Below are 57671 nucleotides of genomic sequence, written 5' to 3'. Positions count from 1 at the left end.
GTAACCAATGCTTACCATCAAATGTAGGTACTGGTGCTACTATGTCTTCAGATTCTAACATGCTTGCGTTATTTATTCAATGGAATGTGGAAGATCCCGTATCTGATTTTGAAAAACAACGCAACCCTATTTTAGAGAATCTTCAAGGAAACCGTAATCCGTTTATCGACAATCCTGCATTCGCAACCCAAATTTGGGGAGGAGCTCAAGCAGAAGATTTATTTGGAAATGGTGGCGGTGGTAGTTCAGATACGCAAGCTCCTACTAGTCCTACAAGCTTAACTGCTTCAAATGTAACAGAAACTTCTGTTAGTTTAACTTGGAATGCAGCTACCGATAATGTGGGCGTTACAAGTTACGATGTATATAATGGTGCTGCTAAAATCGCTACAATTTCTACTATTTCATATACCGTTACTGGTTTAACCGCTGCCACAAATTATACGTTTTCAGTAAAAGCAAAAGATGCAGCAGGAAATGAATCGAACGCCAGCAATACTGTTTCAGTAACAACAAATACAGGTTCAGATGGAGGTACTGGTACAGCTACCGATGTATTTATTTCTGAATATGTAGAAGGTTCTTCAAATAATAAAGCTATTGAAATTGCTAATTTTACAGGAACTACTGTAAACTTGTCTGGATATTCATTAAAAAAAGCTGCCAATGGTGGTGGATGGACGAATACATTAACTTTAAGTGGTCAGCTAGCCACTGGTAATGTATATGTAATTGCCAATAGTAGCGCCTCTAGTACTATATTAAATAAAGCCGACAGAACAGATACTGGTGTACTTTCTTTTAATGGTAATGATGCAGTGGGATTATTTAAAGGAACTACGTTAATTGATTTAATTGGTAACCCTAATAGTTCAGCTACATTTGCTCAAGATGTTACTTTACAAAGAAAGTCTTCGGTTGCTTCTCCTAACAGTTCTTACACAACTGCTGAATGGGATGTTCTTTCTACAGACACGTTTAGTGGTTTAGGAAGCCATAGTGTCGACGGTTCGTCTGCAACTCCAGACACCGAAGCTCCGACTTCTCCGAGTAACTTAACAGTTGCTAACGTTACACAAACTTCTGCTGATTTATCATGGAACGCAGCTACCGACAACATAGCAGTAACTGCTTATGAGGTATACCAAGCAAATACCAAAATAGCAACCGTAACTAGCACAAGCTATTCAGTAACTGGTTTAACTGCTGCCACAAATTACACTTTTTCAGTAAAAGCAACAGACGAAGCCGGTAATACTTCTAACGCAAGCAACATAATTGGAGTTACTACGAAATCTGTTACTGCGACTAACACGATTTTATCAGAGTCGTATTTTGAAGGTAGTTTAGACAATTGGATTGATGGTGGTGGAGATTGTGCTTTATATTCTGGCTCATATTCTTATGAAGGTAATTATTCGGTACGTTTAAGAGATAATTCTGGTACTGCCTCTTCAATGACTTCTCCATCTTATGATTTAACTGCCTACGATAGTGTTGAAGTAACTTTCTATTTTTATGCAAATAGTATGGAAAATGGAGAAGATTTCTGGGTACGCTATTACAATGGTAGCACATGGCAAACTGTAGCTACTTATGCGAGTGGTTCTTATTTTCAAAACAATTATTTCTATACAGCAACAGTAGTACTGCAAAAAGCAAATTACAATTTTGCTGCCAATAGTAAATTCCGTTTTCAATGTGATGCTTCTGCCAACGCTGACCAAGTTTATATAGACCAAGTAACAATAACTGGTAAAACAGGCACTAGCGCTAAAGGAAGTGAGCTTAACACCATAAATCGTCTACAATATATGGATGCTACCATTCAGCTATTTGAAGAAGATTTTAAAATGTATCCTAACCCGGCAACAGGTAATGTGTTACATATTCAGCTACAAAATGAAGAAAAGAGTAAGGTAGCGTATACAATAAGCTCTGTAATAGGGCAAGTTATTGCTAAAGGTGAGTTAACAGAAGATTATATTGAGATTGGTAACTTGCAACCTGGCTTCTATTTATTAGAAATAAGTAATGGTGAAGAGAAAATGGTACAGAAATTTGTAAAAAAGTAACACACCAGATACATAGAATTAGCAAAAATTATTTAAGCTAAACAATTCTTTTTAATTTAAAGAATCGCAAACCCCGAAAATGACCGATATGGTTCAAAAACGGGGTTTTCTTTTTTTAAAAACCCTTATGGAAATACAAAGAATGAGTGGTTTCTGTATAAATTTTTGTTTTTAGCTTTAACTATTTAGTCTTTGAATTCTATTTATTTTAAAATACTTTCCTAACCATACTGAACCGCAATGAATTATAGAGGCTAGTAAAAGCTTTTTTGAGTTCAAAATATTTCTTTTCATATATTATACCTTTTAGTGTTACGATTGGTTTGAATATAAAAAACAAGAAAAAAATAAGTTTACTTCTTTATAAATTTTGATTACTTATTATTTATTAAAATAAGGTGTTTTTCCTGTAGGGTAAATAGGTTTTCAACTTGTGGTTAACCTATTTTGCTTATCTACATTTGTTACATAGTAACCCCGAAAACTATTATTTTATGAAAAAACTACAAAACGTTTTGTTTGTAGGTATCGCATTTATGATGCTACAAGCATACCCAGACGAAGATTCTGAAAACGAATTATCAAACAGTAAAACTTTAGAGGTAAAACAATCTAAACCTTATTATGTGCCATGGTTGTATGTGATGCATTGGCGTTTTAGCTGATGAATTTGTACTACAAGCACGTTAGTGTGCTTTAAAATAGCGATAGAAATATATTTGTATATAGATATTCAAGTTCAGGTTCATTATTTCACAAGACATTTACTTATGAAATTATAACCAATGAGCTAGACAAAAAAACTATTACTTTACAAGCAGGTACATATAATGTAGATTACTTACGTTTTGAAAACGTAGAGGTTTTAATACCTGTAAAAAATTAAAAAAACTAACCATTTAATCAGTTATCAGTGTATTACTAGCTGATAATTACAAAAAAACAAAAAACATGAAAAAACAAAATTTTTTATGGATGGCTGTAATGTGTTTTGCCATATTTTTCAGCTGCCAAAGCGAAGATATCATTGAAAATGAATCATCAAATAAAGAAGAAGTACAATTAGCAAAAGAAGGTGTCTTAACTATAAATCATACGTATGATTATTATGGAAAAGAGTTTAGAGTATCTTATTTATATAATGAAGAAAGTGATGAAGTATTGGGTGTAGAAGGAGATGTAGATTTTGCCCAAGAAGTTTTTGGAAACGAAGAAATAGCACCTAAATCACTATTTTTTGAGAACCCAGAAGAAGGGAATCCTAATATCAAAATTAAAGTTTTTGATAACGGAGGTGATTTAGAAGCGTATACTGCAAAAGTAGCTGAAGGTTTTCCAGGAGATAAAGCTTCAGCAGAAGGCACATCCTCAAGATGTAATAGCCATGATATAAATGGGTCAGGAAACTTCTACTTCTATAAGCATGCATACTATAATACAGAAATGACAGGGATGAGAAGAACGAATCGTTATTATTACAGACACCATTGGGTAGGAAGTACTTATAATGACCAGCTATCTTCTTTAAAAATTAGAAAACCAACTTATAGAAGACAAGTAGTTTATTTATACCAACACTCTTGCTACGGAGGTAAAGTAATAGGATTTTATTGTCCGACAGGCTATATAGGGTTGAATGTAGGAAATTTAAAATGGTATACCATGTCTGGATGGTGGTGGTGGAGAAAATCTTGGAACGATCAAGTTTCTTCAACATCAGGATGGGCTTGGTAATCCATTAACTACCTAAAATGTTTGTAAAGTAATACAAAACCTCAGAAGAAAAATCTTCTGAGGTTTTATAGTTACCATCTTGTAAATAAATTTTATTTTTTGCTTTTCTCAATCAATCCTAAAATTTTCTTCCCTCTTGCTTTACACCCCTTACTTTCATGAATCACCTTAGTACGAATAAGATGTTCCAATTCAGGGTGTACCCAGTCTTTTTGTAAACCGAATAAATATAAAGTATGCATGGTATAGGCCTTTACTGCTATTTTTTGGTCGGTTAGTAGCCAATCAAATCCAGTTTCAATAAGTAACTCAATAGCAGCTTCTGTAAGCCCCTTTTTTATGCTGTTTGTCGATTTTGACGTATAGGCAACAGCTATATGCTCACAAATTTTAGCACAAGGTCTTACGGCGCTATCAAAATGTACATTTGAAATATTGTTAGTAAAAACTGTCAGATAAGGAGCAACATGTTCAATTCCATGATGAGTGCAAATCCACTCCAACACCCAAGCAGCTTTAATAGAGCGTTTAGTATCAACATCAAAAGTAATTTCGACCAAATATTGTATCAATTCAGGTTGCGCCAACACAATATTTGCAGTATTATTTCTGTTTACCCTAGCAGGATTATCAACATTCTCTAACACAGAAATTAAAAAATCAAGACTCATATTGGTATGGTTTATGTAAATTTGAAATATAAAAGAAATTATAGCATGATACATATAAAAAGCATATTTTCAATCGCACTTTTAATATCTATATTTTTTATAACAGCTACTCAAGCACAAAAAATAAATCAGTTCGATACCAATGGAAACAGACATGGAGTTTGGAAAAAGTATTACGATGCTGCTAAGAATAAAATAAGATACTCAGGCGAATTTAAAAACGGAAAAGAGATAGGAACCTTTAATTTTTATGAATCCAATTCTTTCGGAATTCCTTCTATGACCAAAGAATTTTCTGCAAAATCAGACAGCGCTTTTGTACGTTTTTTTACGCCTAAAGGAAAAGTAAAAACAAAGGGATGGATGATAGGAAAAAAGCGCGTTGGGAAGTGGACCTACTATTTTTCTGATGGAACGCTTTTTTCAGAAGAAGAATATGTAGATGGTAAGCTACACGGAGTTCTTAAAAATTATTATAGAAATGGAAAACTAACCGAAGAGAGTACGTATAAAGACGGTAAAAAGAACGGACTTTCTAAGATTTTTACTGAAACAGGTATCATGATAGAAGAAGTACATTATGTTAACGGACAATTACAAGGAGAAGGAAAATACTACGATTTAAAAGGAGATTTGAAGGAAAAAGGAATGTATAAAAACGGTAAAAGAGACGGGAAATGGGAATTTTATATGGACGGAGAAGTCGTTACTGGCAAAAGAAAAAGAACTGTACATGCAGTTCCTAAAGACTAAAAAATTGTAAGTTCTAGTCGCGTAATATCTTGTTTAAAAGGCTGTTGAATTTGATGTGAGTTACAGGATTTTAAAACGTTGATTAAAACGTTTATTATTTCGTAAATTTGCAGCTTCAAAAGTAGAAAATGCAAAGAGTAGTAGTAGGACTTTCAGGTGGAGTAGACAGCAGTGTTACTGCCTATCTACTAAAAGAGCAAGGGTACGAGGTTATCGGGCTGTTTATGAAAAACTGGCACGACGACTCCGTAACCATTTCTAACGAATGTCCGTGGTTAGAAGACAGCAACGACGCCATGATTGTGGCAGAAAAATTGGGAATTCCTTTTCAAACAGTCGATTTAAGCGAACAATACAAAGAACGTATTGTCGACTATATGTTTAGCGAATACGAAAAAGGACGCACGCCCAATCCTGATGTATTGTGTAATCGTGAGATTAAGTTTGATGTGTTTATGGACATCGCATTGAGCTTAGGAGCCGACTATGTAGCTACTGGGCACTATTGTAGAAAAGCAGAAGAACTAATTGACGGAAAACAAGTATATAAATTACTCGCAGGAAAAGACAACAATAAAGACCAATCTTATTTCCTATGTCAGTTATCACAAGAACAATTGTCTAAAGCATTGTTTCCTATCGGAGAATTAACAAAGCCAGAAGTTCGTGAAATTGCAAAAGAAGCAGATTTAATTACCGCCGACAAAAAAGATAGCCAAGGACTGTGTTTTATAGGAAAAGTACGACTTCCCGATTTTTTACAACAAAAATTGCAGTCTAAAGAAGGCGCTATAGTTCAAATTCCAAACGAATTTGAGCAGTACCGTCGCGCAATTCCTGAATTTGAAAATAAAGAAGACGAACTTACATATTTCTCTACAAAATTTTCTTACACCAAAGAAGATGGAAAAGTAGTAGGAAAACACCAAGGAGCGCATTATTTTACCAAAGGTCAACGCAAAGGCTTAGCCGTTGGGGGTACCAAAGAACCCTTATTTGTAATTGAAACCGATGTAGATACCAACATTATTTACACGGGCGAAGGAAAAAATCACCAAGGATTGTATCGTAGTGTATTGTTCGTATCAAACGAAGAACTACATTGGATACGTGAAGACTTGGCTTTAGAAGAAGGAGAAACGATGCAAGTACAAGCTCGTATTCGTTACCGTCAACCCCTAGAAAAAGCTACGTTATATAAAGTAAACAACGGAATTTATGTAGAATTTGAAAATCCACAATCGGCTATTCAAGAAGGACAATTTGTGGCTTGGTATCAAAATGAAGAACTATTAGGTTCTGGTGTAATTTCATAAAAAATAAAAAGTAAAGCTATGAAAAAAATAATGCTATTATGTATCGTATTCATCAGTATTCATGGATACGCACAAAAAGATTCTATTGCTAGTTATTTAGATAGAGAGTTTAAGATAACGTCCAATAAAAACGATGCTAAATATATTGAAACCAGCGTAAAAAGAGAAAAGTTATGGGAACTAACACTTTACTATAGAGATGGTAAAATTTTTAGAAAATGGTTTTCAAAAAATAATAGCAGAAATAAGCCTGTAGGCAAATACCTAGCGTTTCACCGAAATGGAAAAATATCAAAGCGGTCTTTTTATAATGATAATGGAGAATTAGAAGGAAAAATACTCACACTATTTGATAATGGAAATAGAAATTATACAGGTTTCCATAAAGACGGGATTCCATCAGGGCTATGGAAATATTACCATTACAATGGCAATCTAGCAGCAAAATTTTATTACGATATAAATGGTGATATAGAAAAGTATGTATTGTTTAACGAAAAAGGAGAAGAACTCAAAGACGATACTTATACAAAGTTTATAAAGCCTGTTTTTAAAAATGGCAAAGGGGAATTTAATTCAAGAATGAGCTATTTAATAGACAATATAAGCTATGCTATCAATACGATTATCTATGTAAATTTTATTATTGATATCGATGGAAGCATTCGAGATGTGTGGATAGCCAATACAATTCCTGAGAAATTGAGGAATGAAATAACCGATTTTTTTGAATCTATAAAAGGATGGAAACCCGCAGTGGAAATGAATAGAAAAATACCATACAAATACGATATTGCGCTGAATTTTTCCACAAGAGTAATCGATCAAGATTAGCAGTCTTACTTTTTACAATACCACTATACACCCTCGATTTTTTCGAGGTTTTTTTGTGCTTCCTAGTTAATGATTGTACATTTACGCTATGCAAAACAGAGTTACTAAATTATTTAACATACATTATCCAATTGTTCAAGGAGGAATGATTTGGGTAAGTGGCTGGAAGCTAGCTTCTGCAGTATCAAACGCAGGAGGATTAGGGCTAATCGGAGCAGGTTCCATGTATCCAGAAATACTGCGTGAACACATTCAAAAATGTAAAAAAGCAACCTCTCAACCTTTTGGAGTTAACGTACCGATGCTGTATCCTGATATTGAAAAAATAATGGATATCATTGTGGAAGAAGGCGTAAAAATAGTATTTACTTCTGCAGGAAATCCAAAAACATGGACTTCTTTTTTAAAGGAAAAAGGAATTACTGTAGTACATGTAGTAAGCTCTGTAAAATTTGCACTAAAAGCAGAAGCCGCTGGTGTTAATGCCGTAGTATGTGAAGGTTTTGAAGCAGGAGGTCATAACGGAAGAGAAGAAACCACTACGTTTACCTTAATTCCAATGGTAAAAGAACAAGTGAAAATACCTGTCATAGCAGCAGGAGGAATAGGCTCTGGTAGAGGAATGCTAGCAGCGATGGTATTAGGAGCAGATGGTGTACAAATAGGAAGCCGTTTTGCCGCTACTATTGAATCTTCAGCCCATGAGAAATTCAAGCAAACAATCGTAAATGTAAAAGATGGAGATACGCATGTAACCCTAAAAGAGTTGGCGCCCGTTCGTTTGGTGAAAAATAAGTTTTATCAAGAAGTGAAAGCGTTATATCAGCAAAATCCAACCATAGATCAATTAAAGGAATTGCTAGGACGTGCCCGTGCCAAACGCGGAATGTTTGAAGGCGATTTGGACGATGGAGAGCTAGAAATAGGTCAAGTAGCAGGATTAATTCACGAAATTAAACCAGCGAAAGAAGTTTTAGAAGCTATTGTTGCCGAGTACGAACAAGTAAAAAAAGAGTCGTTGTTTTAATCGCTGTGAACAGTTATCAATGATCAGTGATTCATTTTTATAAATGAGAGCCAAGAAACGAGAGCCAAGAAACGAGAGGTAAAAGCCAACAATTAAACCGTCATAACGAGGAAGAAATAGCCTTATTTGAATACTGTTGCTTAATTTTTACTTGTTTTCTTTCTCCTCCAAAAAGAGATTTTTTAAAGTAATCGCTTTCATTCCAATCAGAATGCATTACATCTGGGTCGGTAAGGTTTTGCCTTGCGCCAGCTGGCTCGTTCGCTAAAAAGGTATACCATATCTTTTTTTTAACGCCCCGCAATCCAAGTTGTACGCAAACGGTGACTTATCTAACTGTATTGGGCTTTCCTCCAACGGGTCTAGGTTAAAAAACCTTCCTAAGGTTGCATCGTAATTTCGCTGTTGCTACAATACTTAACAAACATTTTTCTATACAGATACGTACTTTTATCTTTTTTATGGTTTGCTATTACTCCCTTTAGGCAGTGAATACCACTCCCCTTACCATCGGAGTGTCACTCCCCTTAGGCATGGAGTGTCACTCCCCTTAGGCAAGGAGTGTCGCTCCCCTTAGGCATGGAGTATCACTCCCCTTAGCGTTGGAGTGTCACTCCCCTTAGGCAAGGAGTGTCGCTCCCCTTAGGCATGGAGTATCACTCCCCTTAGCGTTGGAGTGTCATCATGATTAGGCTCGGGTCGTCGTCCCGATAAAAAATGTGTCGCTTTTTATCTTTATTTTTTATATTTGGAAGGATATACGGTCGTAAAACCGTGGGCTTCTCCTACTTAAAAAGTAGTTGATGCGAAAGGGATAACCACTAAACATGCCCAAATAGCAGCAACCTAAATAGCGGTATACAAATCGTTTATGACAAAAAAACTACTTTTATTACTTCTATAGTTGTGCTTATGGGATTCCGTAAGAATGTATGCACCGATTGTATTAAGTTTGTAGGTACAGTATAATTAATAGTAACTTATTTTAAGAACTTTATAATGTCGCATGCTTTTGTTGAAATAAAAGCATGAACGTTTAACTATAACGAGTTAAAAACTATTAAAACTCAGAAATTAAAAACCCTTGTAATAGTTTAGAAAGAACAGTATATTTATTAAAAAATAAAAGCACTAAAAATTAATAAAAAGTATCTTTATACCTCCAAATAGGTTGTATAAGAGTGCTAAAGGTATTTATATAAACAAGTTCTCTGCAAGCAAAACCAAAACCCTCCTCTGCCATTTTTGACACTAAATATTTACAAATAAGTCATTCTGTCTGAATTAATAACTGGTATTGTTATTGTTTATTTTTAGGTAAATCAAAAAAATATTCTCATGGCTACAGACAAAACACAACATCTCCAACAAGTATTAGAAACACACAGAATGGCACATATCGAGAAATTACTCGATAAATACAAAGAAAAAAGACAAGAAGTTAAGGAAGCCTTAGAGGAGAATTATAAAGACAAAATTTATAATCCTATAAACTCTGGTTCGTACGCAAAGCATACAGCTATCAATATTAAATTTGACTTGGATATTGTCGTTCCTTTTAAAAGAAATTCTTTTGATACATTAGAAGAAATGTTTAATGATGTTTTCGATTTTTTGTATGAAAAATACAAGGATGTAGCAGATGTAAGAAAACAAAAAGTTTCAATAGGAATTATTTTTGATGCAGATGATAATGGGGACGAAATAAATATTGATGTTGTCGCAGGTAGAGAATTAAATCAAGACCAATATGCGGAAGACCATAACCTTAACTTATTCGTCAATTCTCAATACGGATTATTAGACGAAAAAACATATATCCAAACCAATATTCAAGCTCAAATAGACCATATTAAAGGAAAGAATAATGATAGAAGCATTATTCGTTTATTAAAAATTTGGAAAACAACTAATAACGAATCCTATAAATCTTTTTTTTAGAACTTATTACAATTAAAGCATTTGATAAAGAAAATATTTCAGGCAATTTGTGGGATAAATTAAAATCAGTAATGGAATATATAAAGGAGAACATTACAAAAGACAACTTCACTCTAAAAGACCCTGGAAATACGAATAATGATGTTGCAGATACATTAGAAGATTGGGAGAAAACAAACTTATCAAACAAAATGTCAAATATGATTTCTAACATTGAAAATAATAGTGATAATATTAAAACATATTTTCCAATTAATGAGGAGTTTGAAGAAGAAGATGAAAATAAAGGTCAATATGGCTTAAAAGATGCAAGTATTGTTGCCCCTTCTATTCCAAACAAAAGCCAACAGTTTGGGTAATGGGTTTTCATAACATAGAAGAAATTAATAATATTGTTTCAACAATTCCTTTTATTGATGTTTTAGAAGAGTTTAAACAAGTTGGAATATTTTTAGAAGGAAAAACATCTGTTAATCTAGAAGGGCTTAACGAAAGCTTGAATTTTGATGTTCAAATTTCCCCTCAATACCCATTAAAATCACACGATTCTGAAGCCATAAAGTTTATTAATAAAGATTTAATCCCGTATAATCATGTTATGGGAGATGGCTCAATATGTATTCACACGCTCCATAGTCCAAAACTAAAGCAAAAGCTACTTGCAGATTTTGAATCATTAAAAGCTTGGATAGAGAAATATTACATTAATAAAAATATAGATTCTCATTATGAACATATCATTATAAATGAACAGCCATTTGACGATATTTATTATTCCTATCAATTTACTGATGTAGATTATTCTTTTTCAAAAGGCGAATTTGGACAAGTAGATTTAACTCCTTTAAGCAATGGTATTTATAAGAAGAAACCAATATCTAACTTTCTAATAAAATCCTTTCAACCATTAAAAAAAACTATAAAGATAAATTCTAAGTGGAGTGAGTATTATATGAATTTTGAGGTTAAGAATATAGGATTATTCCTTTTTCTTGAGGATGTTCCTGCTTTTCATAATCGTTTTGCATTCTCTAATTGGTTAGAATTAGAGAACTATATTCCAACTGATTTTTTGCAATTCTTATATGATTTTCAAAAAAGAAATAAAAAACATAAAAATACTTTTCTTCCAATATTTTTTGGATATAAAACTGTGGAGAATGAAATTCATTGGATTTCTACTCTTGTAAAAATAAATGAAATACCTACAATAGGTATTCCAGTTATAGATTCAAAAGGTGTTAAATTAAAAGGACAATGGGAAAGTAAACTAATTAACCGGAAAATTAATTGGGCTATAACAAGAAACTCATCTTATAAATATTTATTTGGGAGAGGTACTTTTTGTGATAAAATTACTAATGCTAGAATTTTAATCATTGGTGTAGGAGCAATTGGTAGTATGGTGGCAAAAACATTGGTAAAATGTGGAGCTAAAAATATAAGTATTGTAGATTATGATGTAAAAGAACCTGAAAACGTGTGTCGTTCTGAATATAATTTCAGCAATGGACTCTATGATAAGACATTTGAATTAATTAAAACGTTACAAGAAAATTCTCCTTTTGTTAATGTGAATTTTCATAATAACAATGAATACTTTGAATCATTTATAAAAGCATTCCATAAAGATAAAGAAGCTAAAAAAGAATATGAAAAATCTTTAAATCAATTCGATATTGTCTTTAATTGTTCAACAGATAGTGATTTAATGTTTGTATTAGACCAATTGAAGCTAAGTACAGACTTAATTAATCTCTCAATTACTAATCATGCAAAAGATTTAGTTTGTGCGTTCTACCCCAACATCTACAACTATGTTCAAAATCAATTTATTAACATTTTAGATAACGATGTTAACGATTTATACAATCCTACTGGATGTTGGAGTCCCACATTTAAAGCTTCGTACAATAACATAAGTTTACTAACACAATATACTTTAAAAGAGATAAATAGAAAGTATGAAGAAAATAAACCTAAAGACAATTTTACACTTTCTATAAATTCTGAAAATAATACTAATATCAAATTCACTCAATATTGAAAATAATTAACTCACATAAAAATGTATCTTTAGAATATGAAGAAGATTTAATCTTAAAAATTGAGAGTCTAGCATTAAAACACTATCCTAATGAATTTGGAGGTTTCTTAATTGGGTACTATTCTGACGATTTAAAAACATTAGTTTTAACAGATGTTTTATCTCCAAATGAGTATAAAAGTCATAGAATATTATTTGAACGAAGTGCAGAGGGAATTAAAGAAAAGTTGTTAGAGTTATTTAAACTCAACGAAAAACGCTACTATGTAGGAGAATGGCATTCGCATCCTGATGCTTCTTCTATGTATAGTTTAACAGATTTAAATGCTATGCAAAGTATAGCAGAAAGTGAAACTATAAGAATTAAAAATCCAATTTTATTAATTGTAAGCATCAATAATCAGAAGTTAAAAAATTACACATTTTATTTATACGACAACAATACACTATTTGAATATGGCAGAAAGTAAAAAGATAGAATTAAAGAGTTTGTTTGCAAGTATGCAACACCAAATGTCCGCACAACTTAGTGCTAATAGAGATAATATTACACACTCAGGTTCAAAAGGTGATGCTTTAGAAAATGCTTGGATTGAATGGTTAAGAAAATATTTACCAAGCAGGTATAGTGTAGATAAAGCAATTGTTATAGATTTTGAAGGGAATATTAGCCATCAAATAGATATAGTAATTTATGATAATTGGTTTACCCCTTTCATCTTTACACAAAATGGATTTCATTATATCCCAGCAGAGGGGGTTTATGCTGTTTTTGAAGTGAAACCTGATATTTCAGATTTTTCTGATGGAAAACACAATATTGCGTACGCAGGAGAAAAAATAGAAAGCGTAAGAGTTCTTAAAAGAGAAGCAGCAAGTTTTATCAATGGAGGGATTAAAAATTCAGCAAGACCACTCACCAAAATACTTGGAGGAATATTAACTTCAACAAAATCAGGAGAAAAAAGTAATAATAATACTTTGATTAAGCATTTCAAAGAACAGACAAACTTGAAAAGTATTGATATTGGTTGTATTGCTGATTATGGTAGTTTTTATATTGACTATAGCAGTCCAAAGAGAATCATTAAAAAGTTTGGAAGGGAACAAGATGTTACTGGAGAGATAACAGAAGCAGGGATGCAACCTTATCTTGAATATTATGAAAACAGACAATATTTAGACTCACGTTTTAGTTCTTCAGAAAATTCTTTTGTAACATTTTTCATGCAATTAACAAGACATTTACAACAATCAATCGGAACAGTTCCTGCAATAAACTTAAATAAATATTTAGAAAGTATAAATGAACAAATTGATGAAGATATTTAATATCTCAAAAAGTCTGCTCAAAGAAATGCCAGCAGAGAACAATGTATATAAAACATAGCTATTTAATGCCAAAATAAAGGTTCGTGCCTGTTTGCAAGCACCACCAAAATTACAAATTTGGCTTTAGTAAAAATTAAAAACAAAATTCTTAACTTTGGTTAAGTTATAACCTGAAATTTAGTGCATATTTATACGCTACGTTTCATATACTCACCGTTAGGCACAAGTGAACCGTCTACGAAAGGAACAACAAAAATGAATAGTCATTTAAATATTTTCAAAACCTATACAAACTCTCAAAGGAGTTATCAATTAGAGAACGATTTAACTAGAGCATTTGCGATTAGTCTTCAAGAAGATTCATTATTTTTTCACGAAATATTGAAGGAAGTTTTTAAAGGAACAAAATTTTATAGTCAGCTATTTGACTCATTGGAAAGTGAGACAACAATTTCTATTGATATTCAGAAAAGAACTAGTCAATTGTTTGAATATGAACACATCTTTGCAATAACTCTAAGTGAAGCAGAAATTGGGGATTTTTGGGGAGCAAAAAACGATAGGAATTACGACCCCATTTGCGACCTAGTTATTAAGGTAAATGATGTTTATCTGATAATTGAAGCGAAAAGAGATAATTATGACTGTACTGCACAACTCTATAATCAGGTACTTAATGTTATTAGTTCGGATGAAGCAAATACAAATTCACTTAACGAAAAAGAACATGGTAAGGTTATTACACCTTTTGATTTGAATTGGGCAAAACTAATGGCGATTGCAGTTAAAGTGTTAAGTTTTGAAAAGTCATTTGGCAATACAAATAGATTCTTAGCTGATTTTGTTTCTCTTGTAAAAAGTCATAATTATAGATGGTTACCTGAATCTCCAATTAATTCTTTACAAAGCAATAACAAAAACTCAATATTCAGGCGGATAGACTCTGCAATAATTGAGGCCTCAAAAATAGATAGCAGTATTACCAAACTTCATTATAATGACAGATTAGGAATTGAATTTAATAAAGGATGGGCTCAAGAAATACTATTTAATATTAATAAAAATGGAGACTTGATTGTAGCTATATATCCAGGGAATACAAAAGCTCAAGGACATAGTCTTTTTAAAGCAAATCCAGTTTTTAGCCAAAACATTAGTATTTTAGATGAAACATATTCTGTAACTAAAACTTACCATATTAAATTCACAAGCTTTCAAAAATATTTTACTGGCTTATGGTTTGGAGATAATGTTTTAAACTCTGACCTCTATACACGGAATAACTTTTATAAGTTCACAGGAAGGAAGAAACGGGGGAAAGATTGGGATGAAATAGAAGCTCTTTTTGATAATAGTCTAAATTTTGATTGGAAAAATGAGTGTAAGTGGAATAATAAGATTATAAATTCAGGAAAAAATCAATTTGATATTTCATTTGGATATGAACTAGTAGTAGAAATTCCTTTTGAGAAATTGAAAGAATTAGATATTGTTCAATCTGATTTAACTAAACTAACGGAATTAATTAAAAATATTAGTAACGAATTTAGAGATAATCTACTAAACACCAGTGCCTAACAATGTATAAAAATAATAGCCGAGACAGTAGTAATTTCAAGGGCTGTAGCCCGCTTCAACTTTCCAGTTACTTGACAGGGAAGTGCAACGCACTCGGCTACTATTCTTATACTGAACGTTGACAATAATTATAAAAATAATGAAATACCTTTTTTTAATATTTACATTTCTTAGCTTGAGTCAATGCAAAAAAAAACCTGAATCAAGTAATAATCTGAAAACACAAAACACCAAATTTATTGATTTATCTGACTATGATATCTTGAAACAAGAAGTTGATTCAATACCTAATTTTAACTTTAAGTACGCAAAAATAGACGATAATTTGAATTTTATTCCAAATAAAAAAAATATTTTGGACTATAATAAAAGTGATTACAAAGGTAATGTCAAAAAAGTTATCACATATAGAAAAGGTTCAAGTGATTCTTACAAAGAATTTGATAGAATGGATAGATTTAATAAGGAAGGGTATAAAATCGAGTCTGAATATAAATATGCAGGAACAGCAAAATATTACTATGATTCCAACAATAATTTGATTAAACAGATAAACGTAAGAAATGGTGATACTCTAACAATAAAAAAAATCAGCTATGACAAAAAAAATAGAATAAAAAATATTATAGAAAATAACTTACAAGAAAATAAAAATTATGAATATAACCTAGATATAATTATTGAGTATTTAGCAGATGGTAAACCAACAAAAATAATAAATAGAAATCCTAACAAAAGGTATACTAAAAAAATCTCATATGTTGGAAATAAGATTATAATTACAAGAACTTCAGCTTCAAAAGAAATAACAAAAGAAGTTTTTATATACTCTAAAACATATAAAATGTTAAAGCATAAATACGGTTATCATACTATTTTCAATACTTATGACGAAATGGATAGAGTAAAAAGTAACATAACATACAGAGATAATGAATATTGCTGCACAAGTTTTTATAAATATGACGAAAAAGGAATTCAAACAATTTCAATATTCACTAACCATTTGAGAGATCATAAAGAAATAGACTCCATTAATTATAAATTAGATCATTTGGATAATATAATATATGAACGATATGTGAATAGTGTAACAAATAGAGAATTTGAAATGTTTTATGAATTTGAATATTTCGATAATTAAATAACTATTGCCAACACTAGTAGCTGATGCACAACCCCCAAATTTCAAAAAAAGGAATTCATTTTAAAGATATTTAAGGACTTTATTTAGCACTAAACCAAAATTTTTAACTCCTTATTTTCTTCTTTTAGAAAGCTTAGAACAAAAGATGTTAAGTAATGGGGTACATTTTTTTTGACATCCCCCTAAAATCAGGACAGTTATAAATTACAATTTACTAACTTTAAATTCAAACTGTTACCATGAAAAGCAACAAAAAGTGCTGTCAATCTATACAACCAAACAAGATTACATTTATCTTTAGCCTTTAAAACACCAAATATGGTATGTAAATTATCAGGGTAAAATCAATCTTTAACCTGTAGCCATATTTCAGGACTAGACAACTCCAATTAGGCATGGAGTATCACTCCAATTAGGCTTCGTGTGTCGTTATGATTAGGACACCTACTAAATTTTATAGCTTTTTTTAAGCGACTTTTTAAAGTTATTGATTCCGATTTTGAGTTCTATTTCAGCAGGTCGTAGATATTCTATACTCGCGTGAGGCGATTAACGAATAATTTTTTCGCATACCATCAGTTCGAGTGATTTTTAAGGATAGTAATGATTTAAAAATGGTACTTCGGCTAGGCTCAGCAGCGCTATCGAGAGACATGCTAATACTTCTCGATACAAAATTATTTTCATTTCATTCAACTAATTTTACTCGAAGAGACAGTAAACCTCAATGCGAAATAAAAAACCATAAATAGTATGAATTCTTTCATAGGTATATCATTTAACGTGATTTCTATAACGTATTAAGCTCAACTATTTAAAAAACAAGGCTCCTACCAGTATTAAAATTAAACTAATAATTATATTTTCCAAAGATAGATCAACACATCCTGCCCAACCACAAAACCTATCTTCTTTATAAAAAAGGACTAACATGCCCATTAAAATAATAACAAAACCTATAATTTTCTTTCTTATCATTTAGCTTATATTTTTTCTCTCTTGTTTACTATGACATCTATTTTATACAAAATTGATTACTGTCTATTATAATAATGCGCTATGAGTTTCTCTGGATCTTTAAGGGTGTTTTGTATCCATTTAAAATACAACATCTTCTTTTCCTCTGCTGAAAGTTGCCAGTTGACCGCTGTTTTTTTTAAACGTGTGGTTACATCTTGTAGGGTAATTGCCGCTGCTACCGATATATTTAAACTTTCGGTAAAACCTACCATCGGAATTTTTAAAAATCCATCTGCTTCTTGTTTGATAGCATCTGAAATTCCATCTTTTTCAGCACCAAAAACAAACGCCGTTTTTTTAGTTACGTCAAAATCCGCTAACATACAAGAATTGGTATGTGGCGTGGTTCCTATAATTTGATACCCTTTTGCTCGTAATTCTTCTAAACAAGTTTTTGTATTGTCTCCATCTTCTTTATATCGATGAATGTCTAACCATTTCTGGCTTCCTTTTGCCACATGCCTAGATACTTTATTAACGAATTTATTTTCAATCGCATATACATCTTGTACTCCGAAAATATCGCAGCTTCTTACCACCGCACTTGCATTGTGTGGCTGATAAATATCTTCTAACACTACGGTGAAATGACGTGTTCGTTCGTTTAAAACTCGGTGAAACGTTTCTTTTCTTTTTTCTGTAATGTATCCTTCTAAATACGCTAATAATCCTTCATCAATCATGTAACAAACATAGTAATTTTTCCTATTTTTAATCGCAGAGAAATAGGCTCGTGTCTTTTTAATGGCACGCTAGATATTTTAACATTAATTTTTTGACTTTATTTTTTATCTATGAAAAAACGATTGGTGGTATTAACAGGGGCAGGAATGAGTGCCGAAAGTGGGTTGAAAACGTTTAGAGATGCCGATGGTTTGTGGGAGGGGCACGATATTTACGAAGTAGCTTCTCCGCAGGGGTTTCGTGCAAATCCTGCATTGGTATTAGATTTTTACAATCAACGCAGAAGACAACTTTTAGAGGTTGCTCCTAACAAAGCACATTACAATCTGGCTTCTTTAGAAAATGACTTTAAAGTTGACATTATCACTCAAAATGTAGACGATTTGCATGAGCGAGCAGGTAGTACCCAAGTACTTCATTTACATGGTGAATTGTTAAAAGCGCGTAGCACTCAAAATAAACACCTTGTTTACGATTGGCATAAAGATATTGTTATGGGTGATGTATGCGAAGAAAATGCCCAATTACGCCCGCATATTGTTTGGTTTGGTGAAGATGTGCCGCTTTTAGAAAAGGCTGCTGAAATTACTTCGCAAGCCGATATTTTAGTAATTATCGGAACTTCGATGCAAGTATATCCCGCAGCGAGTTTGATCAACTACGTGTCCTACGATACGCCTATTTATTTTATCGACCCAAGACCTACGATTACTAAAAATGATTTTAACAACTTGACGATCATTAAAGAGGTAGCGAGCAGGGGTACTGACGCTTTAATCACTATACTGAAAGACCTTGATGGTTAGATTTTATGAATTTGAGGTTAATCGGTCAAAATATTCGTAGAGTTCTCCTTTAGAAATGTTACTTCCTTTTTCAATTAAATCGAATAGCTCCACATTTCTTTCTTCTTGATATGCTTTTGAACCTCTTAAAATTTCAATGGTGTCATCGGTTGGATTTTTAAGTAACCACTCAAATCCTTCTTGCTCTAAAACATTGACCTCTTTATCAATTTTTATCACAATACGATGTATCTCTTCATCCTCGCATTTGAATAGGTTGACCAACTTTGGAGAAAAATGTTCTAAGTACGCTGTTTTTGTGAGTACATCATCCCAAACGACATCGCTAAATACATTCATCTCATCTTCTGCTACGTGTGGTTTTTCTCTTTTTAGTGCATCCCATTCATTTTTATCGATGTTTTGCGATGCTAAAAAGCGTGCAAATTCTTCATGCAATCCTACAAACTGCTCTTTGGTAAGTTGTCTATATTTCAAAGGTTCAAATTTTAGTAATTCATGATGTTCGTTTCATCCGGCAATTTTAATAATAAATTAGGGTTCGGACAATTTTCCTTGTAATAATCTAAGGTCTTTTTTGAAGCGACTCCCGGGTAGTCTCCGTTATAATCTTCAATATCTAAAATAAGCTGAAAATGTAAATGTGGTGCATAGTCTCCGTTCACCGAACTATCGCCCAAAGTTCCTATTTGCGCTCCTTGTTTTACCTTTTTCCCAACTTCCAAATTTTCAAGAGATGCTAATGATAAGTGCCCGTATAAGGAGTAAAACTCCTGCCCCGCTATGGAATGTTTAAGAAGAATTGTTGGTCCATAATCTCCGTAATTGGTGTTGTTTTTAAAACTGTGTACTTCTCCATCTAAAACAGCTAGAACAGCAGTGCCTGCATCACACCATACATCTATTCCTAAATGAATGTTTCGTTGATTTTCTGCTGATAATTTATTGAAGTGCTCGCTTCTGTTATAAATAGCTCTTGTTTCTAAATATCCGCCGTACGCAACCGTTTTTTGGTGCTTCGAAAAAAAGGTTGCTAAATATGACTCCCATTCTTTAGATGAGGAAACATCGAACGATAATTCTTCGTTCGATGCTGCTATTGATATTGGAGTGTATTGTGTTAAAGGTATGCTCGCATCAACTACGTGCAAGGGTTGTTGAGATATGTTTTTTAAAAAATCTGTCATAATTATACTTCTATAAAAAAAGAGTAACCAAAGATACTTGATTACTCTTATATTTATAACTAATACAGGTTTTTCTACCTTGTTACCGTACCGCTAATTTGAACAACAGGTCCTGCTCCCATGGTATATGTTACATGGTCGTTAGCATCTGCTGGTACTCCGTGTGCTAAAGGTTTTAAGGTAAATGGATTCGGACTGTTGTCTGGATCTGGCTCTACTGAAATAACTGCAGTCGCTCCTCTTAAATCTGTTGGAAACATTAATCCTGTCGGTGCATTGTTTATATAGTCTTCTCCTGGAAAAGCTGGCCCGTCATTTACATCTCCTTTAAACGTTGTTGTTGCTGCATTATCGTCTGCCATGGCTGCATCGGTAAATGTTCCTGTACTAATTGGGGTACCGTTCATAACAACCCATCCTTCATACTTCCATCCTGCTGATAAGGTAGGTAGTGATAAGCTGGTGGCTGGACTTCCTCCTGTAAGGTCTAAGAACCAAATACCACTTCTTTCGTTGTTGCTCATGCCATCTGTAGGGGTTGCTAAAATATACTTCCCTGCTGCATTCGAAAAATCTCCAACAATTCCTGTTGAAGTAATACTTGCTGAGCTTCCTGAAAAGTCTCCTGCTAAAATTTTAGTGGCTGCTGGTGCAGGGTCTGAATCGTTTGCTGGCTCGATTGATAGTACAAAAGTAGATGCTGATGATAGCATGTCTGAATCTACTACAAAAGAGGTTTGCGACAATTCGCCTGAATCATTTACATTAAATGTTCCTGTCGATACGGGTGCTCCTCCCACAATAATCCAGCCCTCATATACATAGTCTGCTCCTAGATTTTCTAAACCGCTCACGTTTAAACTTAGGTTTGAGGTAGTTGGTGTATTATCATCGTCATTACTACAAGCAGTAAAAGTTAACGCACTTATTGCTGCTACTGTTAAAAGTATTTTTTTCATTGTTTTTGTAATTTTAAGTTATACAAAAACAAAGGTATCGACCTATTTTTCAGTAAAATGTTAGCTAGCTTACACTTAGGCAACTTTTTTTAGCAATCGTATTTCTTTTCTGTTAAAATCAATCATTTTTTCTTGTTTTAACTCATTCATTAACGTATTTAAAGTTGGTCTTGAGGTTCCTATAAGTGTTGCAATATCTTTTTGAGTGTACGGGTGTTCGATTATTTGGTCTCCTGTTTTTTCACATTCGTGACCATAGTCTTCACATAGTTCTTTAAAAAATTCTAACAAACGGGTACGTGTATCTTTGAATAGTAATAATTGAAGCCTTCGTTCTAGTTTTTTAATTCTTATTCCAATGAATTTATATATTTTAAAACTAAGTGATACATTTTTTCTCATTAATGAGTGCATCGTTTCTGTAGATACAGGGCAAACTACTGTAGTATTATCAATAGATTGTGCGAATTCGTTTCTTGTATCAATTCCTAAAATTGCCTTTTCACCAAAAATTTCTCCCTTCGACAATATTGCCTTAATTACTTCTTCTCCTTCTTCGGTATAATAACCTAGTTTAACTTTTCCTTTATCTATTAAATAGAGCTTGCTGGCGGCGTCTTCTTCAAAATATATGTAATCCTTTTTTTTATACACAGACAAACAATGTTCTTGTTTATAATCTTTATATCTGTGTGGACATAATATTTTAAATAAGTTTACGTCTTCGAAATACCAAAGTGCACTCATAGTTTTGCCTTTGTAACTATGTCGTTCGTTTTAAAACTTCTTTACAAAAAAAGCTCTGGAAAACTCCAGAGCTTTTAGCTTTACTTATTTTTTAAAAATACTGTTTAGGCATTTTGCTTTTTGATTAAGTTTAAAGCCGAACCTTCTTTATACCATTCAATTTGTCCTTCATTATAGGTATGGTTCGCCATGATCGTATCTTTGGAACCATCAGCATGAACCACCTCAATTGTTAATGGTTTCCCTGGAGCAAACTCATTTAGGTCTACGAAGTTGAACGTGTCATCTTCTTGAATTAAATCATAGTCTGCTTCGTTCGCAAACGTTAAACCTAGCATTCCTTGTTTCTTTAAGTTTGTTTCGTGAATACGTGCAAATGATTTTACCAATACGGCAGCCACCCCTAAATGACGAGGTTCCATTGCCGCATGTTCACGAGAAGAACCTTCACCATAGTTGTGATCTCCTACAACTACTGTTTTAATTCCTTTTGCTTTGTATTCACGCTGTACTTTAGGTACTGCATCGTACTCGCCTGTTAATTGGTTTTTCACGAAGTTTGTTTTCATGTTAAACGCATTTACTGCACCAATTAACATATTGTTAGAGATATTGTCTAAGTGTCCGCGGTAACGTAACCAAGGTCCTGCCATCGAAATGTGGTCGGTTGTACATTTACCATATGCTTTGATTAATAGTTTTGCTCCTTGAATCGTATCTCCTATAGGTTCGAATGGGGTTAATAATTCTAAACGTTCTGAATTAGGGTCTACATTTATGACTACATGACTTCCATCAGCTTCTGGTGCTAAATATCCGTTGTCGTCAACTTCAAATCCTTTCGGAGGCAATTCCCAACCTGTTGGTTCGTCTAACATTACCTCTTCTCCATTCTCATTAATTAAGGTATCTTTTAACGGATTAAAATCTAAACGTCCTGCAATGGCAATAGCTGCTGTTAATTCTGGTGAAGCCACAAATGCGTGTGTATTTGGGTTACCATCAGCACGTTTTGCAAAATTTCTATTGAATGAGTGGACTATTGAATTTTTAGGTGCATTCTTTGGGTCTTCGTAACGTGCCCATTGACCAATACATGGTCCGCAAGCGTTGGTAAATATCTTAGCATCTAATTTTTCAAAGACTTGTAAAATTCCGTCTCTTTCAGCAGTATAACGTACTTGCTCTGACCCAGGATTGATACCAAATTCTGCTTTCGTTTTTAGTCCTTTATCTATAGCTTGCTGTGCAATAGAAGCTGCACGTGATAAGTCTTCGTAAGAAGAGTTGGTACAAGAACCTATTAACCCCCACTCTACTTGTAATGGCCAATCATGTGCCTGAGCCTTCCTAGTCATTTCTTCTCCTACCGAAGTAGATAAATCTGGAGTAAAAGGTCCGTTTAATAAAGGTCCTAATTCAGATAAGTTAATCTCAATTACCTGATCAAAATATTGTTCAGGGTTTGCATATACTTCTGGGTCTGCTGTTAAATATTCTTTAACCTCATTAGCCGCATCTGCTACATCGTTTCTGTCGGTAGCACGTAAATAACGCTCCATAGACTCATCGTAACCAAAAGTAGAGGTTGTTGCTCCAATCTCTGCTCCCATATTACAAATCGTTCCTTTACCTGTACAAGACATCGCGGTAGCTCCTGGACCGAAATATTCAACAATGGCACCTGTTCCTCCTTTTACTGTTAGAATTTCAGCTACTTTTAAAATAACATCTTTAGGTGCTGTCCAACCAGATAATTTACCGGTTAATTTAATTCCAATTAATTTTGGAAATTTTAATTCCCAAGGCATTCCTGCCATTACATCTACAGCATCTGCTCCACCAACACCAATAGCTACCATTCCTAAACCTCCTGCATTTACGGTGTGAGAATCGGTACCAATCATCATACCACCAGGAAATGCGTAGTTTTCTAATACCACTTGGTGAATAATTCCTGCTCCTGGTTTCCAGAAACCAATTCCGTATTTGTTAGAAACAGACTCTAAAAAATTAAATACTTCATTACTATTATTCAGTGCTGCTTGTAAATCTTTATCTGCACCTACTTTTGCTTGAATTAAATGATCACAATGCACAGTTGTAGGTACAGCTACCTTGTCTTTACCTGCTTGCATAAATTGTAACAACGCCATTTGTGCTGTTGCATCTTGACAAGCAATACGGTCTGGTGCAAAATCAACATAGTCCTTTCCTCTTTCGAAGGCTTTCGTTGGTGTTCCTTCCCAAAGGTGTGTGTATAAAATTTTCTCTGCTAATGTTAAAGGTTTACCTGTAATTTCACGAGCGGCATCTACTCGTTCTACTACTTTACTGTATACCTCCTTTATCATATTAATATCAAAAGCCATATAGTATAATTTTGTTAATTTTTGTTATGCAAAAGTACGCTTTTTAGGCTAAAATTAAAAGATAAACACTCTATTGAAGTAATTAATAAATAAATAACAATTAAAACCTTAAAAAAAGATAATTTAACAAAAAAAGCGGTTTTAAATGTGATTTTTTTATCATATTGATAATTGAAGTTACTCCCTAAACTTTATTGAATTTATGACTTTCAGTCAAAGAATAAAAAGCAGACCCATAAGCTGGATTCTGTACCTTAAAAAGGTTCTTATCATTTATCTAGTTCTGAAATTACTCTCAGAATCAATCTGCCTACCCCTTAGAATCGCGCGAGTAACGCTCAAGCTCTAATGTACATGGCATTGCACCGCATAGAGTTTACCTGGTTTCACTACAGCATTACCTGTACATTCTTTCTGTTGCACTTGTCCTCGGTTTACACCGGACGGATGTTATCCGCTATGCTACTCTATGGTGTCCAGACTTTCCTACTTATATATTGTTACAAGTCGATAAGATAGGTCTGCTTATATTGTTATTACATAAAAGTTCGCACCTCTATTCATAAAAAAACCCACTCAAAAGAATTGAGTGGGAAAATTGCTATGAAAAAGAAAAAGTGTCTAGAACGTCTCCTAGACACTACAAATATATAACTGTTTTTTGTTTTAAAAAAATTTTTTTAGAAAAAAATTAACTTTTTCACATTTTTTTAAGAAAACATATCTTTTACCTTTTCGAAGAACGATTTGTCTGACTTTTGAGGATTTGGGCTAAAGTTCTCATCTTCTTGCATTTCCTCGAAAAATTTACGCTGATCTTTGGTTAATTCTTGTGGTGTCCATACATTTATATGAATTAAGAAATCTCCATGGCCATAACGCTCTATACTTGGTAATCCTTTTCCTTTTAAACGTAAAATTTTACCCGACTGCGTTCCTGGCTCAATCTTAATCTTCACTTTTCCAGTAACTGTTTCTATTTCTTTCGATGTTCCTAAAACTGCTTCTGAGAAATTAATATATAAATCGTAGTGAATGTTGCTTCCTTCACGCTTTAAGCTTTCGTGTGGTACTTCTTCAATTAACACCAATAAATCTCCGGGCACAGCGTTTTTTCCTGGTGCTTCGTTTCCTTTCCCACCAACTTTTAACTGTACTCCTTCTGTAACTCCTTCTGGAATGTTAATCGCAACGGTTTCTTCTTTTACAACCATTCCTTGTGCATCTGCTCCGCTTGGTTTTTTATCTAGCGTTTCTCCTGCTCCATGACAAGTACTACATGTGGTAGCAGTTTGCATTCTTCCTAAAATTGTATTGGTAACACGCATTTGCTGTCCGCTACCATTACATGTTGAACAGGTTTTATAGGTAACTCCTTCTGCTTGGACTTTTCTACGAACCTTTACCTTTTTTTCTACTCCTTTGGCTATTTCTTCTAAGGTAAGTTTCACCCGAATTCGTAGGTTACTACCTTTTACTCGTGCCTGACGGTGACCTCCGCCGCCGAAACCTCCAAAGCCGCCACCGAAAGCGCCTCCGAAAATGTCTCCGAATTGACTGAATATGTCATCCATATTCATACCACCTCCACCGAAGCCTCCTTGACCTCCTTCAAAAGCAGCATGTCCGTACTGATCATAGCGAGCTTTTTTGTTATCATCGCTCAACACCTCATAAGCTTCTGCTGCTAGTTTGAATTTTTCTTCTGCTTCTTTATCATCAGGATTTTTATCGGGATGGTATTTAATTGCCATCTTGCGATATGCTTTCTTGATTTCAGCTTTTGACGCCGATTTAGTTATACCTAATATTTCGTAATAATCTTGTTTTGCCATTTTAATTTAATTGACAATTTTCAGTTAACAATAAACCATTGATAACTGAAAATTGATAATTCTTAATTGTTTACGCTTGCCCCATTACTACTTTAGGGTGACGAATGATTTTATCTCCTAACTTATATCCTTTCTCTACACAATCGATAATTTTCCCTTTTAAATCATCTGAGGGTGCCGGTATTTGTGTAATTGCATCATGAATTTCTGGATCAAAATCGTCTCCTACCTTTACTTCAATCTCTGTCAATCCTTTTTGAACTAATGTATTTCTAAATTTTGTACTAATTAGTTCCATTCCTTTTAACAATTCTGAGTCTTCAGATTTTTTTATTTCTGCCAAACCTCTATCAAAATCATCCATTATTGGCAGTAAAGCTGTCATTAATTCTTGACTTGCCGTTTTAAACAACTCAATACGTTCTTTTGAAGTACGCTTTTTATAGTTTTCAAACTCGGCAAATAAACGTAAGTACTTGTCTTTTTCAGCTTGAATTAGTTCTTCAGAAGTAGGTTCTTCTTTTGCATCTACCTCTTTATTTTCTTGAGACTGTTCTTGATTTTCTCCTAAGTCTCCGTTTTTAATAGCGTCGTTAATTTCGTCTTCTTTTGTATATTGGTCTTTACTCATTGTAAATCGTTTCTTATATTTCTTTCTTTTGATTAACAAGAATACTGCCAATAAAAAAAGTGTGTCATAATGACATTTAATTCATGATTTTATAGACAATCTCATATAGAACGTATAAAAGTGCATTATATGTTTTGATTAAAAACCTTAATATCATATATTTAAAGAAAATTATTAATTATTAACACTAAAAGTCCCTTCATTATGAAACAGAATTTTTTAAACATTTCAGGAGTTACAGTTCTTTCAAAAAAACAACAACAAAACTTACATGGTGGTGCTGGCGTTGATCTAAGTCTTTGCGGATGTGATTGTGCTGGTAGAGTAACAGGTCCGAAATACTGTGCTTTGTATATAGCTTGTCCGCAGGTATATACTTGTTAACGTAACGTGAATATGATACAAAAAGCTGTTATTTTATAGATAATAGCTTTTTTTATTTCTATTATTTTATTTAGTGGGTATAATTTTTATTTTTTAACGTGATTTCATAATATCACAGTTCTTAGTATTAAGATGTCTCATCACTCATACTTCGCACTATTGATTTTTAGGTAATTCATTTGATATATCGTCCCACATACGTTCATAAAATAAAAGCCCATTTATTTTTTGTACAAACATTTCAATTTCATATATTTAGGAAACATTATTAATCAATTTATAATTTTTAAAAGTCCCTTCATTATGAAACAGAATTTTTTAAACATTTCAGGAGTTACAGTTCTTTCAAAAAAACAACAACAAAACTTAAACGGTGGTGCAGGCGTTGACCTAAGCCTTTGCGGATGTGATTGTACTGGCAGTGTAACAGGTCCCTTTTATTGTAGACGATACATTGCTTGTACTCAAGGATATACTTGTAATGAAGACATGTAACATCAAAAAGTATAAACAATAAAAAAAGGTGTTATCATTTAGATCACACCTTTTTTGTTTCTCATACCTAATTAATTTGGTAACATCTAATCGACTTAGTTGAAATAAATATCTTTAAATTTTGACTTTAAAAAAATCCCAAATCAATTGATTCGGGATTCATATTTACTTATTGATGTTACTTTTTAAATATCAATTCTTTCAATTTTAGCTCCTATCGATTTTAATCGTGCCTCAATATCTTCATAACCTCTATCTATTTGTTCAATATTATTAATAATACTGGTTCCTTGTGCTGAAAGTGCTGCTATTAATAGTGAAATACCAGCTCTAATGTCTGGCGAAGTCATTTTGGTTGCTTTTAATTTTGACTGGAAGTCATGACCTATTACTGTAGCTCTGTGTGGGTCGCATAGAATTACTTTGGCTCCCATATCAATCAACTTATCGACGAAGAACAAGCGGCTTTCAAACATTTTTTGATGAATAAGTACGGTTCCTTTTGCTTGGGTTGCAACTACCAAAACGATACTTAATAAGTCTGGTGTAAATCCTGGCCATGGTGCATCTGCTATGGTCAATACCGAACCGTCGATGTAACTTTGTATTTCGTAACTTTCTTGTTCGGGAATATAAATATCGTCTCCTCTTCTTTCTAGCTGAATTCCTAACTTTCTAAATACACTTGGAATCTGTCCTAGATTATCCCAACTAACATTTTTTATCGTTAATTCAGAGCGTGTCATAGCTGCCATACCTATCCAGCTACCAATCTCTATCATATCGGGTAAAATGGTATGTTCACAACCTCCTAAAGCCTCTACTCCTTCTATGGTAAGTAAATTAGAACCTACTCCAGATATTTTTGCTCCCATAGCGTTCAACATTTTTGATAATTGCTGAATATAGGGTTCACAAGCCGCATTGTAAATAGTGGTCGTTCCTTTAGCTAATACTGCTGCCATGATAATATTGGCTGTACCCGTTACCGAAGCTTCATCTAGCAACATTTCTGTTCCTGTTAAACCTGTTTCAGCTTCTACACCATAAAAATGTTCTTCACGGTTGTAACGAAACTTTGCTCCCAAATTGATAAAACCCTCAAAGTGAGTATCTAAACGTCTACGCCCTATTTTATCGCCTCCTGGTCGTGGAATATATCCTTTCCCAAAACGAGCCAATAGTGGACCTACTATCATGATAGAGCCTCTTAACGAGCTACCATCTCTTTTAAATTCTGGTGATTCAAGGTATTGTAAGTTAATATCATCTGCTTGAAAACTATAGGTGTTTTTAGCTAGTTTTTCTACTTTTACACCTAACTCTCCTAAGATAAAAATCAGTTTATTAACATCAATAATATCTGGAATGTTTTTTATAACTACTTTTTCTGGGGTTAATAATACTGCACAAATTACTTGTAACGCTTCATTTTTTGCTCCTTGTGGTGTTATTGCTCCTTTTAATTTATAACCTCCTTCAATTTTAAATGATGCCATTTACTTTTTTCTATATTTATTTGATTTGGTTTTTGTTTTTCCTTGGGTTGTGCGCTTTCTTAGTAAACTCTTACTATCTGTAAGGTCTTCTTCAATGTTACGTATATCAATTTTTCCTTCAGAGAGTTCGTATAAATGTTCAAAAATAACATCGTCTTCAACGGTATCTTTGTTCCAATTCAAATAACATTTTTTCATGTGATTGGCAATGGTAAACACCAATGCTTCTTTCATATCGCCTTCTTCCCAAGTTAAGGCTACATCAATCATGGTTTGAATGTTGGTACCATAAAAACGGTATTTTGATGCTGATTTAGGGTAAGGTAATCGTTCTGGCGCTTCTTGTAGCTCTTCTTTTGATGGAATCTCATACGGTGAATCCACATCTAGCTTAAAGTCTGCCATGATGTGCAGCTGATCCCATAATTTGTGTTTAAAATCAGGCACGTCTCGTAAATGTGGTTGCAAATTTCCCATCACGTCAATAATGGCTTGTGCCATCGTATTGCGTTCTTCTCTATCTTCTAAAGCAACACAATGATTTACTAATTTTTGTATGTGTCTCCCGTATTCTGGGATGATTAATTTGGATCTCTTCGAATTGTATTCTAAATCAAACGTCATTTCTCTATGTTTTATTCTACGCAAAATAGGTAATTATTATGAATAAATTACCCTATTACTTTCAATTTTGCAAATTGTAATAATAATTTCTTTTTACCAACGGTACTGAATTCTATTTCTGCTTTCTTATTGGGTCCTTTCCCTTCTATAGCGATTACTTTTCCAGTACCAAATCGATTGTGCTCTACTATATTATCTACAGTAATTTCTCCGTCAAATAAATTCATTTTTGAACTTAGTTCTGACAACTTTTTCATGTTACTTTTAGGTGAAATCATCGTTGGCTTTTCCTTCTTCGCTAAAAACTCTTTTCTTTTTTTCTGAATTGGCTTTTGAAAACGTATTTTTTTCGGTGTATCTTCTTCAAATAAGCTCGCATCTAAAAACCTATTCATCGATGGTTCTGGTGTTTTCGGAGTGATATACTCTACATACCGCTCGTCGATTTCTTCTAAAAACCTACTGGGCTCTCCATCAGTTAATTTTCCCCAACGGTAACGTGTTTGTGCATAGGTTAAATAGGCTGCTTTTTCTGCTCTTGTTAAGGCTACATAAAACAAACGTCGCTCTTCTTCTAATTCACTTCGTGTATTCATACTCATTGCTGAGGGGAATAAATTTTCTTCTAATCCCACAATGTATACGTACGGAAACTCTAGTCCTTTTGACAAGTGAATGGTCATTAACGAAACACGAGGTTCTTCGTCTTTCTTATCGGAATCGAAGTCGGTAGCTAGTGCTACATCTTCTAAAAATGAGGTTAACGAAGCGTCTTCGCCTGTTTCTATTTTATCGGTGATAAAGTCTTTGATTCCGTTTAATAATTCCTGAACGTTTTCAACTTTATTCACTCCTTCGGGCGTTCCGTCTTTTTGCAAATCTTTTACCAATTGTGTTTGTTTCACCACCAAATCGGCAATTTCAAACGCATTTTTAGTTTGTGCTTCAATTTGAAAACGCTGTATCATATTGACAAAATTCTGCAATTTTGTTTTGGTTCCTGCATTGATATTGACATCAATAGTATTGATATTTTTTATAATATCAAACATTGATTTATTGTAATGGTTCGCCGCAATTAACAATTTATCTATAGTAGTGGCTCCAATTCCTCTTGCTGGGTAGTTGATAATGCGTTTTAATGCTTCTTCATCATTCGGATTGATTAATATTCGTAAATACGATAGTAAATCTTTAATTTCTTTACGTTGGTAGAATGAAATTCCTCCATAAATTTTATACTTAATATCTTTTTTACGCAAGGCATCTTCAATAGCTCTCGATTGGGCATTCGTGCGATATAGCACTGCAAATTGATCGCTTGTTAACTGATGATTCATTTGGTTTTCCCAAATAGATTGTGCTACAAAACGTCCTTCTTCTCCATCAGAAATCGTGCGCATTATTTTTACAGAGTCTCCGGCATCATTTGCCGTCCAAATTTCTTTATCAAGCTTCGTTTTGTTCTTATCAATAACACTGTTAGCTGCGCGTACTATATTGCTCGTTGAGCGATAATTTTGTTCGAGTTTAAAGGTTTTTACATCAGGATAGTCTTTCTGAAAATTTAAAATATTTTGAATGTTTGCTCCACGGAAACCGTAAATACTTTGCGAATCGTCTCCTACCACACAAATGTTCTGAAAGCGGTCTGCCAACGCACGTACTATTAAATACTGCGAATGGTTGGTATCTTGGTACTCGTCTACTAAAATATATCGAAAGCGGTCTTGATACTTCGCCAGTACGTCGGGAAATCGCGCTAGTAATTCGTTCGTACGCAGTAGTAAATCGTCAAAGTCCATCGCACCTGACTTGAAACATCTATCTACATATTCTTTGTAAATGTCGCCTGTTTTAGGTCTGCTCGCTTCTAAATCAGCTTGTTGTAAATCTGAATTATTGAAATAAGCCCTAACCGTTATCAAACTATTTTTAAAAGAGGATATTCTGTTTAAAATTTGTTTGGGTTTGTAGCGGTCTTTATCTAAATTCATTTCTTTGATAATCGCTGTTATCAACCGAACCGAATCTTGTGTATCGTAAATGGTAAAGTTTGAAGGATAACCCAATCGGTCAGCTTCAGAACGCAAAATACGTGCAAACACCGAGTGGAATGTTCCCATCCACAAATTTTTAGCTTCGCTATACCCTACTACCTTACCAATACGGTCTTTCATTTCTCGGGCAGCCTTGTTGGTAAATGTTAACGATAAAATGTTAAATGGGTCTACACCTTGCTCCATTAAATAAGCAATTTTATAGGTCAACACTCTCGTTTTACCCGATCCTGCTCCTGCTATAATAATCATCGGACCGTCTTTTTGTAAAACAGCCGCTCTTTGTGGTTCGTTAAGTTGCTCTAAATAAGTACTCAATGGATATTAAATTGAAAGTATTTTAAAAGTGGAAAATTAACCAATCTTTTAGGTTTTTTAAAGATTCTAGCCTTTTTTTTATTCACGAATTTTATATACTAGTCAAAAAATCGAAATTCTGTACTCCGCAGTATCTATAACGGTAAAGCCGTTTTACCTCTTCTTCGGTGAGGTCAGATTGAAAACCCCGAGCAAAACATGGGGAGTTCTTTTCTATTAAAAATAACCTTTTGATTCTTTATAAAATACCCCTATATTGCAGAAAATAAGAAGAGTAAAATTGCTAAAAACTTGCGCTTATCCTATCAAAAAAGAAGTATAACAGTAATTCTACACTTTGTAATAAGCTAGTTGGCAAGCATAAAAGGAAACTGTATGAAAAAAATAATAAGTATGTTAACCTTGATTCTGATTTTTGGAATCAGTTACGGACAAAATCAATTAACACTTACAGAGTTTAAAAACCTTTGTGATTCTTCGGGATTGAATTTTACAATGCCAAAAGATTATAAAATAGCAGATGTAAAACAAAATCGTGATTTAGGATATTCATTTGCGGTGATAAATTCTGATTCTACTATGGAAATTAGATACACAATTTGGTCATTAAAACCTTCAATGGAACAGTATAAAGAATCTCTAAAAGATAGTAATTCGATGATGATTCCACCAAACAATATCTATAAAGGAAGAGTACAAGCGAACGTTTTGAATATGACAGGCGGACAAATGTATAACATTGGACCTTTTCCAACTCAGGCAGTGAAAAAAGAATTTAACGCTGATGCAGGTGGTTCTTGTTTTTTCGAATTTAATTGCGAGTTTGGTGAAGGCTATAAATATGGACAATTTGTGTACTTACATAAAGATGATACTGCTGATGTTATTGTGACGTTTATGAGTAATAATAAGGAAACACATTCTGACTTAATGATGGCTGGATTTCACTCTTTAAAATTCAAATAAATACAACTTACTAAAACGATGTATAAGTAATAGCGGTTTAAGTGATAAAACGAAATACAACCAAATCTTAAAAAGAGTAGTTTATAGAAAAGCAAGATATTCTCCAGAATAGTAACAGCTAAAAACTAGCTGTAAAATCATAGAGTATGATAAACAAAAATACAGTATCAACCCATAAACTATATTTATTCTTCCATAAAAAACTTGGAATTGTCAGAAGAATTCAAAAAAAATCGATAAATTTAACTTGAACCCCAATATTTTAGGTTTTAGAGATACGGTTTACGAATAATTTTTTCTTATACCGTAAGTTCGAGTGATTTTTAACAATGATAATAAATTAAAAATTGTACTTCGGCTACGTTCAGCAGAGCTATAGAGAACCATAATATCACTTCTCTGCACAAAGTTATTTCTATTTCATTCAACTAATTTTGCTCGAAGATACAATAGGTATACATGCAAAATAATAAAATATAAACCATATAAAAAGCTAATTATTAATATAAAAAATGTGCGTTATTCAAAATTATGAGAAACTTATACATTCATATAGTGCTAATTTTAGGGATCTCTTTATTCTCCTGTAATTCTAGAGATAAAAAAGTAAAATCAGACTTAAATCTTTACATTGAATCAACTATGACTGTTGACAGTATTTATTTTTCTAATTTTACTCAAAACAGAGAACAACAATATTTGTCTTACACAAATCCACTTTATGTTACTCTAAAAGACAGCATAAATGACCTTTACCTCATAGATTTTTATACTGATAAAGGAGTAATAATGAGTAATAATATGTGGTTAAACGGAAAGAACATTGTGATAAAAGGATCCTTATCAAACAAAAGTCTGAAGATTGATACCGTAATAGGATCAGACTTATATTACAAGTATAAAAATTATAAATCAAGATATGAGAATCTGCTTAAAAAGCATCCTAAAGATAGTACTAAAATTAATAGTTTTTTAATTGAAGAGCTGAATAAAAATATAGATAATCTGTTATCAATAGATATTTCCGAAATGTTCATGCGCAGGAATTTAAATAAAAAAAATGAGCTTGTAAAAATTTATCAATTATTATCATCTCAAAATGATATGCTAAAAAATCATTTATTAAGCCCCTATGCTAAAATTGAAAACCTATTATCAGCAGATAAGATAGATTTTTCAGAATATCTCTTTTACAACAAAGAAAAAAGTTTATCACAAATAGAGTTTCCTAATAGCGAACTCTATTTAATAGATTTTTGGTTTTTGGGTTGTCCTCCATGTATAGAGGACCATAAAATTATTAAAAATAAGCTAGAATGGTTGAGGAGTAATAATATTGAGTTGATTGGGATTTCTATTGATACTGATCAAGAAAATTGGAAAGATTATCTTAATAAGGAAAATTATAGCTGGATAAATTATCGTGAACAAGAGAATCCGAACAAAAGCATTTCTAAAAAGTTATTCATTTATACATTTCCCACCTATTTATTGATAGATAAAGACGGTAAGGTTTTAGTACGAAGCAATTCGTTCTCCGAAATGGAAAAATTAATAACAAAACATAATAGCCCGTAAATCATAATGTGAACCATCATGAATAAAGACTACATAATTTTAATCGTTATGTATAAAAACGACAAAGTAATCATATGGTAGTCAGAACCTTTTAAAACAAAAATTTGTCTCCAACCACACCCTTGCTAGTATAGCCTACGTAAAAAGAAGTGATATAAATCCATACAATCAAATAAGATTCCCTATATATTTAGACTATAAAACACAGCATAAATCAATTTTTTAACCTGTAACCATATTTCAGGACTTGACAGCAAAAAAACAACTCATGAAAAAAATTCTATTAATATTTCTAATTAGTTTAATTACCACAAATATCACAAAAGCAACTGACCAACAACCAGATATATTATTTTACGGTAATGAAAAATTGACAGTTAACATTGGTTGTGGACATCCCTCACCTTTAGAGACTTATTATCAACAAAATAATTTAAATTATCCCTTTAGAATGTTACACACAGCAAACTATAGAGGTCACATTGCAACTTGGAAAATAATAGATGATAAATTTTTTATCACTAATATAGCAATTGAAGAAGACAATTATAAACCTACTAAATTCAATGTAAAATCAATAGACAACACATTTTCAAATGATAGTAAAGTTTTTGCAGATTGGTTTAGTGGTGTTTTAGTTTGTCAAAAAAGGAAAAAGGAAAACTATTGGAAAACAGAATATTCAATATACATATACGTAAAGAATGGTTTAGTTCAGAAAAGTAAAAAAATAACAGAAAAAGATTTTGAAAGAATTGAAAACTTAACCCAAAAAGATACTGCAGATACAAATCTAATGAGTAAGTATTCTATTCTTTATTTAAATCAGTCTTATATAAGTTATTATTTTAGATTACACGACAGTGAACATATAGAAATAGGCAATAAGACTGGTTATTTAAAGGGTAAGAATGATTATAGCGTCATACTTGAAAAATATGAAAATAGTCACTTCGATTGGCCTTATAATTGGGAAAACTTCGAACTAAGTGGCGCACCTAATGGAACTTGGAAAGTAATTGAAGATAAATTATATCTTACAGATATTCATTTAAATAAAGGACTCAATTTTGACGGACCAGAAAGATTACAATTAAAATTATCTGAAGTTTTTCCATCTATATCAGATAATTCTAAAATTTTGGCTAATTGGGCAAATGGTATTTATTTAGCATCTTTCGGTGAAGAAGTCGCTGATGAATTAATTCCAGAATTAAAAAGTTTTAAAGTAAAAGAATTTATCATTATGAGAATTGAAAGCGGTAATGTGGTTGAAAAACACACGATTCCAAGCGAATTTGATTTTGACAATATACCAAATGATGCTAATGATAAAGTAAAAACGATTATCAATGATTTAAAATTACAGCGAGAATAACTGCGCCCAACATTGGCTCTTGTAATTAATACGGATTTTAGTGCTTAATCTAAGTTTAGTATATTTTTATAAAGTCTTCCTAACCTTTAATTTGGCTTTAAAAATAAAAAGATTTGGTTAAATACTTAACCAAAATTAATTGCTAATTAAGTCCTGTACTAGTCATAACCGAAGATGTTATTAACAATTAAAAACAAAAATTACATATGAAAAAAAACATTTTTATTATTTTAATATTATTCTTTAGTATTTCAATAAATTCTCAAAACACTAAAATGCAATTTGGAATTAAATCAGGAATTAACATGTCAAAGTATACGCCTGAATTAAATGTTGAGAATACTAGATTAGCAGATTATCAAAGGAAAATAGGTTTTTATATAGGAGGTTATACAAATATTAAAATTTCCCAAAAATTTAAAATACAACCTGAAATACTTTTTTCTAGCCAAGGAACAAAAAGAGTATTTGAAGATATCTCATTAACCGACTCAAATGGAGAGTTAATAATAAGTGGTGATATTGAGGAAAAAATAAGTGAATCTGTAATTTCTACACCAATTACTTTACAATATTTTATTAATAATGAATTTAATTTAGAAGGAGGAATTCAATTAGGCTATATAATGAATCGAAAACAAGAAATTACCAAAAACCCATTAGATAGCTTTTTTGGAAATAATTCTCAAAATATCAACACGAATTATGATAAATTTGATCTAGGATTTAATATCGGTTTAGGGTATGAAGTATTTGAAAATATGCGAATTAATACGAGATATTTTCATGGACTTATAGAAAGAGATGGTTCAATTAAACCTTCAGTTTTTAGTTTAGGAATTGAATATAAAATATAAAACTATATATAACGTGTATAATTAATTGCTCATTTAGCGATTAAAGTAAGTAACTAGTCTTAACTGAGACATTCCCTATAATTAGAAAAACAATATGAAGAAAATTTTGACTATTATTTTATTAAGTTTTTCTGTATCAAATTCATTTGCTTCAAGTCCACAAGTTCCTGATTATATTATTTACAATAACGATACGATTCCGACATATAATTTATTGGTCGAACAATATCTACAAACCCGTAAAGATGATAATGGTAGATTGTTTGATTTGAGTTTTAGAAGTTCAATCGATAATCAATTAGGAACTTCTTTTAATTGCTGGAGAGGCTATCAAGCCATTTACAAAATAGAAAATGACAGTTTATTTGTAAGCGCAATAATTGATTGCCATTCTTTAGAAAATAAAAATCAAACACCAATTAATTATATCAAAAAATTATTTGGAGATAAAGTACTTAACGACAAAGTTTTTATAAACTGGTATAGTGGAAATATTAGTTTTCCGTCAAAAACTAAAGACAATAGAATCTTACGTTGGAATGGAGTATTCGAAAAAGTATTTCTATATGAGATAGTTATAAAAATTGATAGTGGAAAGATAATTGAAATTAGCGCCCAACAGAATTACATTGATTTAAAAAACGGAATTGACAGACTAGAAAAAGACTCAATCAGCAACATTATATTTGACTCAATTAAAAATTATAAATGGACTAAATTGAAAAAAATCGATTGTGGAGAAAAATATACAGTCGTGATTGGAAAAAATGTCAAAATTAGTGATGTGCTAATGACTGATTACCAAACAGATGAACTGATTGAAGAATATTGGGATACGAAAAGACAATACAATCATTGTGTCAAATCATAAAAAAAAGCACTCTCTAAATTGCAGTTTGACATTCTGAAACGGAAAGGAGAACCGACAGAGGAAAAAATATATATCGAAATATGGTTCAAAGAAAATGGAACTATTGAAAACTGGACGAATTAAAAAACTTTGGCTAATGTTTATATCTCATTTTGTCTGAATTTCCTCCGCGGAAATTCAATCTTATTGAATATTATCAACTACAACAGAAAGGCGCTACCATCAATCGGATTTACCAAAACTAAAATGGCGAAAAGAAAAAGACTGCTTTTACTAATAGGTAACAAAGTAATTTTGTTTTATATTTAAGGTTTGAAACAAGAAGAGTAAAATTGCTAAAAACTTCCATCAATCATATTAAAAAAGAAGTATACTAGTAATTTATACTATTCATAATCTAGTTGTACAGAATTAAAACACAAAAATTACGAATGACAAAGCCACTTTTACTCATTGCACTATTCCTGCTAACATTAAACACTTATGGTCAAGTCAATCTAATTAAATTTGGAATAAAAGGCGGACTGAATTACTCAAACTTTGCAGATAATAATAACGACGATATTCCTGCCGATTACACAGGAAAAATCGGATTTCATCTCGGAGGTTTTGTTAAGTTTGGAATTAGCGAAAAAATTTCAATAAGACCTGAACTTCTTTACTCTCAACAAGGCAGTAATTTTACTATTAATGGTTCTGATTTAAACATCACTAATCCTGAACCTGTTTTCATTACTTCAATTAAGGGTGAAATAAAAGAATCATTGTTATTACTTCCTGTTATTATAATATATACATTGAGCGATAAATTACATCTAGAATGTGGTCCGCAATTTGGCTACTCTCTAAACAGAAAAATTGATTATGACAATAATCCTTTTAATTTCGGCGGATTTTTGAAAAATGAGAAGGAGGAGAAATTTGAATTAGGACTTTCATTAGGATTTGGATATTACTTATCCGATGATTTAGGTATTTCATTGAGATATAATTACGGAATAATTGAACGTCAGAATTTGAATACTTCTGTATTTCAATTAGGTATGAACTATCAACTGTAAAATTGTTCATAATACCGTGTATTATCAATTGTTCTTTGTGTTTGCACTCAGAAAACCCCAACAGTTTTACTATGATTCGGTCAATTTCTTCCATCTTCAGTGCTCCAACACTTAACAAAACTATGATAACAAATTATATGAAAAGACTTAATTTATTGATTTTAGGATTAATCTTAACCTTAAATTCGTACAGTCAGAAAAGAGAAAAATTTGAAGTTGGAGTTCAATTAATAGAAAATAACATTCCTGTTGAATTTAAAGAGTCAAAATCGATTTTGTTTATTTTTGATGTAAGAGGATGCCAAGCAAATTTTTATACTGATTTAAGAAAGCAAATAGAAAAACGATTTAAAAAAACTAATAAAAAAATTGGATTTAATTTTGAAATCAACACATTTATAGAAAAAGAAAAGGTTCCAACAAAAAGAAATTCGTTTAAGGAGTATGATATAATCTGTCAAATAGTTCTTGATAATTTTAAAGGATGGGATGATAATTTATATAAAAAAAGAAAACAGCGTTATAATTTAGTTTTAACAATTAAGAAAAATGACTCTGATTTAGTTCAAGGATTAGCAACAATAAATGTTAAGAGTTACTGGACTATTGCAACACAAAATAAAAATTCGAGTAAATTGATTTACAAATTATTTAATAATTAGAGAAAAACAACATATATGTAATCAAGCGAATTAACAAACATTAGAAAGTTATGGTTTGCCAGCCGAAACTTTCCGTAGCCAAAATCACTTGCCGTCATATTTAATTAGACGAATGGAAAAAATTAAAGGAATAGAAACTGAATTTGGAATCAACGAGGGGAGAGACGAAATTTATCTTGATTCAATTTCTTATCCTAATGAATGTTCATATTTCAACACTTGACAGCTAAAAAAACCAACTTATGAAAAACATTTTCTCATTGCTAATTGTATGCACTTTTATTAGTTGCAAAGAAAATCTGACAAACAAAACAAAAGCACAACAATCATTTAATCTAACAGGAACAATAAATGGAGCGTATTCAGACTACATATATTTAAATTATGGAAATGTAAAAGACAGCGTAAAAGTTTTAAACAACAGTTTTAAATTTAACGGAAAAGTAGAAAAACCAACTCAAGGATGGTTAAACCTAAAACCAGACCCAGATGCAAATGTTGCTTGGTTATATATTGAAAATAGCGATATTATAATTCAAGCAGATTACGACAAAAAAAGGCACAACGGAAAGACTTTAAATTTTCTAGAAATCAATAATGTTAAAGGATCGTACTCTGCTAAAATTCAAAATGAGTATAAAGAGTTTTATCAAGCCAATAAGAATAAAGAAAATTTCAAAGCCTTACTCTATGAAAAACTCAAATCATTCATTAAAATCAATAAAAATCATCCGTTTAGTGGAACGATTTTGAGCGAAATTGCATTGATAAATCCTGTTCTAACCAAAAAAGAACTTCTTCAACTTTATTCAAAAATTGATACCACCCAACAAAATAAAAGTGATTTAGAAATGTTTAAAATGGGAATAGCTAATCTTGATAAATATGGGATAAAAAAACCTTTCCTTGAATTCTCTTTACCAAATGCTAAGAACGAAAACGTTGATATAAAATCGTTCTCAGGTAAAATAACATTGGTAGACTTTTGGGCTTCTTGGTGTGTTCCTTGCAGAATAAAACATCCAGAACTAATAAAACTCAAAGAGAAATTTCTAGATACAAATTTTGATATCGTTAGTGTATCAATTGACGATAACAAAAAAAGCTGGATTGAAGCTGTCGAAAAAGACAATCTGACCTGGACTAACTTAATTGATATAGACAAAAAAGTAAATGATGAACTCAAAATTCAATCAATCCCTTTCAATTATTTAATAGATGAAAATGGAATTGTTTTAGGCGTAAACTTGTCGAGTATAGAAATTGAAAGAATAGTAAGCGAAAAAGCTAGCAGGTAAGATGTATATAGCAAATAGCTCATTATTTTAAGAAAGTTCAGTTTCATTTACTAACTTTATTTTGCTTTTTAAAAAGAATAACATAAAACAAAATACAACGTTTTACTCATAGGAAACTTGAAAGTTCAGCGCTTTCTATTGCCCTACTTTCCTATACTAATACATTGGGCTTAATTTTTCGGAGAATGCACTATATAAAGCAAAAATGAAATACTAAAAAGCCTAATAAATTCAACCAGATGAAGTAAAAATGGATAAAGCATTAGAACTCAAAATAAAATTTAAGAATAATGAGATAACAAATTTTCGTGAAGCAGAACAATATTTAAATAACTCTGATTTATTTAAAAGTCTTTTGACTGATTTTGATTATAGTGTTCTTAATCTGCTGTGGAGACTGACACAATTGGCGGAAATTCCATTCTCAAATAATTATTCAATAGTTGCGGAATGGACTGAAAAGTTGATTAATGAAACATTCACTGGTGAAGGATTTTCCTTAAATGGTAAAAATGACTATTTGCTTGCTTGTTATAATGGAATGATTACAAGTATCTTGATCAAGCTTAATCATTATGACAAAGACAAGATAAGGAAAGGGATTAATTGGATTAAAAATTACCAAAATGTAAAAAGAGGTGAAAAATGTGATTGGAAAGGAACTGGATTAAAAAAATATGGTGGTTGTATGAAAAGTACACCTTGCTATATTGGACTGGTGAAATCAATGATTGCTTTAAGTGATTACAAAAATTCGATAGATTATAGAACTGATAACAATTTAGAAATAAAACTTGAGGAGGGATTAAATTATATCTTGAATCAAAAAATATTCCTGAGAATATCAAATAATAAGCCAATCACAAAAGATATTACAAAACTAACTTATCCCTTTACTTGGAAAATAAATATCATTGAAATATTAAGATTGATTAAGGATAACCAAATGCTTAATGATAGCCGATGTTCGATAGCACAAGAATATTTAAAAAGTAAAAGAAAAGATGATGGATTTTGGTGGTGTCAAACTTCAAATATTATGAAAAACAAATCATGGATTCGATTTGATAAACCAAGAGAAAAAGGACTTTGGATAAGTAATGAGATTGAACAACTTCTATAAAATACTATGCTCAATAATTATTAAAGAATAAATTGACACATTTGTTGATTTCCGTATCAAAAGGAAAGTCAAAACTGGTATAGAAAAACAACTTATTTCAATGGCTGAAACTCTTATGAAGCCTATCTAAAAAACATGAGTTCGGGATACAATATTAAATTGAATTTTCTAAAAATCAAAACAATGACGATTAAAAAAACGCTAGTTAATTTTATATTAAACGTAAAATATTTTTATACTAATTTTGTGATGCTTTGAAATTAATAATTTTAACAGGACTCGTATATTCGCATTATGGAAGATCAAATTATTGAGGGGCTAGCCTATGCCCTACCCGCACTGGTTACTGGCGCTGTAGCTTATATGATTTTAAGTCGTTTTATTGAACAAGACAATGAAGAAAAAAAGTTTAATGCTCTGGTTGCTAAAAAACGTGAAAGTTTACCTACAAAACTACAAGCATACGAGCGTATGTTATTGTTTTGTGAGCGTATCAATCCTTCAAAATTATTGGTAAGAGTACATCCTATAGGCGATAACCCTGAAGATTATGCTCAGCTATTAATAGGGAATATTGAACAAGAGTTTGAGCATAATTTAGTACAGCAATTGTATATCTCGGAGGATAGTTGGAAAGCTGTTTTGGCTGCAAAGCTTGCTATTATCGCCAAAGTACGCTCAACAGCAGAAAGTTCTGAAACTGCTAAGGAGTTGCGTGAAAATGTATTGATTGATTATTCGCAGCAAGAAAGTCCAGCAAGCACCGCTATTAACTTTTTAAAGCAAGAAGTAAAAAAATTGATATAATACTACGGTCTTAAAAGTAATGTCTTTAGTACTCAACTAAGCTTCCTTTTAAGACCGTATTTTCAACTTATTTTAGTAAGATTTTATATTCCCAAGGATTTAATGTAATTGCATCTGAACCCAATACAAATTTTGTGTTGTTCATATAATCTGTAAACGCTCCTTGTATGGGTGCTGTTATTTTTATGGGTTCTTTTGTTAGATTGGCAATAAAAAGAACTTCATCTTCTCCTTTTTTTCTTATAAAAGCCAAGGTGCTTTCATCTGTTTCTAAACGTTCATAAGAAGCAGCGTTCTTACCTCCGTTTAGTGCTTTGTTGTTAGTTTTTAGTTTCCCTAATTTTTCTAATACTTCCCACTCTTTTCCTTTGGCATGTGGAATTTCATCTTTTTCAAAAAACTTCAAACGGTAATTTAATCCGTATTCTTGACCTGAATAAATTAAGGGCATTCCAGGTGCTACATAACTCAACGCTGTCATTACTTCCCAGGCAGCTCCCATGCGTTCTTGTATGGTTCCGTTCCAAGAGTTTTCATCGTGATTGGTAATAAAGGTCATCAAAATATCATCTGCCTCATAACGAGCTTTATCTGCTTCAAAATTGTCATCCCATGCCTTCGCTTTTTTACCTTCTTTAGCGATGTGGTTTAAGGTGTGATGTCTATCCCAACCGTATGCCATATCGAACAAACCGTTTTTCAAAAGTTCTGGTTCCCAAGCTTCGGCTAACAAAAAAATATCTTTTTTTGCTCTTAATTGCGGAATGGCTTGTTGCCAAAAGTCGGTTGGTACATAGCCCGCTACATCACAACGAAATCCGTCTATTTCCTCATTATCAATCCAGTAACTCATATCTTTAATCATTGCTTTTCGTAACTCTTTATTGTCATAGTTTAAATCAGCCACGTCTTCCCAACCAATTGGGGTTCCATCTTCATTTAAAGGATCGGTAATTTCTCCTTTGGCATTTTTGGTATAAAATTCTGGATTGGTTTGTATCCAGGTATGATCCCATCCTGTATGGTTGGGTACCCAATCTAAAATAACATACATATTGTTATCGTGTGCTGTTTTTACCAATTTTCTAAAATCTTCAATAGTACCAAATTCAGGGTTTATTTTGGTATAATCAGACACTGCGTAGTAGCTACCTAAGTACTTTTTTTGTTCTTCTTCGGGAAGTTCTGAAACAAACTTACCTCCTGTTGCTTTTCGTTTTGCCTCTGATATCGGATGTATAGGCATTAACCATATAATTTTTACTCCTAATTGTTTTAGTTGCGGAATGTCTTTGGTAAATTGCTCAAAAGTTCCTTCTTTGGAATATTGACGGATATTGGCTTCGTAAATAATGGCATTTTCCATCACTTCATCAGACATTGCGGCTATGGTTTCTTCTTGTGTGGCAACTGTTTCTTGTTGGACGTCTTTTTTTCTGTTTTGCAGGCCATAAAAACGAATATACTTGCAAATACTACGGTTATTTTTTTCATTACTTACTTATATTTTTCTAATAATACTATGGTGAACGGAGATGAAAATGATACATTTCCATCTATTACTTTTATTTTTTGATTTGAGTAGGCATCGTATAGTTCTTCACTATTGTTAAAGGTTTCAGCTACTTGTATCGTTTTGTTACCAACGGGTAGATCTAAACCAACGATTACTTTGTCTTGGTAATTTTCTTTTGAATATTCTCTTTTAAAAATATATGGTGTTTCAGATAGCATGGTATGTTTGCCTGCTCCTACCGAAGGGTGCTTTTTTCTAAATTTTCCTAGTTTTTGCCAATGCGCTAGTATTTTTTTGGTTTCTTCTTTTGCTACATCCTCCCAATTCATTGGTGAGCGTAAGTTGGCATCTCCCTCAGCTCCGTCAATTTCTAGAGGACGTGCTGTTTCATCTCCGTAGTAAATTTGAGCGGTTCCGGGAGTTAATAATAACTTGGTAGCCATTTCATAGGGTTTTGCTCTTTGTGCGTCAAACGGCTCTCCATCGTCGTGTGACGACAAATAGTTCAGCACTCCGTATCCTTTTAAATCGGTATGTAAGATGCTATCGTATCGAGAAAAAGTTGCTTCATAATTCGGTACTTGCTTCGCATTCCATTTGAATTCAAAATTTATCAAACTGTTGAATGCTTTGTCAAAATAGTTTACTTTTTTATCTCCAAAATCGTATAATTGTTTTCCACCAATTCCGTAGCCATAAACTTCTCCTACTAAATAAAAGTTTTCACTTAAATATTGTTTTGGGTGTTTTTGTTTGAATTGGTTATAGGCTTCATCACAAATTTTTCTAAATTCTTGCCATACGTTTTCTTCTGTATGTTTTACTGTGTCTACTCTGTAGCCATCAATTCCAAACTCAGCTATGTAGTCTGCCAACCATTTCATGATGTAAAATCGTGGTGCACGTGGGTATCCTGTTTTTTTAAAGAATTCATCTAATTCTGCTACTTCTTGTTCGTATCTGCCTTCACTTTTCCATTTTTCTACCAATTGTTTTGGCAGTTCTACATCGGTATTTTTTTCTGTTAATACATCGGGAAGGTTTTTTACTAGGGTACAGCGAATGGTACTTTCATAGTCTTTATACATACACTGGGGGCTTGTTCTTACCCAAGTGTTTTCCCATACCTCATCTTTTTCTGTTACGGGTCCTGTATGGTTTACCACCGCATCTAACAAAACTCTAATATCATTTTCATGGGCTACTTTGATTAATTCTTTCAAATCAGCAATAGTTCCGAAGTTAGGGTCGAGTTGTGTCCAATCTTTTGTCCAATAACCATGATAGGCATAGGTAAAACCGTTTCCTTCATCAGTTCCTCCTTTAATTTGTTCTACAATTGGTGTCATCCAAATAGCATTGACTCCTAATTTTGTAAAATATCCTTCTCTTATTTTTTGTGTAATTCCTTTTAAATCACCTCCTTCAAAACCACGGTATTTTCCAGTCTTTTCTGTTCTGCTAAAGTTAACATCGTTAGTTGTATCTCCGTTATTGAACCTGTCTGTTAGTAAAAAATATAAATTTGCAGCATTCCAGTCGAACGGAATTTTAACAGTTGTCGGTTCTTGTTTAACGTTGGCATCATTTTTTTTATCCGCACATGAGGCTAAGAGTAGTATTATTCCTAAAAAAGCTACTATTTGTTTTTTCATCTTTATTCGTTTTCTAAGGGCTATTGGGTTAGTTTGAGTTTGAATTTGGTTACCTCTTTTGTATTCCAATCGGTAGAAAATTGTACTTTTTGGGTGGTTGGGCTCCACTTAAAAGGTATTTTTTTACCACATTTTTTAATGTATGTTGGTTTTTTCGATATGTTATGAATGGTAAAATCTATTTGCTTTTGGTTGGTATTATAGTTTTCGCCAGTATTCGCCTTCAATTCTAAAATTATTCGTTTTGTTGTATTGTTACTTTTGAAGGTTAACAGCTCATAGGCTCCTTTTTCAAAAGCATTGGGTGTTACACCGTCGTCGTTATACATTACATCGTTGCTTTTTACAACTTCTGAATCGTAGTAATAATGTATATCTAAGTTAGAACCCTTGTAACTTTCTGTGTGTTGCATTGGTTTTGCCATTGGTATAAATGCTCCTCCTCTTACAAATGTTGGGATTGAATTTTCACTTGTTTTATACGAAACCGTACTTCCTGCAGCAAACTTTTTACCGGTGTAAAAATCAAACCAATTGGAGGTGTTTGGAAAGTAAATGGATTGTGTGGTTATTTTTGATTGGGTTATGGGTGATATTAAAAAATTAGATCCCCATAAGTAGGTAGATACTACCTCTTGGGTGTGTTTGCTTTCTTCTTCAAAAAACAACGGTTGCATTAATGGGGTGCCTAATTTGTGGTTTTTATATAGTAGGGTATAATTGTAAGGCAGTAATTTATATCTTAGTTCTATTGCTTCTTTGGCTAATTGTTTGGCGCGAGATTCTCTAAAAACGGGTTCGGCGGGCACTTCTTCTTGTGCGTGGGGTCTAAAAATAGGCTGAAACACGCCATATTGTAGCCACCGTACATACAATTCATCGTCTAAATTGTTTCCTGCGAAACCTCCTAAATCGCTGTGCATAAAAGCGAGTCCTTGCATTCCCATTTGTAAGGCTATTTCTGGTTGACTTTGTAAGCCTCCCCAGGTTCTATTCACATCGCCCGACCAAGGAATCATACCATATCGTTGCGAGCCTGAATATCCTGCTCTCATGAGTATAAAAGGACGAGTTGTTGGGAATTTTTCTTGATAGCCTTCTGCTACTAATTTAACCCAATGATGCCCATAAATGTTGTGAACTTCATTAGCTGTTCCTGTAGCGTGTTGTACCCAATCGGGGTGTACTTCTGGTTCTCCTAAATCGCCCCAAACTCCTGCGACTCCTTTTTTAGCTAACTTTTCGTATACAGACCAAAACCATTGTTTTCCTTCGGGTTTAAAAATATCTATAATACCTGTGTTTCCGAAGTAAAAATCGTATTTGGCAGGATTTCCTACGGAATCTTTTGCTAAAACATCTTTTTCGACGGCTTCTTTCCATTTCGTTGAAGTGGTAAGTACAAAAGGTTCGGTGATGGTAATTGTTTTGACTCCTTTTTTCTTTAATCGTTGTATCATTCCCTCAAAGTCTGGAAAAGAGTCTTTGTAAACTTCTAAATTTCCCATCGTACCCTTGATGTCTTTTCCAAACCAGTACAAGTCTAAAATAATTGCATCTACAGGAATTTTTTCGTCTTGAAATTTTTGAATGGTATTTTCTACTTCTTTTTGAGAGTGGTATCCAAATCTACTAGCGAAATTTCCTAATGCCCATCTGGGCAGCATCGGTTGTTTTCCTGTTAACTCTGTGTAATTGTTTAGAATATCAACCCATGTTTTTCCTGCAATCACTTGATAGGTTTTACGACCCGAAATAGTTTCATAGGTCAACGTATTGTTTTTTTGGCTATCTAAATCTAAAAAGCCTATGGGTGCATTATCAAAATGAAGTAGGTATTTCTTGGAAGAAATCACAATAGGCATGGTGTAATTCATTAACTCAGCGTGTGTTTCATATCCGTAGTGCGCCCTATTGTATAGCTGCAAACGATATCCTCTTCTATTCATTCCTAAGGCCCTGGCTCCGCCCCCATATAAAACTTCCTCTGGAGTAAGGTTTAACTGAATATGTTCTCCGTCATTTTGTGATTGATATCCTTGTTTTTCAGAGGTTAATTCTTTTCCTTCATAGTAATAGGAAATCTTAAAAGGAGATTTTTGAATTTTAACTGTAATTCCATTTTTAACTTTGAAAGAAATAAAATTTTCTTCTTGATGGAGTGTTGTTTTGTGGTGTTTTGGAACTAAAACAACTGCATGTGATTTTTTTATGAATTCTTGACCTTCGGGAATAAAAGTGGTTTCTACTATTTCTGGCGTGTAAAATTGTATTCGATACGTACCGTCATTTACTTTTATGATAAAGTTTTCGTTTGCTTGTTGCTCAAATTTTATAAATTTTCTACCTGCATTTTGTGCTAAAGAAGTGTAGCTTATGAGCCAAACTCCCAGCATTATTATTACGCTTCTGAGTTGTTTTAAATTCTGTTCAATCATTTTTTATATTTTAATGACTGCATAATAACCAACATATGAATTGGTAATTAAGCTATCTCTTTTTATCATATTCTTGGCTAATAAAAAGAAATACGGTTTATCTAAATCGTTTATTTAAAGAGTTTTCACTATGGTCTGCTCCTTTAACTTCTACATTCTGAAAGTTCTGATTTGTATCGTTTTTCTCATTGAAGGAATATTCTTTGCAGCATAAGAACTGCAAAGATTGCATACATTAAACGGTAATTAAATTATTAGGAGAAACAATTACGGTTTTGTTATTCACCAAGATTTCTAATTCTTTACTTCCTTCTAACTCAAATTTTGTATCGTACTGGTCTACAGACACTTTAAGTATTTGTCCCCTAAAGTTTACTTTAAAGGAGTAGCCTTGCCATTGTTTTGGAATTTTAGGTTCAAAACTTAATATGTTATCTTCAACACGCATACCTCCAAAGCCTTCTACAATACTCATCCAAGTTCCTGCCATAGAAGTTATATGTAAGCCTTCTTCTACTTCTTTGTTGTAGTCATCTAAATCTAAGCGAGAGGTTCTTAAATAAAATGTATATGCTTGCTCCATTCTATTTAACTTAGCTGCTTGTACACTATGTACACAAGGGGAAAGTGAGCTTTCATGTACGGTAAAAGGTTCATAAAAATCAAAATGACGCTCTAATTCTTCATCGGTAAAATGGTCTTCGAAAAAATAAAATCCTTGAAGTACATCCGCTTGCTTTATGTAGGGAGAGCGTAAAATTCTATCCCAACTCCATTTTTGATTGATAGGTCTTTGTGAAACGTCTAAATCGGCAACTGTAATTAGTTCTTTATCTAAGAAACCATCTTGTTGTAAATAAACTTGATGCTTTTCTGAAAAGGGAAAGTACATGTTTTTTACTACGTCTTTCATGTGTAACATTTCTGCTTCAGAAAGATTGGTTTTTGCCATGATTCTTTCATAATCTGAAGCGTACTCTGTTTTTACTTTTTCAATACTTTCTAAAGCGTATTCTATGCACCATTTGGCTATATAGTTGGTGTACCAATTGTTATTAACATTATTTTCATATTCGTTAGGGCCAGTTACTCCTAAAATTACATATTTGTTTTTTGCTGTAGAAAAATTTACTCGTTGTTGCCAAAAACGAGCAATCCCTATTAAAACTTCTAATCCTTTTTCAGGGATATATGAGTAGTCTCCTGTATAACGGTAGTAGTTATAAATTGCAAAAGAAATAGCCCCGTTTCGGTGAATTTCTTCGAAGGTAATTTCCCATTCGTTATGGCATTCTTCGCCATTCATGGTTACCATAGGGTACAAAGCAGCTCCGTTTTTAAATCCTAGTTTTTCGGCATTTTCTATTGCTTTATCTAAGTGATGATAACGATATTCTAAGAGGTTTCTCGCTACTTGCTGGTCTTTAGTAGCCATGTAAAAAGGTATGCAATAGGCTTCTGTATCCCAATAGGTACTTCCTCCGTATTTTTCTCCTGTGAATCCTTTCGGACCAATATTTAGCTGAGGGTCGGTTCCTAGATAGGTTTGGTTTAATTGAAATATATTGAAACGTATTCCTTGCTGCGCTTTTACATCACCTTCTATGATGATATCTGCCATATTCCAAATTTTCAACCATGCTTGTTTTTGAAGCTCTAATAAATCATTAAAGCCCATATTTACAGCTTTTTCAAGAGTTTTTTGAGCAGCAATTACCAACTCTTCTTTACGGTAATTTCTATCAGCAGTATATCCTGCAAACTTATGTAAGGTAGCTTTTTCAGTAGGTGCTACCTCAACTTTATAGGTAAATGCTATTTTGCTGTTACTAATTTTTTTAACAGGAACCTGATAAACTTTTTGTGAATCAATAAATACTTTCGATTCCATAAAAGTACATACATGAAATTCTGTTTTTAGGGTATGTGTATGAATAAAAGCTTGTTTTTCATCGAAAGAAGTACTTACTATCTCCCAAAACTTATCATCCCAATTACTATCTTCATTGATTATTGCCACGTCTAAATAAGGAGAAAATTCAATAGTTGCATATTCGTTTACTGGGGTTACAGTATACTCAATGGCTCCTACTTCTTCTAGCTCTAAACTTAAAAAGCGTTTTGTGTTTACTTTTACCTCCATGCCTGTTGGTAAAGTCGCTTGAAAACTTCTTGCTAACCAACCTTCTTTCATATTTAATTCTCTTCTGAAATTGGTTACTTTTTTACAGGTAGCTAAATCTAGTGTTTCTCCGTTAATAGTTATGTGAATTCCTATCCAGTTAGGAGCATTTAATACTTTTGCAAAGTACTCAGGATAGCCATTTTTCCACCATCCAACTCTGGTTTTATCTGGATAATACACTCCTGCAATATAACTTCCTTGAAAAGTATCACCTGAATAATCTTCTTCAAAATTAGCTCTTTGTCCCATAGCTCCATTACCAATACTAAAAAGGCTTTCAGATGATTTTACCTTAGTGGTATCAAATCCTTCTTCTACTATGCTCCATTCGTTGGGTATGATATAATTCTGATTCATTTTTACTTTCTGTTTTTAAAAAGAAAAATTCTTTTTGATGTTGTTTGTTTGTATTACTTTATTAAAATACCTTATCCATTAGTCAGCTACTTTTTATAGTTGAGCTATAAATTCAAGATCTATTTCTGTAAAATCTTTGAAAACAAAATCTGCTTTGTTTAAAATAGTTACATCTCCAATTCCTATGGCTATCATATTCGCATTTTTAGCTGCTTCAATGCCTGCCAAAGAATCTTCAAATACCACGCAATTTTCAGGAGCTACTTCTAAATTTTGTGCGGCAGTTAAAAACACTTCTGGGTTGGGTTTTGCTTTTGTTACATCATTGCCATCTACAATAACATTAAATTTTGAAATTAGGTTTACCTTTTGAAGTATTGCTCTTGCATTTTTGCTGGCAGACCCTAAGGCTACAGGAATGTTATTATCGGTTAAATAGTTAAGTACTTTAGGTATGTCTGGTAAAATCTCTTGTGTGCTCATTTGTTCTATATAACTCAAATAGTCGTTGTTTTTTTTACTAATGAGTTCCGAAAATTCATCATCAGAAATCACCTTATTTCCCCAGCTTAAAATTTTTTCAAGCGATTTTACACGACTTACTCCTTTTAATTGTTCATTTTGCTCGTGTGTAAAATCTATTCCTATACCATTCGCTAGCTTTTTCCAAGCTAAGAAATGATATTTGGCGGTGTCAACGATAACACCATCTAAATCAAAAATAAATCCTTTGGTATTCATTATTCAGTTTCTGGCTGGTAAGTAATTGCGTTTTTGTTCGTTATTAGAAAGTTGCTCAATGCGGCTATTATCAAACTTAAGCCAGCAACCATCATCGCATTTATGGTTTCTTTACCAAAAAGGTTTGAAACAAAATTCACACCTCCTACTGCTGCTGTAATTTGTGGAATTACAATAAACATATTGAATATTCCCATGATAACTCCCATTTTTTTGGGGTCTACAGAGCTTGATAGCATGGCGTATGGCATCGATAAAATGCTACCCCAGGCAAAACCTATTAAAATAAAAGATATCGTTAAGTACTCATGGGAAGGTATATACTTCATCATCATAAACCCAATGCCTCCTAACAATAACGAGAACATGTGCACATATTTTCTGTTTATTCTTCGTTTGGCTGTATAAAACACTAATAACAAGGCAAAAGCCATTGAGGAAAGTCCGTAAATCCCCATGTAAGAACCTACTAAGTTAGATGATTTTTGAAAAGCAGTGTTAGCAATATCGAAAGCTTCTTTTTGCTCTGAAATGTTCATGTTGTATGTTGCCTCTACTGGAGCAGGTGTTTTAAAAACATGCTCGGTAAGTGCAGGATTCGCCATACTCCACATTGTAAAAAAGGCAAACCAGCTAAAAAACTGTATTACCCCTAACTTTTTCATGGTTAGTGGCATGTTACCTATATTATTTACAATATTTGGTATAAATTGATTCTTTTGGGCTTTTTCCCTTTCAAACTCCTCCATATCTTCTGGTGGGTATTCTGTAGTCGTAAAAACAGTGTACAGAATGCTGAGTAAAAAGACAAAAGCTCCGATGGCAAAGGCTACCTTAACAGACATGGGAACAACTCCTATTTCGGCAGTGTCACTTACTCCAAGCTTAGAAACAAACCAAGGTAAGTTACTTGCAACCCAGGTACCTATTCCAATAATTAAAGTTTGTACTACAAAGCCATAAGAACGTTGAGAGTCTGGTAGCTTATCTGCCACAAGTGCTCTAAAAGGTTCCATAGATATATTTATGGAAGCATCTAAAATCCATAAAAAACCAGCTGCCATCCACAAAGCGGATGAATGTGGCACAAAAAATAGTGCAAAAGAGCTAAGAATAGCCCCTATTAAAAAATAAGGTCTTCTTCTTCCCCATTTCGGACTCCATGTTCTATCACTCATGTATCCAATAATGGGTTGTACTATTAATCCTGTTAAGGGTGCAGCAATCCATAGCAAAGGAATATCTTCCTTTCCGGCACCTAATGTTTGAAAAATTCGTGACATGAAACCACCCTGAAGGGCAAACCCGAACTGAATTCCTAAAAATCCAAAACTCATATTCCAGATTTCCCAGAAACTTAATTTACGCTTAATCATTATCGTAATTATTAGTTAATACTACGATAAGCGCTACGACTTATCTAAATTAATGTGTGGAAAGAAAATTATTGATAAGTCATTTTCAACGGGGTGAATATATTATTTTTTATTTATCCCTCCAAAAAAAATATTAGTTTTTTAAAAATCTACTAGATTCTCTTATCTTTAAGTTACTTGATATTACTTTTGTTTGAATTTGTTTTTCTTGCTTGTCATTTTCTATTCTGTCAATCAACATCTCAGCGGCCTGTTTTCCCATAGTAAACCCGTGTTGTGCTACTGTTGTTATTGATGGTGACGAGTATTCAGATATGAGTCCGTCTGTAAAACCAACTATCGAAATATCATCTGGTATCTTCATTTTCTTTTCCTTGGCAACCCTAATAGCGATTGCTGCATAAATTTCATTAACAGCAAACACCGCATCTATCTTTTGATTAAATAGTGCTAGTATTTGAAGATAAATATCTTGCTTTTCATCAATTTCTATAATTAATTTTCTGTCAATTTTAATACCTGCTTCAACTAAAGCTTTCTCATATCCTCTTTCTCTGTGCAAGCCAACAGTTACATGTTTAGGGGTAGTTATTATTGCTATGTTTTTACAGTTTTGATCTAATAAATGCTGTGTTGCTTTATAGCCTGCACTTAAATCATCTACAATTACCTTATCACATTCAATAGCTTCATGGGTTCTATCAAACAAAACTAAAGGAACTTCATCTTCAATTAGCTTTTTAAAATGTTGAAAATGTTGATTTTCTAATGTTTCTTTAGCCATAGAAACCAGCAAGCCATCTACACTACCATTCGTTAACAAGCTTATTGTTTCTACCTCCTTTTTTTCTTCATCATTAGAAAAACAAACCATGGTACTATACCCCCTACTACTTGCTTCTTGTTCAACTCCTTTAATTACCGTTGAAAAAAAGTGATGAACTATTTGTGGTAGTATGATGCCTATTACTTTTGTTTTTTGATTTCTTAATTGTAATGCTAAGTTATTTGGGCGATAATTGTAATAATCTGCATACGCTTTTATTCTATCTTTCGTTTCTTGACTTATCTCATAGCTATCTTTGAGTGCCTTAGATACCGTTGAAATAGACACCCCCAACTCTTTAGCTATTGTCTTTATGGTAATTCTCGGTTTCATATTTTACAAAAATGATTGTTTAACCTTCTCTATATTCCTACTATTTTATGATAATGTTAAAAACTTATCAACACGAAAACGGTTTCGTAGTGTTTTCAATAGTTATAGAGTAATTTTTATTGTTACATTCACCATGTGGAAAGTAAATTTATTGATAATTCATACATCAAATTTACACGTATTTTAACCTAAAACGATAAGGTATTTTAAAATAATTTTTATCTGATGTTGTATTCCTTTTTTTATTCTTAATTATTTGCTTAGCAAAAATTAAGAAGAAAAAAGTAGATAACGCTACGGTAGAGAAACTCCGTGATGTTAATATAGTTATTATACCCGAATTATGCAATAGCATTTTACCTTTTGCTATTTCCTTTATTTATGTTTATAAATCTTAGATAAGATTTAAAACCTAGCCTAATGGTTACCTTACCCATAAATTTTTCAGATAAGAAGATAGTGTCAGTTCGTTTAATTTTATTCTAAGATAGAATCTATGTTTTAGGTGTTTTATTTTTCAACTGGTAATTCCAGTTCACTTGCCCATGCAGTCCAAGAACCATCGTACACACTGTAATTTGTGTATCCTGCCTTTGCTGCCCCGATGGCTAGTATACATGCCGTAATTCCCGATCCGCATGTAAAAATCATTTCCTCATGATTCGGATTTATTTTTGAAAATATTTTCTGGAGTTCTTTTTTAGACTTCATTTTTCCATCTACTAATAATTCTGTGTAAGGCAAGTTTTTAGAATTTGGAATATGACCTCCTCGCAAATTCTTTCTGGGTTCTGGTTCAGTAGCATCAAATCTTGCTTTAGAGCGGGCATCTAAAATAATTTTCTTATCTCGAGAAGCCATGAATACGCTTGCTGTGGTGCTTAATCTGTTCTTTTTAAAATTCACTTCAAAATTACCCGTAGCATTCTTTCTTTCCTTTTTAGATTCTACTTCAAAACCCGCATTTTTCCATGCAGGGAAACCACCATTGAGTACGGCTATGTTTGTGAAACCAAATGTTGTAAATAGCCACCATACCCTCGGGGCAGAGTATATGCCCAAATCGTCGTATACAACTATACAACTATCTTTATTTATTCCTATTTTTCGTACTTCTTTTTCAAAATGTTCTTTTGATGGAATCGTATTCGGATATGTTCCTTTAAGATCTAAAAAGACATTTTTTAAATCAAAGAAAACCGCATTTTTAATTTGCTTTTTTTCTATTGCATCTAAAACGTCTTTTCCTACCTTTTCTAAACTGGCATCAAGAACTATTAGGTTGTTTGCATGCAAATTATCTTGTAACCAATCAACCGAAACTATGGGCGAATCTACTGTTAGCATGGTATTCAATATATAAGGTTATTTTACCTCTTTGTAATGGTCGTCCCAATTTTTAGGATGCGGTTTTCCTAATTTTCCTACAGATTTTGCTACTAGTGTAGAAACGGTTGCATCACCCGTTACGTTGATAACTGTTCTACACATATCTAGCGGTCTATCAACTGCAAAAATTAATGCCAAACCAATAGCTAATTTATCTGCTGGAAAACCAACTGATTCTAATACGATGACCAACATTACCATTCCTGCACCCGGTACGGCTGCAGAACCTATGGAAGCCAATAGTGCAGTTAAAATAATAGTAAGCTGATCTGCAAAGGTCAAATCAAAACTCAAAGCTTGCGATATAAAAACTGCGGCAACCGCTTGGTATAGACTCGTTCCGTCCATATTTATGGTAGCTCCTACGGGCAATACAAAACTCGATACTTCTTTATCAACTCCAATATGCTCTTCTACACGTTCCATCGTAACTGGTAGTGTTGCAGCACTCGAACTTGTAGAAAATGCTAACAATTGTGCTGGACTAATTTGTTGTAAGAACCACATTGGATTTTTCTTGGTAAAAACACTTATTAATACCATGTAAAAGATTATAAGAATTAAGAGTCCTCCCACTACTGTTAGTGCATATTTTAATAAAGCCAATAACAAATCTGGGTCGTTAGAAGATACCACCACATTTGCTAACAAAGCGAATACTGCATAAGGAGCTGTTAGCATAATTAAGTCTACCATTTTTAGTACAACTTCGTTCAATGAATCAAAAAATTGTTTTAATGGTTTTGCCTTCTTCTCTCCTACCAATAGTATCGATATTCCTAAGAAAATAGTAAAGAAAATTACTTGTAGCATTGCTTTGTTATTGCTCATTGCCTGCATCGCATTATCAGGCACCATATCTTCTAAAAATTGAAGCGGTCCGCTTTGTTTTTGCCTACTAGCTTCGGCTATCTTTGCTTGCACCCCTTCACTATTGGCATAATCTGCTGTTAATTTGGTTATGGTTTCTTCAGAAATCCCATTTCCTGGCTGTACTATATTAACGAGTATTAGTCCAACTGTTATAGCAATTACAGTAGTACCTATATATATCAATATCGTACGTAACCCTATATTTTTAAATTTAGAAATATCTTTTAAGTCTGATATTCCTTTAACCAAAGATGCGATAATTAAGGGTACGGCTATGAGTTTTAATAACTTTACAAAAATAGTCCCAAAGGGTTTTATCCAATCAGAAACAAATGAAGCTCCGTTATCTATAAAGGTCATTCCTAATCCAAAAAGAATACCTAAAACCATTCCTATTAAAATTTGCCAGTGTAGTGCAATTTTCTTCATATAATTCTATCCGTTTTTTAAGAGGCTGTAAGGTAAAAAGAATTATTTAAAAAAGTGACCGGTTATTTCCTTCTTGTGTCTTATCTTTAGAAACTAAGTACTAACCTTATTAAAATTATAAAAATGACAGGAATTTTAGACTTATTAAATAGTGATGCAGGTAAAGCAATTATATCAGGAGTTGCAGGATCAACAGGACAAGATACTAGTAAAACTAGCAGTGTATTAACCATGGCGTTACCCGTTTTGATGAAGGCAATGCAACGTAATGCATCTACTCCGAAAGGAGCTGAGGGACTAATGGGCGCTCTTGATCAACATGATGGAGGTATTTTAGATAGCCTTGGTGATTTATTTCGCGGTGGCGTTGATGAGGAAGTAAGGCAAGATGGAGATAAAATTTTAGGGCATGTATTAGGCGATAAAAAACACGGAGTAGAAAAGGTAATAGGACAAAAAGCTGGAGTAGACACCAGTGTTGTAGCCGATATTTTAAAAACAGCTGCTCCTATTTTAATGGGTGTTTTAGGAAGACAAAAACGTGAAAACAATGTTCGAGGTGCTAGTGATTTAACCGGATTATTAGGTGGTTTACTGGGCGGAAATTCTACTCAAAGAGAGCAAAGCTTCTTAGAACAAATTTTAGATGCTGATGGTGATGGAAGTATTGTTGATGATGTTGCTGGAATGGTTCTAGGAAATAGCAGTAGCAGTCAACAAAAATCAGGCGGTCTGTTGGGAGGACTACTAGGTGGTATTTTTGGAAGAAAATAGTTTAGAAAACTTTATAAATATAAATAAAGAGGCTGTTTTATTTTTTAAAACAGCCTCTTTTTATGCTCAAAGCCCTTTACAGCTTATTTTTCAAACTCTGTT

General features: G+C 32.8%; 51 protein-coding genes and 1 other RNA gene (2 of these 52 running past the window's edge). 28 read left to right on the top strand and 24 right to left on the bottom strand.

Annotation, left to right across the window (positions count from 1 at the left end):
• From P8625_RS02240 to P8625_RS02230, 3 genes are all read left to right on the top strand, one after another.
• On the top strand, nucleotides 1-2075 hold the 3' portion of the coding sequence (locus P8625_RS02240) for an endonuclease (protein ID WP_279651880.1). It extends 556 nt beyond the left edge of the window; the window shows 2075 of its 2631 coding nt (coding positions 557-2631); its start codon lies off the left edge, out of view; the stop codon is at nucleotides 2073-2075.
• Nucleotides 2076-2569: 494 nt separating this feature from the next.
• A complete protein-coding gene (locus P8625_RS02235) occupies nucleotides 2570-2740 on the top strand; it encodes a hypothetical protein (RefSeq protein WP_279651879.1) in 171 nt (56 codons plus the stop codon).
• A gap of 286 nt (nucleotides 2741-3026) precedes the next feature.
• Nucleotides 3027-3809, top strand: coding sequence for a hypothetical protein (locus tag P8625_RS02230; protein WP_279651878.1), 783 nt, complete (start codon nucleotides 3027-3029; stop codon nucleotides 3807-3809).
• 92 nt (nucleotides 3810-3901) lie between these two features.
• On the opposite strand, the gene P8625_RS02225 is transcribed toward P8625_RS02230, so the two are convergent.
• Nucleotides 3902-4480, bottom strand: coding sequence for an adenylosuccinate lyase (locus tag P8625_RS02225; RefSeq protein WP_279651877.1), 579 nt, complete (start codon nucleotides 4478-4480; stop codon nucleotides 3902-3904).
• Nucleotides 4481-4525: 45 nt separating this feature from the next.
• Between P8625_RS02225 and P8625_RS02220 the strand changes: the two genes are divergently transcribed.
• The 4 genes from P8625_RS02220 to P8625_RS02205 all read left to right on the top strand — a co-directional run bounded on the left by P8625_RS02220 (nucleotide 4526) and on the right by P8625_RS02205 (nucleotide 8410).
• The gene (locus P8625_RS02220; RefSeq protein WP_279651876.1) at nucleotides 4526-5233 is read left to right on the top strand and encodes a toxin-antitoxin system YwqK family antitoxin; all 708 of its coding nucleotides are present in this window, start codon (nucleotides 4526-4528) and stop codon (nucleotides 5231-5233) included.
• Between the two features lie 128 nt (nucleotides 5234-5361).
• Nucleotides 5362-6549, top strand: a complete 1188-nt coding sequence (mnmA, locus tag P8625_RS02215; protein ID WP_279651875.1) for a tRNA 2-thiouridine(34) synthase MnmA — start codon at nucleotides 5362-5364, stop codon at nucleotides 6547-6549.
• Between the two features lie 18 nt (nucleotides 6550-6567).
• On the top strand, nucleotides 6568-7383 hold the full coding sequence (locus tag P8625_RS02210; protein ID WP_279651874.1) for a toxin-antitoxin system YwqK family antitoxin: 816 nt from the start codon (nucleotides 6568-6570) through the stop codon (nucleotides 7381-7383).
• An 88-nt stretch (nucleotides 7384-7471) separates the two neighbouring features.
• Nucleotides 7472-8410: an NAD(P)H-dependent flavin oxidoreductase gene (locus tag P8625_RS02205; RefSeq protein WP_279651873.1), complete on the top strand. Its 939-nt coding sequence runs from the start codon at nucleotides 7472-7474 to the stop codon at nucleotides 8408-8410.
• A gap of 100 nt (nucleotides 8411-8510) precedes the next feature.
• Here P8625_RS02205 and P8625_RS02200 read toward each other — a convergent pair whose 3' ends face one another.
• Nucleotides 8511-8714, bottom strand: a complete 204-nt coding sequence (locus P8625_RS02200; RefSeq protein WP_279651872.1) for a hypothetical protein — start codon at nucleotides 8712-8714, stop codon at nucleotides 8511-8513.
• A gap of 1034 nt (nucleotides 8715-9748) precedes the next feature.
• Between P8625_RS02200 and P8625_RS02195 the strand changes: the two genes are divergently transcribed.
• The 7 genes from P8625_RS02195 (at nucleotide 9749) to P8625_RS02165 (ending at nucleotide 16452) form a co-directional block, all read left to right on the top strand.
• Nucleotides 9749-10351, top strand: a complete 603-nt coding sequence (locus P8625_RS02195) for a nucleotidyltransferase family protein (protein ID WP_279651871.1) — start codon at nucleotides 9749-9751, stop codon at nucleotides 10349-10351.
• 71 nt (nucleotides 10352-10422) lie between these two features.
• Nucleotides 10423-10710: a hypothetical protein gene (locus tag P8625_RS02190; RefSeq protein WP_279651870.1), complete on the top strand. Its 288-nt coding sequence runs from the start codon at nucleotides 10423-10425 to the stop codon at nucleotides 10708-10710.
• Entirely contained in the window at nucleotides 10710-12398 is a 1689-nt protein-coding gene (locus P8625_RS02185) for a ThiF family adenylyltransferase (protein ID WP_279651869.1), read from the top strand. Before P8625_RS02190 ends, P8625_RS02185 begins: the two co-directional genes overlap by 1 nt.
• A complete protein-coding gene (locus P8625_RS02180; RefSeq protein WP_279651868.1) occupies nucleotides 12395-12868 on the top strand; it encodes a Mov34/MPN/PAD-1 family protein in 474 nt (157 codons plus the stop codon). The genes P8625_RS02185 and P8625_RS02180 overlap by 4 nt, the downstream gene beginning before the upstream one ends.
• On the top strand, nucleotides 12855-13730 hold the full coding sequence (locus P8625_RS02175) for a DUF6602 domain-containing protein (protein ID WP_279651867.1): 876 nt from the start codon (nucleotides 12855-12857) through the stop codon (nucleotides 13728-13730). Before P8625_RS02180 ends, P8625_RS02175 begins: the two co-directional genes overlap by 14 nt.
• Nucleotides 13731-13985: 255 nt before the next feature.
• Nucleotides 13986-15308 (top strand): hypothetical protein, encoded by a 1323-nt coding sequence (locus P8625_RS02170; RefSeq protein ID WP_279651866.1) that lies wholly within the window; start codon nucleotides 13986-13988, stop codon nucleotides 15306-15308.
• A 262-nt stretch (nucleotides 15309-15570) separates the two neighbouring features.
• On the top strand, nucleotides 15571-16452 hold the full coding sequence (locus P8625_RS02165; protein WP_279651865.1) for a hypothetical protein: 882 nt from the start codon (nucleotides 15571-15573) through the stop codon (nucleotides 16450-16452).
• A 1037-nt stretch (nucleotides 16453-17489) separates the two neighbouring features.
• Here P8625_RS02165 and P8625_RS02160 read toward each other — a convergent pair.
• On the bottom strand, nucleotides 17490-18158 hold the full coding sequence (locus P8625_RS02160) for a TrmH family RNA methyltransferase (RefSeq protein ID WP_279651864.1): 669 nt from the start codon (nucleotides 18156-18158) through the stop codon (nucleotides 17490-17492).
• A gap of 111 nt (nucleotides 18159-18269) precedes the next feature.
• On the opposite strand from P8625_RS02160, the gene P8625_RS02155 reads away from it, so the two are divergent.
• Nucleotides 18270-18965 (top strand): SIR2 family NAD-dependent protein deacylase, encoded by a 696-nt coding sequence (locus tag P8625_RS02155; RefSeq protein WP_279651863.1) that lies wholly within the window; start codon nucleotides 18270-18272, stop codon nucleotides 18963-18965.
• Nucleotides 18966-18968: 3 nt separating this feature from the next.
• Here the strand turns inward: P8625_RS02155 and P8625_RS02150 are convergent, their stop codons facing one another.
• The 8 genes from P8625_RS02150 to P8625_RS02115 form a co-directional block, all read right to left on the bottom strand.
• Complete coding sequence (locus P8625_RS02150; RefSeq protein WP_279651862.1) at nucleotides 18969-19442, bottom strand: DUF6495 family protein; 474 nt, start codon at nucleotides 19440-19442, stop codon at nucleotides 18969-18971.
• 11 nt (nucleotides 19443-19453) lie between these two features.
• Complete coding sequence (locus tag P8625_RS02145; RefSeq protein ID WP_279651861.1) at nucleotides 19454-20152, bottom strand: peptidoglycan DD-metalloendopeptidase family protein; 699 nt, start codon at nucleotides 20150-20152, stop codon at nucleotides 19454-19456.
• Between the two features lie 74 nt (nucleotides 20153-20226).
• Nucleotides 20227-21111 (bottom strand): anti-sigma factor, encoded by an 885-nt coding sequence (locus tag P8625_RS02140; RefSeq protein WP_279651860.1) that lies wholly within the window; start codon nucleotides 21109-21111, stop codon nucleotides 20227-20229.
• Between the two features lie 75 nt (nucleotides 21112-21186).
• Entirely contained in the window at nucleotides 21187-21858 is a 672-nt protein-coding gene (locus tag P8625_RS02135; RefSeq protein WP_279651859.1) for a Crp/Fnr family transcriptional regulator, read from the bottom strand.
• Between the two features lie 104 nt (nucleotides 21859-21962).
• On the bottom strand, nucleotides 21963-24230 hold the full coding sequence (locus P8625_RS02130) for an aconitate hydratase (protein WP_279651858.1): 2268 nt from the start codon (nucleotides 24228-24230) through the stop codon (nucleotides 21963-21965).
• A 220-nt stretch (nucleotides 24231-24450) separates the two neighbouring features.
• Nucleotides 24451-24758: RNase P RNA component class A (rnpB, locus tag P8625_RS02125), an RNA gene on the bottom strand.
• A gap of 182 nt (nucleotides 24759-24940) precedes the next feature.
• Nucleotides 24941-26065 carry a molecular chaperone DnaJ gene (dnaJ, locus tag P8625_RS02120; RefSeq protein ID WP_279651857.1) on the bottom strand — a complete coding sequence of 375 codons (1125 nt, stop codon included), beginning with the start codon at nucleotides 26063-26065 and terminating at the stop codon, nucleotides 24941-24943.
• A 70-nt stretch (nucleotides 26066-26135) separates the two neighbouring features.
• Entirely contained in the window at nucleotides 26136-26696 is a 561-nt protein-coding gene (locus P8625_RS02115) for a nucleotide exchange factor GrpE (RefSeq protein ID WP_279651856.1), read from the bottom strand.
• 204 nt (nucleotides 26697-26900) lie between these two features.
• Here P8625_RS02115 and P8625_RS02110 point away from each other — a divergent pair, with 204 nt between their 5' ends.
• Together P8625_RS02110 and P8625_RS02105 are read left to right on the top strand one after the other, a co-directional pair.
• Entirely contained in the window at nucleotides 26901-27080 is a 180-nt protein-coding gene (locus tag P8625_RS02110) for a hypothetical protein (protein ID WP_279651855.1), read from the top strand.
• A gap of 303 nt (nucleotides 27081-27383) precedes the next feature.
• Nucleotides 27384-27575, top strand: coding sequence for a hypothetical protein (locus P8625_RS02105; protein ID WP_279651854.1), 192 nt, complete (start codon nucleotides 27384-27386; stop codon nucleotides 27573-27575).
• A gap of 185 nt (nucleotides 27576-27760) precedes the next feature.
• Here the strand turns inward: P8625_RS02105 and murA are convergent, their stop codons facing one another.
• The 3 genes from murA to P8625_RS02090 are packed head-to-tail and all read right to left on the bottom strand — an operon-like array spanning nucleotide 27761 to nucleotide 32076.
• A complete protein-coding gene (gene murA, locus P8625_RS02100) occupies nucleotides 27761-29074 on the bottom strand; it encodes a UDP-N-acetylglucosamine 1-carboxyvinyltransferase (protein ID WP_279651853.1) in 1314 nt (437 codons plus the stop codon).
• Nucleotides 29075-29698 carry a DUF4290 domain-containing protein gene (locus P8625_RS02095; protein ID WP_279651852.1) on the bottom strand — a complete coding sequence of 208 codons (624 nt, stop codon included), beginning with the start codon at nucleotides 29696-29698 and terminating at the stop codon, nucleotides 29075-29077.
• A 47-nt stretch (nucleotides 29699-29745) separates the two neighbouring features.
• Nucleotides 29746-32076 (bottom strand): ATP-dependent helicase, encoded by a 2331-nt coding sequence (locus P8625_RS02090; protein WP_279651851.1) that lies wholly within the window; start codon nucleotides 32074-32076, stop codon nucleotides 29746-29748.
• 375 nt (nucleotides 32077-32451) lie between these two features.
• Between P8625_RS02090 and P8625_RS02085 the strand changes: the two genes are divergently transcribed.
• The 10 genes from P8625_RS02085 to P8625_RS02040 all read left to right on the top strand — a co-directional run bounded on the left by P8625_RS02085 (nucleotide 32452) and on the right by P8625_RS02040 (nucleotide 42677).
• Entirely contained in the window at nucleotides 32452-33042 is a 591-nt protein-coding gene (locus P8625_RS02085) for a hypothetical protein (RefSeq protein WP_279651850.1), read from the top strand.
• A 531-nt stretch (nucleotides 33043-33573) separates the two neighbouring features.
• The gene (locus tag P8625_RS02080; protein WP_279651849.1) at nucleotides 33574-34620 is read left to right on the top strand and encodes a TlpA family protein disulfide reductase; all 1047 of its coding nucleotides are present in this window, start codon (nucleotides 33574-33576) and stop codon (nucleotides 34618-34620) included.
• 268 nt (nucleotides 34621-34888) lie between these two features.
• On the top strand, nucleotides 34889-35998 hold the full coding sequence (locus tag P8625_RS02075; RefSeq protein WP_279651848.1) for a hypothetical protein: 1110 nt from the start codon (nucleotides 34889-34891) through the stop codon (nucleotides 35996-35998).
• Nucleotides 35999-36204: 206 nt separating this feature from the next.
• Nucleotides 36205-36855: a porin family protein gene (locus P8625_RS02070; protein ID WP_279651847.1), complete on the top strand. Its 651-nt coding sequence runs from the start codon at nucleotides 36205-36207 to the stop codon at nucleotides 36853-36855.
• A 94-nt stretch (nucleotides 36856-36949) separates the two neighbouring features.
• Nucleotides 36950-37726: a hypothetical protein gene (locus tag P8625_RS02065; protein WP_279651846.1), complete on the top strand. Its 777-nt coding sequence runs from the start codon at nucleotides 36950-36952 to the stop codon at nucleotides 37724-37726.
• Between the two features lie 431 nt (nucleotides 37727-38157).
• Entirely contained in the window at nucleotides 38158-38787 is a 630-nt protein-coding gene (locus tag P8625_RS02060; RefSeq protein ID WP_279651845.1) for a porin family protein, read from the top strand.
• Nucleotides 38788-38909: 122 nt separating this feature from the next.
• Nucleotides 38910-39449, top strand: coding sequence for a hypothetical protein (locus tag P8625_RS02055; protein WP_279651844.1), 540 nt, complete (start codon nucleotides 38910-38912; stop codon nucleotides 39447-39449).
• 242 nt (nucleotides 39450-39691) lie between these two features.
• A complete protein-coding gene (locus tag P8625_RS02050) occupies nucleotides 39692-40747 on the top strand; it encodes a TlpA disulfide reductase family protein (RefSeq protein WP_279651843.1) in 1056 nt (351 codons plus the stop codon).
• Nucleotides 40748-40997: 250 nt separating this feature from the next.
• Nucleotides 40998-41870, top strand: coding sequence for a hypothetical protein (locus P8625_RS02045; protein ID WP_279651842.1), 873 nt, complete (start codon nucleotides 40998-41000; stop codon nucleotides 41868-41870).
• Between the two features lie 294 nt (nucleotides 41871-42164).
• Nucleotides 42165-42677 carry a DUF7935 family protein gene (locus tag P8625_RS02040; protein ID WP_279651841.1) on the top strand — a complete coding sequence of 171 codons (513 nt, stop codon included), beginning with the start codon at nucleotides 42165-42167 and terminating at the stop codon, nucleotides 42675-42677.
• 67 nt (nucleotides 42678-42744) lie between these two features.
• On the opposite strand, the gene P8625_RS02035 is transcribed toward P8625_RS02040, so the two are convergent.
• The 9 genes from P8625_RS02035 to P8625_RS01995 form a co-directional block, all read right to left on the bottom strand.
• Nucleotides 42745-44058, bottom strand: a complete 1314-nt coding sequence (locus tag P8625_RS02035; protein ID WP_279651840.1) for an alpha-amylase family glycosyl hydrolase — start codon at nucleotides 44056-44058, stop codon at nucleotides 42745-42747.
• Nucleotides 44059-44174: 116 nt separating this feature from the next.
• Nucleotides 44175-45848 (bottom strand): alpha-amylase family glycosyl hydrolase, encoded by a 1674-nt coding sequence (locus P8625_RS02030; RefSeq protein ID WP_279651839.1) that lies wholly within the window; start codon nucleotides 45846-45848, stop codon nucleotides 44175-44177.
• A 20-nt stretch (nucleotides 45849-45868) separates the two neighbouring features.
• Nucleotides 45869-48286, bottom strand: coding sequence for a glycoside hydrolase family 31 protein (locus P8625_RS02025; RefSeq protein WP_279651838.1), 2418 nt, complete (start codon nucleotides 48284-48286; stop codon nucleotides 45869-45871).
• Between the two features lie 235 nt (nucleotides 48287-48521).
• Nucleotides 48522-50828 carry a glycoside hydrolase family 65 protein gene (locus P8625_RS02020; RefSeq protein WP_279651837.1) on the bottom strand — a complete coding sequence of 769 codons (2307 nt, stop codon included), beginning with the start codon at nucleotides 50826-50828 and terminating at the stop codon, nucleotides 48522-48524.
• A gap of 93 nt (nucleotides 50829-50921) precedes the next feature.
• Entirely contained in the window at nucleotides 50922-51569 is a 648-nt protein-coding gene (gene pgmB, locus P8625_RS02015) for a beta-phosphoglucomutase (protein ID WP_279651836.1), read from the bottom strand.
• Nucleotides 51569-52945, bottom strand: coding sequence for an MFS transporter (locus P8625_RS02010; protein ID WP_279651835.1), 1377 nt, complete (start codon nucleotides 52943-52945; stop codon nucleotides 51569-51571). The genes pgmB and P8625_RS02010 overlap by 1 nt, the downstream gene beginning before the upstream one ends.
• 133 nt (nucleotides 52946-53078) lie before the next feature.
• Complete coding sequence (locus tag P8625_RS02005) at nucleotides 53079-54104, bottom strand: LacI family DNA-binding transcriptional regulator (RefSeq protein WP_279651834.1); 1026 nt, start codon at nucleotides 54102-54104, stop codon at nucleotides 53079-53081.
• 510 nt (nucleotides 54105-54614) lie between these two features.
• A complete protein-coding gene (locus P8625_RS02000; protein ID WP_279651833.1) occupies nucleotides 54615-55451 on the bottom strand; it encodes a sulfurtransferase in 837 nt (278 codons plus the stop codon).
• 18 nt (nucleotides 55452-55469) lie between these two features.
• Nucleotides 55470-56795, bottom strand: a complete 1326-nt coding sequence (locus P8625_RS01995) for a dicarboxylate/amino acid:cation symporter (protein WP_279651832.1) — start codon at nucleotides 56793-56795, stop codon at nucleotides 55470-55472.
• Nucleotides 56796-56918: 123 nt separating this feature from the next.
• Here P8625_RS01995 and P8625_RS01990 point away from each other — a divergent pair, with 123 nt between their 5' ends.
• Nucleotides 56919-57569, top strand: coding sequence for a DUF937 domain-containing protein (locus tag P8625_RS01990; RefSeq protein WP_279651831.1), 651 nt, complete (start codon nucleotides 56919-56921; stop codon nucleotides 57567-57569).
• An 83-nt stretch (nucleotides 57570-57652) separates the two neighbouring features.
• On the opposite strand, the gene rocD is transcribed toward P8625_RS01990, so the two are convergent.
• A protein-coding gene (gene rocD, locus P8625_RS01985) for an ornithine--oxo-acid transaminase (RefSeq protein WP_279651830.1) crosses the window boundary here: on the bottom strand, nucleotides 57653-57671 show its end. Its footprint extends 1262 nt past the window's final position; only the last 19 of its 1281 coding nucleotides appear in the window; the start codon falls outside the window, past its right edge — the gene reads right to left on this strand; the stop codon is at nucleotides 57653-57655.

Origin of the sequence: Tenacibaculum tangerinum (assembly GCF_029853675.1) — a bacterium.
Taxonomy (GTDB): Bacteria; Bacteroidota; Bacteroidia; order Flavobacteriales; family Flavobacteriaceae; genus Polaribacter; species Polaribacter tangerinum_A.
Note: the sequence above shows the minus strand (reverse complement) of the source record. Positions and strands in the feature narration are given on the sequence as shown.

Bases quoted from the DNA above. Each gene is read 5' to 3' on its own strand.
- P8625_RS02235 (WP_279651879.1), top strand. From the start codon at position 2,570: ATGAAAAAACTACAAAACGTTTTGTTTGTAGGTATCGCATTTATGATG.
- P8625_RS02230 (WP_279651878.1), top strand. From the start codon at position 3,027: ATGAAAAAACAAAATTTTTTATGGATGGCTGTAATGTGTTTTGCCATA.
- P8625_RS02225 (WP_279651877.1), bottom strand. From the start codon at position 4,480: ATGAGTCTTGATTTTTTAATTTCTGTGTTAGAGAATGTTGATAATCCT.
- P8625_RS02220 (WP_279651876.1), top strand. From the start codon at position 4,526: ATGATACATATAAAAAGCATATTTTCAATCGCACTTTTAATATCTATA.
- mnmA (WP_279651875.1), top strand. From the start codon at position 5,362: ATGCAAAGAGTAGTAGTAGGACTTTCAGGTGGAGTAGACAGCAGTGTT.
- P8625_RS02210 (WP_279651874.1), top strand. From the start codon at position 6,568: ATGAAAAAAATAATGCTATTATGTATCGTATTCATCAGTATTCATGGA.
- P8625_RS02205 (WP_279651873.1), top strand. From the start codon at position 7,472: ATGCAAAACAGAGTTACTAAATTATTTAACATACATTATCCAATTGTT.
- P8625_RS02195 (WP_279651871.1), top strand. From the start codon at position 9,749: ATGGCTACAGACAAAACACAACATCTCCAACAAGTATTAGAAACACAC.
- P8625_RS02190 (WP_279651870.1), top strand. From the start codon at position 10,423: ATGGAATATATAAAGGAGAACATTACAAAAGACAACTTCACTCTAAAA.
- P8625_RS02185 (WP_279651869.1), top strand. From the start codon at position 10,710: ATGGGTTTTCATAACATAGAAGAAATTAATAATATTGTTTCAACAATT.
- P8625_RS02175 (WP_279651867.1), top strand. From the start codon at position 12,855: ATGGCAGAAAGTAAAAAGATAGAATTAAAGAGTTTGTTTGCAAGTATG.
- P8625_RS02170 (WP_279651866.1), top strand. From the start codon at position 13,986: ATGAATAGTCATTTAAATATTTTCAAAACCTATACAAACTCTCAAAGG.
- P8625_RS02160 (WP_279651864.1), bottom strand. From the start codon at position 18,158: ATGATTGATGAAGGATTATTAGCGTATTTAGAAGGATACATTACAGAA.
- P8625_RS02155 (WP_279651863.1), top strand. From the start codon at position 18,270: ATGAAAAAACGATTGGTGGTATTAACAGGGGCAGGAATGAGTGCCGAA.
- P8625_RS02145 (WP_279651861.1), bottom strand. From the start codon at position 20,152: ATGACAGATTTTTTAAAAAACATATCTCAACAACCCTTGCACGTAGTT.
- P8625_RS02140 (WP_279651860.1), bottom strand. From the start codon at position 21,111: ATGAAAAAAATACTTTTAACAGTAGCAGCAATAAGTGCGTTAACTTTT.
- P8625_RS02135 (WP_279651859.1), bottom strand. From the start codon at position 21,858: ATGAGTGCACTTTGGTATTTCGAAGACGTAAACTTATTTAAAATATTA.
- P8625_RS02130 (WP_279651858.1), bottom strand. From the start codon at position 24,230: ATGGCTTTTGATATTAATATGATAAAGGAGGTATACAGTAAAGTAGTA.
- dnaJ (WP_279651857.1), bottom strand. From the start codon at position 26,065: ATGGCAAAACAAGATTATTACGAAATATTAGGTATAACTAAATCGGCG.
- P8625_RS02115 (WP_279651856.1), bottom strand. From the start codon at position 26,696: ATGAGTAAAGACCAATATACAAAAGAAGACGAAATTAACGACGCTATT.
- P8625_RS02110 (WP_279651855.1), top strand. From the start codon at position 26,901: ATGAAACAGAATTTTTTAAACATTTCAGGAGTTACAGTTCTTTCAAAA.
- P8625_RS02105 (WP_279651854.1), top strand. From the start codon at position 27,384: ATGAAACAGAATTTTTTAAACATTTCAGGAGTTACAGTTCTTTCAAAA.
- murA (WP_279651853.1), bottom strand. From the start codon at position 29,074: ATGGCATCATTTAAAATTGAAGGAGGTTATAAATTAAAAGGAGCAATA.
- P8625_RS02095 (WP_279651852.1), bottom strand. From the start codon at position 29,698: ATGACGTTTGATTTAGAATACAATTCGAAGAGATCCAAATTAATCATC.
- P8625_RS02085 (WP_279651850.1), top strand. From the start codon at position 32,452: ATGAAAAAAATAATAAGTATGTTAACCTTGATTCTGATTTTTGGAATC.
- P8625_RS02080 (WP_279651849.1), top strand. From the start codon at position 33,574: ATGAGAAACTTATACATTCATATAGTGCTAATTTTAGGGATCTCTTTA.
- P8625_RS02075 (WP_279651848.1), top strand. From the start codon at position 34,889: ATGAAAAAAATTCTATTAATATTTCTAATTAGTTTAATTACCACAAAT.
- P8625_RS02070 (WP_279651847.1), top strand. From the start codon at position 36,205: ATGAAAAAAAACATTTTTATTATTTTAATATTATTCTTTAGTATTTCA.
- P8625_RS02065 (WP_279651846.1), top strand. From the start codon at position 36,950: ATGAAGAAAATTTTGACTATTATTTTATTAAGTTTTTCTGTATCAAAT.
- P8625_RS02060 (WP_279651845.1), top strand. From the start codon at position 38,158: ATGACAAAGCCACTTTTACTCATTGCACTATTCCTGCTAACATTAAAC.
- P8625_RS02055 (WP_279651844.1), top strand. From the start codon at position 38,910: ATGATAACAAATTATATGAAAAGACTTAATTTATTGATTTTAGGATTA.
- P8625_RS02050 (WP_279651843.1), top strand. From the start codon at position 39,692: ATGAAAAACATTTTCTCATTGCTAATTGTATGCACTTTTATTAGTTGC.
- P8625_RS02045 (WP_279651842.1), top strand. From the start codon at position 40,998: ATGGATAAAGCATTAGAACTCAAAATAAAATTTAAGAATAATGAGATA.
- P8625_RS02040 (WP_279651841.1), top strand. From the start codon at position 42,165: ATGGAAGATCAAATTATTGAGGGGCTAGCCTATGCCCTACCCGCACTG.
- P8625_RS02035 (WP_279651840.1), bottom strand. From the start codon at position 44,058: ATGTCTGATGAAGTGATGGAAAATGCCATTATTTACGAAGCCAATATC.
- P8625_RS02030 (WP_279651839.1), bottom strand. From the start codon at position 45,848: ATGAAAAAACAAATAGTAGCTTTTTTAGGAATAATACTACTCTTAGCC.
- P8625_RS02025 (WP_279651838.1), bottom strand. From the start codon at position 48,286: ATGATTGAACAGAATTTAAAACAACTCAGAAGCGTAATAATAATGCTG.
- P8625_RS02020 (WP_279651837.1), bottom strand. From the start codon at position 50,828: ATGAATCAGAATTATATCATACCCAACGAATGGAGCATAGTAGAAGAA.
- pgmB (WP_279651836.1), bottom strand. From the start codon at position 51,569: ATGAATACCAAAGGATTTATTTTTGATTTAGATGGTGTTATCGTTGAC.
- P8625_RS02010 (WP_279651835.1), bottom strand. From the start codon at position 52,945: ATGATTAAGCGTAAATTAAGTTTCTGGGAAATCTGGAATATGAGTTTT.
- P8625_RS02005 (WP_279651834.1), bottom strand. From the start codon at position 54,104: ATGAAACCGAGAATTACCATAAAGACAATAGCTAAAGAGTTGGGGGTG.
- P8625_RS02000 (WP_279651833.1), bottom strand. From the start codon at position 55,451: ATGCTAACAGTAGATTCGCCCATAGTTTCGGTTGATTGGTTACAAGAT.
- P8625_RS01995 (WP_279651832.1), bottom strand. From the start codon at position 56,795: ATGAAGAAAATTGCACTACACTGGCAAATTTTAATAGGAATGGTTTTA.
- P8625_RS01990 (WP_279651831.1), top strand. From the start codon at position 56,919: ATGACAGGAATTTTAGACTTATTAAATAGTGATGCAGGTAAAGCAATT.